The sequence below is a fragment of the Bacteroides sp. DH3716P genome (assembly GCF_025914115.1).
GTDB lineage: Bacteria > Bacteroidota > Bacteroidia > Bacteroidales > Bacteroidaceae > Bacteroides > Bacteroides ovatus.
On sequence record NZ_CP083673.1, the window covers coordinates 2,420,047 to 2,477,457 of the forward strand.

Consider the following 57,411-nt stretch of genomic DNA (forward strand, 5'->3'; position numbering starts at 1 on the left):
TGTGATTCTAAAGGAGATGTACAAACGACTGTATGAAATAATTCGCTTTAATTAAAAATTAATCGAATTACAGCATATATGTAGTACCAATATTATCATGTGCTTCTTTTTCTGATCGATATTTCAACATCAGCTTGATGAACGATATTTGCGTAGACAGCAGCACTAATTACACGAGAATCAATACTCATTTTAAAGAATGTCATTAGAAAAGCAATCTCAGCATCAAAAGAAGAACGAATTTGTTCAGGAGTAGCCTTACTTCCTTTATGTTCCTCACTGCGTCTTTCCTCATTCCGTTTTTGCTCAAAAATTGCAGAATGAAGTAAATAATCAATCTTCGATATTACTTGTTCATCACTCATATTTCGGGTATCTACATTTAGTTGACCCAATACCTGACGAACATCATCATAAAAGCCAAGAGAAACAAGAGCCTGACAAATACGAAGACTCAATAGTTTGGCACGTTCTTTCAGCATATCCTCTTTGTCCATTACCATAGCCTTCATATTCGAAGGATTAACAATACTTCTGTATTCGACAAGTAATTTAGACGCTATTTCTTTAAGCGTGCTTTCGGACATAGATTTGCAGTCCGAAAGCAAACAAGCATAGTTTCCGCATGAAAGTTCAATGAAATCACTCAATGTTATCTGATTTAATCTTTCAATCATGGCTATTTCAGTTTAGATAACTTATACAGTTCAAATTCACGGTTAGAAGCATCTTGGCGTTGCATTTTTAGACTCTTCATCAAAAGGAAATTTGTTCTATCAACCCTTTTTTCTAATCGGGAATAATCATTGAAAACAATGGTGTCACCGGAAGAAGATGCAAAATATGTCGGTGAAAATGTGGGAAAGTCCCAATCCGGTATATCAAAATTAGAGATATCTACCTTATCAACATCAGGAAAGACTTGCGCACCTTTAGGAATATCAACTAAAGTTGGAGTATCAGGAGTAATCCATGCTTTTCCAGAATACATGATAACTTCATGTTTACCGGCATCACCAACTAAAGCGGCACCGCCGGGATGCCTATCATTACCTTGAGTACCGTCTGCATAGGAAGGAATAGGAGTTGCAAGAATAGTTGCAACCTGAATTGCTCCCATGGCACCAATAACAATAGATAAAGGAATATTCGGTAAAGCTTCAGTTATTGCCAGTGCAGTGGCTATTCCAGCTTGAGCGACACTAGTCGCCTTTTCCCAAATGGCTTGTTTACGTGCCATTTCTTGTTTTTGTTTTTCAAGTTCAGCATTCTTAGCTTCAGTTCTTTCCTTGGCCGCACGCTTACGAGCTTCTGCTTCTTCTTCGGAGATTGCTCCCGAATCAGCTAGATTCTGTATTCGTTCTACATCCTTATCATATTTCTCATCATTAGCTTCCTGCTCTTCTTCTATTTTCTGAATCTGACCATCATAAATAGTAGAGACTAGATCACCAATAGCACCCACTGCTTGAGATGCAGTTTGAAGCCATTTTTTCAGATTCCTCTGACGTTCTTTCTGTGCTTTCTCATCCGCTTTAGTAACTTTATTGATAGCATCTATTTCCGCTTCTGCTTCTTGCTGGGAAAGGTCCGCTTTCAATTTCTGTAACTGCTCTGCAATCTTTGCCCTATCCTCTGCACTCAAATTTTCGTTTCGAAGTTCCAACTCCAACGCATCAATTGCAGCTTCGGTTGTTTTACGTACATAATCTAATTTTAACTGATACTCAAGTTCTGCATACTCTTGCTGGGTTATTTCCTTAGAAGCTAACTGTTTTTTAAGAGCAAGCGTATCCATAACATATGCAGCATCCCGGATTTCCTGCTCATGCGCTGCATTCTCTGCTATTAATTGCACCTGATCGGATGCATGTCTTTCGTAAAGTTCTTGTTTCTTTTTTGCATATTTGTCGTCAATGAGAAAAACATCTTCACCTGTTTTCTCTGCTGCATCAATTTCTGCTTCACGTTGCAATTCCAACTGGTGCAATTTCAAATCAAGTTCTTCCTGGGACCCCTTTTTTACAACAGCAAGAGCGTTCTCAACATCCTTCTTCTCACGATCAGAATTATACTTAATAGTAAACTCATCTAGCTTTTCCTGCATTTCCTTAGCTAAATTCTGACGTGTAGCAATTTCCTCTTTGCTATTACCCTTGACGGCAGCAATCTTCTTCGAGTAAGCAACACCAATTTTAGCAAGTTCTTTCTCCAGTCCCTCATCCATAAGAGCTAGTTCTGACTCCTGATAAGTTTCATGAATTTTCAGCTTCTCTTTGAGAGCTTTTTCCTGTTCACGTTTTTCTTTATCAGTAAGGACTGTTATACCTGAACCATTTTTGTCGTTACCCTTTGGACGGAACTTTTCTGCAATCACATCAAGTCCACGATTAAATTCATCGCTAGATGCTATTTTGAATAAGTTTTTAGAAAATTCCAACTGAGCCTTATCCGCTTTTTCTGCTTCCGATGTGTAATAGCCAAACATTTTAGCAGCACCATTCTTTATCCAAGACATATCTTCAAACTCTGATGTTGCATATTGAGCACGAGTTTTCATCCGTTTTAAAGCTTCTCTCTCTTGGGCCGTTACTTCAATACGTTTATTTTTCATTTGAATAACAGCTTTTGTGTATGCTTGTTCCTCTGTATCACCAGCATCAATAAGCCTCTTATATTCTGCCTGAAAATCTTTTTCTACTTCCAATAACTTTTTGTTCGCATCTTTTTTTGCAAGTGTTCTAAAATTATAATCTATCTTTTCTATTTTTTCTTCAGGAGATTTCAAATCATTGGCGATACCTCTTATTTTATCAGCCATCCAATTAAGAAACTCCTTAGCAGGTCCCGTTGACTCGGAGAAAGAAAGCATAAACGCTTCCCATGCTGAAGATAAGTTAGCAAGAGCTCCATGAACATTATCTCCCATCGTGTGAGCCATATCGCCCAATTCACGTTCTACACCAGTAATCTGTTCTCTAAGTGGTAATATTTTATCAACAGCGGTGAGAAAGGCATTAAAAGCGGCAACACTACGCTTATCAGTTAATTCAAGAGTAGTATTCAAGTCTACCCCTTTTTCTTTTAGCGATTTCAATCCTTCAACTAACTCAGGCAATGTTTTAACGGGCTTACCTAACGCCTTTGCCAGCTTTCCATTACTATCAGCTAAATTTAGAAAAACATTACGGGTAGCAGTAGCAGCCATTGAAGCATCAAAGCCGGCATCCGATAATTTACCCAACAAAGCCAAAGTATCTTCAATACTGAAATTAAAGGCTTTTGCAACCGGTCCAACAATTGGTAATGCAGTAGCGAGATATGAAAACGACAATGCGCTTTTGGTTGTTGCGACAGCCATCGCAGACACATATCTTTCAGTTTCTCTTGTATCAGCATTAAACATACGAAGAGAAGCACCTGCCAATGAAGCCGCATCTGCTAATTCTGCCCCGGTAGCTTGTGCAAATTTTAGAACGTGCTCTGTTGCGTCTAATATTTCTTTTCGAGTAAAACCTAGTTTAGCAAGTTCTATTTGCAAATCCGTAGCTTCGGATGCAGTGTATTTCGTTGTAGCACCCAAACGTTGAGCATCCGCAGTTAACTCCTTCACTTTATCAGAAGTGGTTCCTAATATTGCAGCAAGCCTACTATTAGCTAATTCAAATTTAACAATATCACCTACTCCTTCACGCAGTTTTGTAAATAAAGCAACAACTCCACTAACAACAGCTTGTGCACCAATATATCCAGCAGCCCACCCTTTCAATCCTGCACCAACTTTGTTTAGCCCAGGAGCCATCTCCGTTTTAAGCATCATTCCAGCATTCCGGGCAATAATTCCCATGTTCTGCATGGACTTATTACCGTTCTGTATTTCAATCCATGCAGCCTTCACTTCTTCCCGGTATGCACCAATTGTCATTTTCTGTTGACTATATCGATCGGAATTTCGCTTTATGTAATCAGTGTTGATTCCAATAGTAGAATTAAGACGGGCAAGTGTACGAATATAGTTTTCATCCGTATCTTTCAAAACATCAACAGCCTTTTGCAGCTGCTTATTCATTTCCTTTGCTTGTGAACGGCTATGTACTTCCTGATTAGTCAAGGTAATAGCAGTTCTGATAAGTTTTAAACGTTCTTCTTCAGATAAAACAGCTTTCTTACGAGTAGTATTACCGGCATTCTGCGCTTTTGTCAAGTTAGCTTCCGCTTTAGCAGCCTTTTCCAAGGACGCAGCATTATCCGAGTTTGCCTTGGTTAGTTTCTTCAATTCAGCAGCAGATAATTTCTCTACATTTAGCTTTTCCTCTATCTTCTTACTGACAGTTTGAGTTATTTCAGACTGTTTTCTAAGAGCCTCGGTTAATTCAGCAGATGCAGAACCAGCCGTTTTTGCTTGAGTATTATAAAGATTACTCAACTTTTCAAGATCAGCAACGCCTTCTACATTTAGTTTCAAACCTTTTGCTAATTCTTTGGCCGCATTAACATAATCAGCCCTCACACGCTCAATAGTATTATCAAGCTCCACCAATTTCTGCAAATCGTTCTCATCAACGAAATCTTTTAATTTTAAATCTGCCATAATTACAGGTAATGTCTATATTCAACAATCTTTCCTTTTATCTCAACTCCTAGTTTATCAAAAGCATAGGTACCATCTTCTTTCTGATAAACGACATACATGCAACCATCCAAGACAGCTGCTTTCTTTGCAAGATCACTGATACGTTCCAGTTCACTCTGCATCTTTTTTATTTCGCAACTACAAGCCATTTTCTACAGATATCCACATTCTGAAAAGAAACGTTCCATCCAGGGACGGAGATACATAATATTAAAGTACTCTTTAGCTGTATCACCAATGCCTAAAATCTGCTCACCGTATTTCTTCTCAATAGAACTACCGTCCGTAAATCCTTTCGTTGAGAATCGAAGCCCGGAATCAATTCTATCGGCAGTTATGCTATCATAGAAAGTACCAGTAATAAAGAGGTTAGGTACCTCAATCGGACGCGGTGGCAAATAAAGCATCTCACTTCTAAGAGGTGGAGTTATCCTCTCCTTCCATCGTTTATATTGTTCCGCACGGTTCTGCCAGGGACCGGGCTCGTTAAAATAGGTGTCAGTATCATAATCAGGATTCAATAGATGTTCAGTACCGTCCAGACCGGAATATAATTGCTCCTGAATACAATCAACGAGCACATTCTTATGTTCTTCCATACACCTAATACATTCCTCTTCAAACCCGGATGCAATGGAATGAATAACTCTATGTAATTCATCAAAATCTGCCATACAGTAAAAATATAACGGGCTGGGCTGTAATCACACCCCAGCCCGTCGGTTACTTAGTTATCGCATCGTACACTTCCGAGAGCTTCTTCTTACGGTCAGCTTCCTTCAGTTCCTGCCACACGACTTTAATGTGTGCATTAATAAACTCTTCCTTCGTCATGCCCTTCACAGCAGCTTCGACGAACGTAACATTATCTACCTTCATGACACCTGCTCAATACCTCTGATTCCTTTTTCATACAATACAGAAGGAGCTTTCAACGAAGGAACCGCCCCGGCTTTAGGAACAATGGTAATGATACCATCCGAATACGTAGCAGAAGTTACGTTATTCATAACTTCAGCAGCACCATCAGCAATAAGACTGCCAAATTCTTCTGTACGGTCATAACCACCAACAACTTCAACTATTTTGTAAGTATTTTCGGCCTCCAACTTTTGAAACACAACATCAACCAAGCCTTTAACGAAATTCTTGGGATTGAAGTCTAACTGCACGTAGTCAAAGTGCAATTGGCTGTCTTCCACATCTTCATGTGAAAAACTAACAGTCATCGCAGACTTAGCACTACTGGTCGGGTACTGTGTCACGGTCGGATAAACAGTAGACATCGGAATACCGGCAAGGATATCAGTGTCATCATTATAACCGATCAACATATTATCCTGATTCCAAAAGTAAACGTCCCATCCTTTATTGGCACATTTCAGAAGCTGGGCATTCAAAACCTCATCAAATTTCTTCAAAGTGAAGGTGTCTGTTTGAGCGCTTAGCCCGTTGTATTCACTTGCACCGTACCCTACAGCATTAACTTGGGGCTCTCCACCATTCTTGGCATACTCCAGGAATGGCAAAATAGGGTAAATACGCCCGGGACGGTCTGCATGGCACAATTCGAGCAATTTCTCACCTGTTATATCAGCAGGGAGTTTGACACCATGTTCCGCCAAGATAGCACCTTTGACTTTTTTCCAGTCAATACTACAAGCAGAACTACCAGTGTTCATCCGGGAACCCTTACACGTTCTAATCTTTCTCATTTTCTTCTACAATTAAGATTATTAATTTTTATTTCCATCGAGCGTATATTTATGGCATCAATCGGCTCGCTCACAGCCTCACCGGAATCTGTATAGGCTCCGTATCTGCCATATGAATAGTTTTCTGAATAACTATGTTTCACTTTTTCGTCATAGTCGCAGTCGAACCGGGAATCTTCATATAATACTTCCAATAAACGTTTATAGATTGGCCGAAGGATATTTTTAAAAGATGTGGTTCTGCGCATCTCATTGCTCCACTCTTTACAAGAAGAGCAAGCTATAATTAACGAAACCTTTGCTTTTGAAAAATAATCCGCGTCACCTCTATCCTCACTAATTGGAGTAAATAGTGCAACCAATGGAAACTTCCTTTCAGACTGGGCAGAAGACTTACTGTATTCATCTAAAATATCTTTGATATATTGACTGCTACCGAAGATGTAATTCAACCTTGGGGACTTCACAACTTTAGTTCCCCCTTTCCCATTTGGATAGAGGATTTCAAGCCCTTCTGGAAGTTCCTTTACAATCTCCTCAAACAGTTCTGTTATATCTAAATCTATCATAAATTGAAAGCATTAATTGGGGTCAAAAGATTCTTGGTTATTTTCACATCGAAAGGACAATCATTCGACATAGCCCATTCAACAAACTGTTTATTCTTCTCTACCATGCTATTCCATGTGCTTACTTGTCTCTTCAAAGGAGCTATATATTCATTAGCACATTTCAAACGGACAAGCCCGGTTATTGTAGCCTGGGTGTTTGCGTCACGAAGAATATGATAAAAGACATAGTCAGCGAACGGTTCACACAGCTTCTCGCATAATACTGCATATCCGGACTGGGGGGCTTCCTTCTCTTCTGAAATATCAACTTCATCTGAAGAATCTTCCTTTTCCCGTTCAATAAGCTCCAAATAATCTGTGATAGCTTGGGAAAGAGTCACACCAACAACATTCCGGAGAAATTCGGGCTGAAATGCCTTAATATACCCATTTATCACCTCATTCACAGCAAGAGATTGGGGCGAAGGCATTTCAGCGACCGAAACATTCTCAATATGCCTGGGACCTGACATAAAATATGAAACATCAATCAACATAGCGATAGTTATTTAGAAGTCTTGCCTTTCCCGGTTTTCTTTTCATCTTCTACGGAAACGGCTTTATCATCTGTAACAGTTACCTCCTTGGCATCTTCCTCTTGCAAATCTTTTGAATCGGCAACCGGAAGATTCTTTTCATCAGAAGGCACCTGTACTTCAAGTTCTGCAATGCGAGCTTTCATTGTTTCACGCTCTTCTGTCAGTTCAACAATTGTCTTATCTTTCTCTGCAATGGATGCAGTAAGCCTGCCAATCTCTTCATTTTTCTCTGCAAGCATACATTCCAATGTCTTTCGGGCATCTTCTTCTGTAACAAGACCACATTCGGAAATAGGGATGAGTTGAATCATCCCTCTATTAATCCGAATGCGTTGCTCTTTAAGTACATTGGTTACATCCTTATCGTTACCTCTAAGTATGTAATCCATAATCCTACGCTTTAGTTATTGCAGTCTTCAATGCGGCCAAATCCCCATAAGCGAAAGCCCACGGCATATAAATCGGGAAGATAACTTCTTCTTGTGCCATCAGCACAACCTCATTGCAAAGCTTGGTCTCCACATCTTCAGCCCATTCAAGTGTCAAAGTGGTATAATCAACCAAATTTGCGGCTTGGTTAAAGTCACCTAAAAGATACTTACCTGGAAGAATACCACCATACTCGATAATCGGACGACCGGCAATATATTTCACCCCATCAACCATTTTAACGATACCAAGATTACGTCCTGTCGTATCTTTTTCTGATTCCATACCGTTAACAGTCATTGGATTAAGAATAATAGCATTCGGAAAATACTGGGCATATGTCATTGCGGCGAAAGCTGTTTTCACTACATCTTCAGAGTTGGGTTCCTCAATGTTCTTAAAGCCGGCTTCATGAACACTGAATGTCATTTTATCCGTAGCCGTTTCAGCACCGGAGAACGCGACACCAGGAATAAGGATACGACCATCTTCCATTTTCACAAGAGCGTGTGTTTTGTTCAGTTCTGTAAGAACAGCGGCGCCAGCGAACGTGATACTCATTCCATCAAGAATCAAATCCTGTGGTTCTGCAAACTCTACAATCACATCCTTATCACCGTTATATCCGGTAATAGCTTTTACAGCACCGGCGGCACCTGTAACAATGGCTGTACTGATAATCTTCTCTACAGAAGTCACCCCAGTATTATTAATAATACCAAGCAAATTCTCACCATTACCGTCACCAAACAAGATGTTCCAGTCTTCTGCCATCCAAACAGCTTCAGGAAGCATGTTCAAGATGTAGGAACGAATGTACACTCTTGATTTCAACATACGTTTTGAGATACGGATATGAGTACCAAGGCGCTTAGTTCCTGTCTGTATCTCTTTTACCTTGATACTTGATTCCGGTAAACGACCGTTCTCTGTTACAAAACGGGCATTGCGGTTGAAAGCATATACTTGCGCATAGGCGAGTTGAGGATATGCAGGATCAGCTGTCAGCGTCGTTAATACATCACGCATATGCAACTTCTTGTTGGCAACCTGAGTCACAACACGTTTCTGTTGTTGAGTAATCAACAAATCACCGGTGTAATTGTCAGTCATGGAAACGACATCTTTCAAGGAGAAGCCGTCAAATTCTCCTGATTTGCGTGTTTTTCCTTCTGCGAAATCTCTGAATTTTTCAGAATCAAGCATCTCGTTCAACTTCTCATCGAACTTGTTGATAGTATCCATAGAAAGACCTTTCTGCTTCATTTTCTCGATACTTTCACCAAGAGTTTTAACTTGTTCTACAAGTTGCTCGTTGTCCTTTACCAATTGCTGGAACTTTTCTCCATCATAGGCTTTCAATAGATTATTGATATCACCAAACTGTTTCGTTACCTCCTCCGGTGAGGCAAATCCTTCAAGTGACTTGTTAACTACTTCACACATCATGCCGACGATGTTTTCCATGAAAGTTTTCTGTTCTGCCGGCAGACCGTCTGTTTTCAGATTAAAATCTGATACTGTAAATTTTTTAGGCATAAAATTTAAATTTTAAGTTATTTATTCTCGAAACAGCTATTCAAACTCTTGAAATCGAGTAAAGTGCCATTATCAGCGGCTTTAATCGTTACTTCATCGTTCCCATTTTCCCCGTCATTCTTTTCTTGAGTGTCAACAGACGGCTCATTTTTTCCGGTGGTATCTTCAGAAGTGTTTTGCAGAATAGCATTCGAACGATATACTTTTCCCCAACAGTGGGGACATCTTACATAATTCATAAGGTCTTGTAGACCCTTTTGAGTAAATTCTTTCTTTTCTGACTTGACAGAATCAATAAGAGAAATTACTTGGGTTCTAATCTCCGGAGTGAGCTTCTCCATTTCTTCCCTTACAATGTCCTGTGTTATCCATCTCTGATAATCAGCAGCATAGTCCAATACCTGCTGGGCAAAGGTATGCTCCGTTTCTGCATCATAATCAAATTGATGACCACAATGAGGACACGAGACAACGGCACCACCGTTGAGGCTCTTCAGTAATAAACTTAATTCCATATCGTAACCTTTTAAACGCTCATCACTATATCCATGCTGCAAGAACGCTTTACGAACGAAATCAACAGCCTCCTTTACCTGGTCGGCAGTAGCAGACTTAATATTCACAAGGAAAGTCTGGGGATTACTCCCCCAACTTGTCAATGTTGAATATTCCATCATACGCCATTCAAGCACTTTACAGGGATCAACAGAATCTCTTTTAATGGCCTTGACCCCAATAGAATGTTCAAGTGTTCTGCCATTCTCTGCAAACAGTTTATAATCAGCTAACGTATCACGGCCAATCTGTTTTTCAAGATTTAACTGACCGACCATAACCAAATTACCTTCTGTTTCCTTACCACTCAACGGAACACCTAACAACTGGTCTGTACGATGATTCAGGAACCAACGCATCCGACCAATATTTTCTTTCAATGTTTTATTGAATGAGCCGGGCATAGATATGTCATTTTGTGAGTCCTTCACACCGATACCGTTCACCGCAACGGTAACGATACCCTTCTCATCAACATCATTTGCCTTTGTCTTGTACTGAAGGCTTTTGATTTTCTCTTCCATCTTTTTCATCTCCACTTTTAGTGTTAAAAACTCGATTTACTTTATCCAGTTCCTCATCTGACATATCAAATTTCAATTTGTCAAACAAGGGATTTTCTATCATACTTTCGCCTATTTGGGCACGCCAGTCATTGAGTGTTATAAGCCCACATGAGAATTGTTCACGACAACGTTTATTTATATTTGTCTTTACGTCCTCGGATTCTTTCAATCCTTCCTGCAAACAATCAACATCAGAGAAATCACAATCCAAATAATATCCCCCTCCTTCAAGACCAAGGAAAGCTGTAAAATCCTTGCAGAATTGTTTGGCCATAGGAATAACAGTTGAACAATATACGCTCTTTTCAGCAGTAGCCTGATTGCTAAATGTGGACTGGTCTTTTCGCGGAACAAGAACGGCAGGGATGCCGTATGCCCCTGCAATATTTATTGCATCAGCCAAAGTCTCTTCAAACGGCTGTAACTCTGCAATAGAAAGATTAGTACGAACAAAGTCAATGTCTGCATCTGAAATACCATAAGGTACCTGGCCCTTCCTTACACCATACTTCTCAAAATTTTGCTTCAAAAGTTGTTCCTTTTCATCGTCAGTCAACGCTATTGAACCGGTAGCATCAGTTTTCTTACTTACAATAAAGCCCAATCCACCCCGCTTTACATAAATCACATTTCTAGCTTCATATACAGCTATTAGATTTGACATTGGCTTATTTTGGGAAGCAAGACGACTTTTGGACTTCAAGAACATAGCCCCTGAATAGAACTCTGCACTTCCGTCTCTATCATGCCATATTTGGTATGGAGGAATTTCCAAACTACCATTCCAACCATACTCCAAACGATAGCTACGAATAATATCTTCTGTTTGGGCAATGCCAAACAATGGCATATTCCCGTAAACAGGTTCTACAATAGTCTTATCAGAAGGTAGCACCCAATAATTATCGCAATATCTCCATTTTTCAGCTGTAGAAAAGACATCAGGCATAGCGGCACGAATAAAGCTATTCCCTGTACACAATTTATAAATATGGTGCTGATAAATCAATTCTTTCCAACGCATCAAACAATTAGGACGGCTAAGTATGCCATTCATTCGTCTGTTTGCCCATACTACACTATCATCCTTAGTTTTCTTCAATTGAAAATTAGCACCTGCAATTCGCGATGCAATATAATCGATCGGAAAAAAGACTTCAGGTATCGTACTGAATAGCGTTAGATAGTTACTGCCCGCTACAATAGGACTAGTAAGGTCCTCAATGTATGCAACTGACCATTTTTCAGCCTTGCCACTTTGAGTATCTATATCCTTATTTTCAGATGAAGTAACTATTTCAACTTCACCTTTAGTCTTAGATTTCTTTCCAAATAGATTATCAAAAAAAATATTCATTGGGTTCCTTTTTGAGCAAAACTAAGTAAAAAGGAAAACCGTTTTCCAAAACACTAAAATCTTGAAATTACGAAAGCATAACATCAACAATATAACATTCTTATTTTCAATCATATATAACGTAATTCAATTCAAACCTAATTTTACAACGAACTGTACTAGCCCACTCAAAACAGCACTGGCCTCTTTTGTTTCACTATCTTTATTATAGTCCATCAGGTTATTCATGAAGGCAACATATTCCGTATCAGATTCTACTTTTGATGCAGAAAAAAGAATACTATTTTTCACATAATCAGATGTTGCAGCAATACGCTTATCTACATCCGGAAACTCTTTCATTACACGAATCTCCTTGTTTGTACTAGAACGGAGTTCCCGGATAAAAGGGAAATAAGCATCCGTACATTCAATTACACATGAATCAGATTCATGGGACAAAATAGAAGAACGTATATCTTCTGTTGAAGTAGTATCCATAAATACGACATCAACAACATGCCATTTATTTCCACATCTAAACGCTTGTATAAGAACAAATTTCCCATTAACATTCGGCATCACATATAGAATCTTCTTAGTGTATTTACATTCGGTATCTGGATTGAAGAAATTAATAGTGCCATTACAAGCATACAAGTTTCTTTTTCGCCGGTTACTAAACTCTATATACTGCTCACTACACAAATCCACAACGACATATCGGAACGTATCAGACAGGTGCCCGTGCTCCTCATAAGTCTGCAAGGTAGTTTTATTCTTGACCTTAGTTTTAAGAATGGCACCGTTAGCATCTTTCTGTACGCTCATGTAGTCCTCAATAGATACCGAACATGATTCGTCAATGTATATCTCTATACCGGGAACAGTACAATCAAAAATGGCATTAATAAACTCACCGGTCATTGCAACACTCGGATTCTTGTTGCCTACCTTATCCTCAATCTCAAACCCTTCTTTCTGTAATGTGTCTATGAATAAGTCCATCCAGGAACGCTTCTCATCGTCAATGCTGTTTGCCGCTTTCGTTGAAGCATCACCATGTACATATAACCTATCAGAATATTGGATAGATTTCAGATACTTTGCAACAAGTTTGGAAGCTTTCTTTACAGTATTGTTGGGGCTTTCAGCGCACGTTTCATGGAATTGCCAAACCTTGGTACCAGTTGTGAAATCGACCTGCCAATATGATATGCTGATATACGGAAGCACGTTGTTATCGACAGAGATATGAATAGGTAAGTCCGGAACATACTTATGCTCACCGGAATGTTTGCCACGATTGAAAGAACCGAAGAACTCGCTACCGGTACGAATGACACCCCACTCTCCCAATGCGTACACATTGTAATAGTCCGGGTCGTGAACTCTATCATACTCAAAATCGGCAACACATTGCTCATCATAGAATCCATACGTACCGTCAGGACTCCCGACAACCCAAAAATTATTCAAATAGGTAGATTGGATAATAACTGTATTAGGTGCCTGTTCCCCGATTTGCTTAGTTCGAAGATTAAGTATTTGCCTGGGTGCATTCTTCTTTACGGATTTGACCTTGGTAAGTTCTTCCGGCAACTCTTTGCCGGCAATGGTAACAGTCATCGGTACATCATGCCATTTATCTTTATCAATAAACTCTTTCTTTATCCAATGGCTTTCACTAATCGGGTTGAAGGTACAAATAATCTGCTGCCCTTTCTTACCACGCAAACGCTTACGTAGCTGCTTGAAATCCGGATGCTCGAACTCTGACCATTCCTCTAACTGAACTCGCTTATAGTTAGAGATACCTTTTATCTTCTCCGGATCGTCAAGACCGGAGAAATCTATCTTCGCACCATTTACCAGACATTTAATAGTATTCTGTTGAAATTTGAACAAATGGGAGATGCCAAGACCGATCGCAGCGACCTTATAATCTTCATAAATGGTTTTGAGAATAGAAGCTCCTACCTTACGCATGACAAGAGTGTTCTCACCATCCTGTAATGTCTGTATCAGTATTGTTTGTGCCACACTATACGACTTACCGGAAGATGAACCTCCATAGAGAATGATAAAACGGATAGTCTCATCATTCAAGTACTTCAATAGATAGAATCCGTTAGGATTTAGCTTCTTATAATTTATAACCATATTGTTCTAAAAGTAAGGTTTCTCCGTAGGGTGAATACCGGATTTTGCAGTTCAAATTGTTCTATTCTTCCGAATTCTCATTATCTTCAAAGCCGATACGAAGTTCACCGACTTTATTTCCGTCTCCACCTTTGATATTGACATTCTTATCGGCTTCCCATCCATTCCAGGCACCAAGCAAACGAGCGGCTTCTGTTTTACCGTTGAACTCATAGACAACTTCTCCTCTCTTATTCTGAATCTTCTTCAATGCATTGCGTGTACGCTTTGGAAGCTGCGATGGACTTTTCATCTTTACCTTACCTGTTAGCTCATCGACAATATACAAGTCATTAGGATCAGAAGTTATGATATCCATCAGCACACGTTCCACAGTCTCACGTTTAACTTCAGATTCTTTCGCCCTCTTTTCTCTTATCTCTTTTATCCTTGATGTAACCTTGATGTTCTGCATAAGGGCATGAGCATTGCGCCAAACGCTCTCCTGCTTCATCTTAGTGCAGTCGTAAGCCATCCGGTATGCTTCACTTGCGTTGCCATCAATATCAACGTAATATTGACAGAACTTCTCTTGTTTCAATGTTAATACATTCTCTCTACTCATAGCTTCAAATTATTAAATTCCTGCATGAAGAAACAATGATAGTTACTCAACATGCAGGAATAAATTAGAATGGTTGTACATTCAAAGGATTTCTATTTCTCCGCCCCCGCATTTTTTTGAGAATTATCCTCTCTCCGCATGGCGAATACCTTTTTTACTCCGTCCTCGACTGACGTATAGGACAAAGGTACTAAATAGATATCCTGGTTCACCGATTGCTCCAAATTGTCAAAATCTCGTTTTTTATTAATCAACTCTATTTCAAGCGGTTTGTAGTATTTTACTAAAGATGCAAAATACATAGTAGTCACAGGTTGGACGTTACAAATATTGATAAGCTGCCGGTTACAGCCCACCGCATAAATAAGCCCTTCGACGACATCATCTATGTAAGTGAAGCACCGGATATTCTGACCACAATTGTATAAAGACACGTTTTCCTTTTCTATCAGGAACCAGAGAAGAGTTCTTTTTCGCGGATTAGGTCCATATACATTATGCAGCCGGCACCCGGTCGCAGCCTTACAATAGATAGATGCATACTGTTCATCGAAATACTTGCTTATTCCATACATGGAAGTGGTATTCTCCGGATTCGCCGTTGACGAACTGGCGTATACTAACTTCACATGATACTGGTTACATGCATCAGCTACTCGCATGAAAGTATCAATGTTATCCTTCCTGATCTGTTCCAGGTTTCCATTAAACACACTAGTTTGCGCCGCCAAATGGAACACACAATCAATACCCCCATTTTTCAGGAGCTCACATACTTTTGTGGCTTCAATACCAGACTTTCGATCAAGTCCTATGACTTCGACATCCCTTTTAGCTAATTCTCGGCAAAGGGCTTTACCAATAAATCCCTCACTGCCGGTTACAATCATTTTTCTCATCATCACAAAAACTAAAGGTGCATCTTGTTTAAAGACACACCTAGGTTCAACATAAAATCCTAAAGATTAAATCTTATTTTTGAAAATACTCCCTACACTTAAAACCCTTTCTAGGAGTAAAGTCTTTAAATTCACAGCTTCTAAACACCCACTTCTTATCAGCCCATCCGGCTAAATCCTTTTGCCATTGAGGAATAATTTGACGTGGATTATTCAAATCCCTATAAGGCTGGCAATGCGGTAAGAACCGACCGCCTTTGTTCTTCCAATGATTGACACGCTCAAACGATTCTTTGAAGTCACTGAGCAGGATACAATAAAAGAAGTATTCGCCTTTGTACCCGTACTTGTCAATCAAAGCTGTGGCACGCTCACATTCGGCAATCTGTCCCGGTGTGTCACAGCCGAACCGTATGCGCTTCATCCACTTTACTCTTGCCAGTAGCCGGGCGATGTCGTCTGTTACCAAGCGAGCATCTAAGCCCTGATTGAAGTCTACTCGTACGCCCATGGAGACAATCTTTTCAATCTGTTGTAATCCATAATCGGATGCAAGTACATTGTTATCCATGAGTATTACGTTCTTTCGCCCGGCAGATACTTCTTCTATATCCATGTATGGAGTTATGTTGCCTTCTTTGGCAGGAACGACACACCATTTGCAACGATTAGGACAGCCACGGGTAAGGAAGCCATAAGCCAGATTCTTATCAATATTATACAGGTTATAGTCGGGAACTATTTTATCAACTTCTACTGGAAGAACCTTGCTTATGTCATACCCTGTACCACCTTTCTCAACCTGATTGGTATTGATGTAATAGCCATAATCTGGAGTAAAGGAGAATACCTTTGCCGAATAAACTTTATCGTATGAGCACAAAGGGTTATACCATTCCACATTGTCGCCTCTTGCCTTGTGCCATGCACTTATCTTCATCAAAGCTAGATTAGGATAATTACTGTCAACTGCTAATATTCCGATGTTCATTACTAAAACAGTTATACTCCAATTATCTCATCATTGATACGAAATATGCTATCACTCACAAAATCGTATATCTTATACATAAGTTCCGGTTCTTCCTTTTTCGGAGAATAAACCATCACCTTTTTACCTGCACCTTTCATCCAACCCGCTTCTGTGTTAGCAGACCGACCACAAGGGAGAACCATAACGCAGACATCAGCCCACTGCATACCGTTGAAATCCGAATCAAAACCTTTCTGCGCAATTGGGTGATTAAGCGCTTCTCTATATTGCTCTGTTGTCCAGTTCTGCCAATCAGGATCTATATCAGACCATTGGAAACCACCATTACCATGTGGGGGATTCTTAAAATCGTAAACCTCATGTCCTAAATCACGGAGAATATCTACAACGTCCTGTTGAAATACATTTCTCCAACTACTTGCTACATAAATTTTTGCCATATTATTTTAAATTGTTACTTTTGGATGTCGTTTGCACGGTGCAAGCGACTTAATTTTATTTTTATGAAAAACATAATTTTAAAAGGACTCCTATAGCTTTACTACCGTGGGGCTATATGGATGTCCAAAATCAATTAGACGGTAGGATGGGAAGCATTTTTCAATCTCGTAAGTGACAGTTATTAGTTAATTGAATACGTGACAGAGTGTGTACCCATCTAAAATAAACAGGAGGCGGCTTTGCAACCCGCCTTTTGCTTTTATTCATTACAGACTGTATTTTGAGTGTTATTTAGAATATTGTTGACTCTTTGTGCAAGTTCCGGTTCCAAACGCACCAATCGGACAATCATCACAATAAAAGGTTACACTTCTATAATCTGCGCCACTTCCACATGGATGTTCACTAAGCTCCATAACTTTATCATTAAGAAGCTGTACTTCTTCTTTGAGCTTATTTACCTCACTAATAGGGGTCAAAGCTCTATATTCTTGTTCTGTTAATATGTATTGCATAATTTATTCCTTTCTGTTATTTTATTCCTCCAATAGTTTTAGCAGTGATTTTTTATACTCGTCTATTTCCTTAATAGCATCTTCTTGACCTGATTTTGCATCATTTATCATTAAATCTGCTACTCCCTCCATTATTTCATCCTTATGCCTATTCAGATATTTGATAAAGTATTCCTGCATCAAATCAGTATCCATATTTGCTATATCCGAATATGTGTCTCCACTTCCATAACTGCCAGAAAAAGAAAAATAACAAAGATTACTTATATTCATACTCTGAATACTCTCCCTTCTGCCAAATCCATCTGTATGCTTATCTATTCCACTATTGCTATGGCTTTGAAACTCTTCTCTGATTTTAGGGAGAGTTTCTTTAATAAACTTTTTCAGTTTTCTGCCAGTAGTGATTAACTTACTTAATTCTTTTGCTGTCATCATCAGTCTCCTTTCTTTTTAATCCGTTCTAGTACATCTCTGTTGGCTTCCAATATTTCATCGAAAGACAGAATAGGCATCCAACATATAACCTTAATATCATCCTTTTCGACACTTTTCCTAAATATGATATATCACTATCAGTAGTCCATATACCATTTTCATACGTGAATACATCTATATGCTTACGTGATTCAGCTTCTCTATCATCGTATTTATAGTAATATAAAAATCCGACTAAAACACGCTACTCTTCATCTGGTAATCGTTCTTCTACTCTTATCCATGGAGATTGCTTTTTCTGCCACTCAACACCAGACGCAAAAACTTTACGCATATATGTTTCAACCACATGCGGCTGATTGATGCGATTTGCTAATTGAGCTACCAATGATTTAAAATTCATATCTATCTTGTTTTGAGCCTAATTAGGCTACATCGTTAATACTAATTTCTCCTTTCAAAACTCGTTCTACCTGCCTGTCGATTATCTCTTGAAACTCTATCTGACAGATAAGCGAGCAATCCGGTATAATCTCTTCTACTGGGTCACCTCGCCATGTTGGGAGTTCGTCAAGGAAGATTCGTCCGTCTTTATCTTTTAGACAAGTTGCACCTACATCACGTTCAATCTGCGCCACCTCGTTAAATACATCCGGGAAGTCCTTTCGTATCTTATTCCAGTAGCCCATTCCGCCTTTCACGCAACCGATACAATTGTTGTTATTATAGCCCATCTTGTACATAGCGGGGATTTCAATACCGGCTTTCCAAAGCATTCCCATTGCATCCTGCTTCGTAATCTGCTTTTCAATAAGCGGGAATAGTGGCTTTGTGTCCGGGTACTGCTGTTTTAATCGGATAGCCCGGTTAATCTCTTTCGGGTCATAATCGAAACCCCAAACTTGACCGTCCCAGTGCTGCAATTCTTTTTCCAACTTGTAGCGGACTTTCTTTTTCAGTTCAAGAGTACAGGCGGCACCATGCGCGCCGTTGATATACCCCTTTCGCAACACATCAGACACACAGGTGTACTTGTCGCTTCGGATAATGTGGATAGATTGATTGTACCACTTTTCACAATCTGCCAAGAATCTAGTGTTATCGGGATGACCGGAACCAGTTTCAATATAGTAGATATGCACATCATCGTATAGGCTTAATGCTATCTTACAAGCAACTGCGGATGTAGCACCGCAACTGAACCATGCTATTATCATTTGATTCCTTTCTAATTTTATTTTAATTATTTTTTTGCAATATCATTCCAAAAAGCAACGCCTTCAGGAGTATTATTAAAAGGGAATGAAATAGTTAGAAACCAATGAAAACAGCAATCAACATCTAACAAATTGTTCATCCGCTCTTCATTTGTCATTGAGAAGTCAGGACACTCAATATTAAATGTCTCATTTGCTCTTTCTGTATTATATTTCCATTGATTGAAAATACCTAGTCTTTCTAATTTTGCTATTTTTTCATTCCTCTTCATATTGATTGACTTTTAGTTCTTTACATCTATAAAGGTAATCATTATTGACAAGTTTTACAAACAGAACATTCGCCAATTTAACGCCATTTTATGCTGCAACTGACCCTAGTTCACGTAACTTTTTACTAATACATTCACAGAGAACACGTGCCATGTTAACTTCGACTGCATTCCCTATGAATTTCTTTTGGTCAGCCTGTGTACCAATTAACACATAGTTTTCTGGAAATCCCATGATACGCTTTAGTTCAGGTATGCGTAGCATTCGCATTTTAATATCAATTATCCCGTATAAGCCCATGAACTCTTTTATTTTTTTTGTCATAGGGCTGTCGGTATCATAAATCTCGATTACTACATGTCCAGTTTCAGTTGCGATCAAATAAGGCGGCATTTTATCCATACGTGCTATGAGAGTGAAGCATGGATTATCAACGGAACCACCTGCACTATTAAATTGAGGGTTCATTAGGTAGTGCCACTTTCTATTTGCAGTGACTGTTTGTGCGGGCTCTTCTATGCTACTACCAACGTTGGAGAAGTTTGTATTCATAATCCACGGCTTGCAGCTAACAAGATTGTACTTAGGATTGGCGGTAATACATCCAAGCGGCTTTTCTGTAGATGAAGGTTTGCTGTTTCCATATTGCTGGTCTATGAAATATGGAGAAACGAGAGATAACCGATCCTTCGTTGTTACGGTTGCAGACGGTTCATTTATTGAGCGGTTAAATCCGTTACCGTAATGGGCTGATACAAACGCATGATGGTCTTTGCATGTAATTGTTCCGGCTGGTTCATTAATAGAAACATTCTTGCTTTCGGGGTGTCCACTGAACTGTTTTGAAAGAAAGCATACCTGCGCAACTCCCAGTCTGTTTTGCGTAGCTACTACCGGGCATGGTTCGTCAATCCCAGGGGCATTATATTTTCCAGTCCGGCTCATGGAATTATATTTGATAAGAAAAGCATCTTTGCCCCCGGCTACAAATTTTATCAGGCCGGCATAGATACGTTCCATTGTCTTTTCAGCAAGTGGCTTCTCACGAAAAATACTTGTTCCTTCATCGGAAAAATCCAGTATCTCTTTAACCGGGCGCCACTTTTCCAAACGACCAAACATATCTTGTTTACCGTTTTTACAGTGAGTGGGTTGTGGAAATACTATCGGTAATCCATTTTTGGCAAATATACCAAAGAAGCGTTTTCGAGTAGTATATGCACCATAGTCGGCAGCATTGAGAATACGGAAATCAAAGTTGTAGCCATACTTTCTTACGTTGCGTACCCATCTTTGATATAGTCTACCTTTATCCATGCTGATAGGCTTTCCGTTTTCGTCCATATCACCCCAACTCATAAATTCTTCAACGTTTTCAATCTGAATGTAATCCGGGCAAATAGCTTCAATGTACCGGAAAAGATGTTCAGCAAGTGTGCGACTATCAGCGTCCCGAGGTTGCCCACCTTTTGCTTTGGAGAAGTTCGTACATTCCAGGCTCGCCCAAAGAACGACCGCTGCACCCGGATATTGAGCCTTACATTTGGCAAGATGTTCAATTAGCGGGGAAAGTTCCAGCGTGCGAATATCTTCCGTAAAATGCAATGCATCCGGATGATTGGCCGCATGGCTTGCAATGGCGTTGGCATCGTGATTGACGCAGGCTATTACTTTAGCACACTGTTTACCATCAATTCTTGCAGATTCCACTCCTGTCGAGGTTCCACCTGCTCCACAAAACAGGTCAATATATAATAAATTTATACTACTCATTTCTTTTCTTCAAATTTCTTTGATTATTGATTTCAGACATACACATGCGGCACCAAGAAGTCAATAAATGATATTCCTTACCCTTTCTCACTACTATACGATTGTAGAACCGGTTCAAGTAGAAGTAATTTCCGCAGTGTGTACATTTTTTCATCTCACGTCCTGAAGCATCTATAATACGATTGCGAGGTTTGCGATGAATAAGAGTACAGTTTTTACACTCACCATCAGTTCCACGATGCCGCCGGCAATGTGATAAGGATTTTGCCCCACATTTAGCAAACACCCTACAATCTCTACGAGGTATTGATTGATACACATTCATGGCTTCCTCGCATTCAAGAATTTATTTACTACACGAGAAAGTACATCCTCATTCTCTGGCATCAGCCATTCTTTCGCAACGTTCCAAGCAATACTCATAGTTGGATTGAAGTTATCCTTCCTGACAGTGTGGTGAGACAAACGCCCTTCAGTGGGTTTCAAATCCTTATCATGTAAGATACACAGTCCATTTTCGAAGAAAGCACAAAACTCTTTGCCGGAAACAGGTTGAATCATCGGAATAGCAATATTAATAACCCCTAAGAATATACCAGCAGCCCAGTTTGTCAGTGCTAACCTGTCGGCATAACCAGCATCTATAATTCGTTCAATATCATCAGGAGTACCTAAACATGGCGTATGACATTGTTGTTTACAAACACTGCATGAGCATTGTACAGGTACACGACCTGAAGCCCTCATTACCCTTTGTAATGAGGTTTCTTTTGATAATTCTCTCATAGTAAATTATTTGAGATACTACAGATTATTAAACATCGCCCCACAGCTTTACTGCAAGGTCATAATTTTTTTTAGCCTCTTTTACTGCTTTATTGGCATAAGCCATAGCGTATGTATGCTCGCGTCGGTACTTACCGGACTTCAATCCTTCGTGATATTCTTTTGCTTGTTCCAACTTATGTTCATAGAAATCTATACTTTCCGGCATGGACAAGTTTATCGTATTAGCCCTTTTTTCCCAATACTTCGCAACTCTTTCATGTTCGGCAGCCTTATCGCTAAACTCAACGCTTTTCCCCATGTTATTCCAGGCATCATCTATCATTTTGCGATGTCCTCGTTCGCTATGGTGTCCAACTTTGATAGGCTCACCCAAAGAAAGGAAATCGCGATGTTTATTTGATTTCTGAAAATACTCATTACTTTTTTGTACTGCCGATGACGCCCATTCATGCCTGCGTTCCGCTCTTTGCTTAGCCCATTCTTGAACATTAAAGCCGTCAGCTCTAACGATGGAGTAATAGTAAAACCCATCTTTCTCGAAGATTAGGTTAAATACTATACTTTCGTTCTCCTTACCATACTTGGTGGTAACCTCAATAGTTTCACCTTTTTCGTGCTTCTCATCACACTTTGCCAAAAATACATTTGGCGCAAATTTGTAATACGTGTTCATTGTTTTAATTAAATTGGTTTAACTTATATGAAAAATGAGAAACCACAGCTACTTAGCCGTGGTTTCATCATTAAATAACTTTGGTTGACTGGGTTGAACCAAATCATCGAATAAACCAGGAACACGAGGTTGTAACGCCTTGTATTCTTCCTGAAAGAATTCTTCTTTGGTTCTCCCATGTTTTTTACCCTTTCGTGTATGTACATCGAAAGTGTAATCTGGAATAGGAATAGGATAACGCCTGACATCATTTATCCACTTTTCTATATCAATATCCTTTCTATCATAGATGAAGTTTTGCAAATGATCCGCATCACGATTCTTTCTACATTCACAAAGGAGAATAACAGCTTTACTGACAAATATCCTCCCTTTGGGTTCAGTAGCAGTCTTGTTTACCAGCTCATGCCCCTGCCACAATGCTTCTATCTCTTTAGTAATGATTCCATAGCAATCTTCAGCACTAATGGTAAACAGACGCTTCCACACATAGTCGCGGTACCCACTCGCCCAAAGTTCCAATGCAAAAAAGCCGGCTACCCCGGTGTCGGCTCGCCTAATGGCTTTCTGCATTGCAGAACTCACCTCAAAGAAATCATATCCGCAAACTGTTCTTATAATCATAATTCTAATTTAATGGTTTGACTTTTAGTTTATTACATCAGTAAAATTAGCTAAAAAAGGCGAATATGACAAACAGAATGGACGCCATTTAAACGCCTTTTTTACAGACTATTAGAATTTGAATTTGCATGATATATTATATTGAACGAGCTGCTTTGTTTTGTCTTTCCCATTAGTGGTTGCACTCTTTAGCAAAATACTATCACCAAAATTCTTTTTGATAAAGAGGATAGATTTACGTTCCTCTTCCTGATTCCTTATAGAAGCAAGCCCACCAGCGTTTACAAAAGTGTTCTTTTGCTCAAAATTATACCGCAAATCGGTTAAAACCTTACGTTCTTTGTACTTCATGTAACAAGAAATCCAAAAATCTTCCTTCAAACGTATTTCCTCATTCCACCAAGTGTTTTTGTTATAGATTACTCCATAACTGCAACCGGTTATCATTTTCGAAAGAGAAAGAAAAGCGGATTCATCATACATTACCGGCGATATCCGAGCGGTGAAGCCAAACAGATGTACATCCATCATACTGGCCATCTCAAATAATGACTGAATGATATTGGTTATCTTATCTTTATCCTTTATCCGGCTAGGTTCTCCTTTTTCCACATAAATAGGTTTGCAAGCATGGACATCATCATCAAGCATGAAAAGTTCTCCAAAATGCTTTGCCATCCAGTTACGTTTCGGGATGAGGCCCATAACATCGTCAGGATGAGTAACAATTTCACATTCCGGGTTAAATTGTTGATATAAGTCAGCTTGACTTTCAGCAACGCAAATGATAGGATCGTTCACCAACTTTTTAGCGAACACCCGGTCATGGCGCTTATGACTTGGTATTACTATTTTGCAAGGCATGGCGAACGTCTTTTATGTCGATTACATTACTCTTACTTACTTTCCCGGTCTTGTACGACTTCATGTGCTGCATATCCAGCCTTTCACGAAGCCAATTACTATCTACCTCATTACTTGAGGTGATGATAAACAACTCATGTTTTTCGTCATACTTTGGAATGAGAGGATAAATGGCTGTATCATCCGTGATGGCATCGAAGCGCTCTTTAAATTCATCCTCTTTCTTCTCCGGGGCAAATTCGATGCCCCAATCTTGGAGTTCCGCCTTATTCCACTCGTTTTCCATAACGTCCAAATCATTCTCACCAAAATTGACATTATCTTTAGTGGCATATTCCCTCAACTTCTTAACGGGGGTATCAGGTGCCAGAATTTTACAAGGCAGTTCTTTATAACCTAACTCCTTGCAAGCTCGCAAACGTAAATTACCACAAACAACAATATATCTGCCATCATTGTAGGGAAAAACTATAAGTTCTCGAAGTTCAAGCATCTCTGGCGAATCCTGAATGCTTTTCTTCATCGCTTCAAAGCGGTAATCACGAAAAAAACGTGGATTTTTCGGCAATCCCGTGAGCTGCCCCTTATTAAAATCAAGTAGGCAGACTTGAATAATCTCTGTCATAACTAACTATATTAAAATCAACAACACAAAATCAACAACACAAACAGTCAGTAACAACACCTAATCATTTTTTCTATCATCGAACTCTATCTTATCTTTGATAAGCTGTTCAATGTCCTCACAACCAAATCTTTTTAAATAGGCAACAAGGTAAATTATCATCTCGGCTGCCAATTCTTCATCTTCCGAATATTTAGGAAGATTATCACTCCTATATTTAGAAGCAATATCGAATTTTCTCCAAACGGCTTCAATTCTTATGCTAAACGCTTTTCTTGAGCTATGCTCATTCATCTTAAAGCGCTTCCTCATGATATTCAAGCATCTCTGGGCAAACCTATTCAATGTTATCATATCGATCGGGTTAAATTGTTAGACTAAGAATAATCTCACACTATTTAATAAAGGCGGTGGTCTGTTTTTATACAAATACATATCCATTCTTATTTAGATTAAATAGCTTCCATCAAATCAAATAGCGTCGGTGCATTCACTTCAATTTCAGCTTCATGCAAGTATGAAAGGCTGTCTTTCCAATAGTCATAATTCAACTCGGTAGAGAGCCCTTTACGCCCCAATCTAATAGCACAGTAAGGAACAGTACCGATACCGCCAAATGGGTCGAATACCAAGTCTCCTTTATTTGAATACCGTTCAATCAACCTCTCAACAATATCAAGCTGAAGAGGACAAATATGATTTTGACGTTTTTTCTGTGACTGCTTGGTATTGAGTGTACGCATCCGGGTAACGTCATCCCAAATCCAAGGTTTCTTACTTACAGGATCTACGGCCATAAATGTTTTTGGTAGTTTACCGTAAACTTCTAATTCTTCAGCGAAAGCAACATGTTCTTCATAATTGTATATATGTTCACGCTCATAGTTTCTAAACAAATGGCGTATCTTGTCAATACCGGCAACTTTCATATCTTCATAGCTTAACAAAGTATTACCTGAAGATTTCCAACTTGCATGAGCATCTATTTGCCAGCGGGCTAACGAATATTCATTCTTATTCTTGGTTACTGGCAAATCTGCATAGGCACGTGAAGTATCAGAAGGCAGTTTACGGAAAAGAAGCACATATTCAGGGCAACCAATACCCATCTTAGAACCATCTTTGCACATCTCTGTATAGCCAAGGCGGTAGGTCTGGTTATTCTCCCTTACCACATCGGTATCTACTGTGATACGCCCCATGTAGCGGAATCCGTGTTTCATGTAGTGAAATACCGTCATTTCGGAGAACGGGTCGATGGTGGGCATACCGTCACCTGTGGCATTACCGAACAATACACGGTCTTTCACATGGATGCAAGCCAGCCGCCCAGGCTTCAATATCCGCATCAGTTCTGGTGTGAGGTAGTCCATCTGCTCGAAGAACTTGTCGTTGCTTTCATTATGCCCGAAATCGTTATAGGTCGGCGTATATTCGTAATGATTGGAAAAAGGGATGCTGGTTACAACCAAATCCACCGAGTTGCTTTCCATTTTCTGACACTCCAAAACATTGTCGTTATTGATGGCTTTCCACAGTTTACCGGATTTTTCTTCACGGCTGGCAAACATCCAGCGCATCATCTTCTCCTCTGCCTGCAAACCGAACAGACCGTTCTCACGGACGATATCAGTCATTTTAGAAACCATTTCACGATGCTGCGCCCATTTCTGCATAAAGCTTTTGAATATCTCTCCTTCACTTTCTGCATAGACCAAGTAAAGGTCTACAGGATGTTTTTGCATGAAACGGTAGATACGGGCTATCGCCTGAAACTTGTCATTGAACCGGTAGTCGATGAACATGATAGCCTTATGACAATGGTACTGGAAGTTCAAACCCTCACCAAGCATTTCAGGCTTTGCGGCCAGGTATTTCAATCTCCCGTTTTTGAAGTCCGCTATCACCTTGTCGGCTTCCTCATCATCCTGCGAGCCATAAACAGCTTTGCAACCGGGGATAGCCTTGCAAAGGGCTTCCCGCTCACTCTCAAGGTCATGCCACAAAAGGAAATGCTCGTCCTTGTTTTCAGGACGATTAATAATCTCTACGACACGGGCAATCTTCTCTGCCATATTGTCCCGACGTTCTTTCGCTGCATCAGCAAGTCCGAGAGCAGCCTCACGAAACATCTTCACTTGTCCGTCACGGTCTGTACCGGCAGTGGAATTGTCAACGCTAACCACTTCTTCATGTACCCGCAGTTCCGGCAATTCATAGCCGGTATCAGGATAACCGAGGTCGGAAGGCTTGGTTAGGAACAATGCCCAAGTTGATACCCACAGCCAAAATTCTTTTTCTTTGTGTGGATAAAGCGTTAGATTATTAGCTTTGGTACTATCACGTTGAAAAAAACGTGTAAGGGCTTGACCTGTATCCATCACTCCAAGATATCCGGCATAATGTATCAGCTCCTTGTATCTGTTAGGTGACGGCGTGGCAGTGGCAACAAAGCGGAAAGGCACATCGGCGAACAGCGGTAGGAACTCTTGGTATGTCTTGGTGCCGAACCCTCTCAATACGCTTGCTTCATCCAATGAGGTAACGGTAAAAAAGGAAGGTTCTATTCTTACGCCGTCTTCTCCGTCACGGACACGCTCATAGTTGGTAATCATTATATCACACTTGCAGGCTCTGACTTCGCTCATGGTCTTGACATACTTAACTGTCATGTTCATGTGCTCCTTAGCTTGGGTGATAAACTCTACTACTACACGTTTAGGACAAACGATAAGAGCTTTACCAAAATACTGGTTGATTATAACTCTGCATATCTCCAATTGGGTTACTGTTTTCTGCATACCGAAACTGGAGAATATGGCACGGCAACCACCGGAAACCGCCCAACGAACGGTATCTCTCACATGAGGGTAAAGAGAAGTTGATATTTCATTAGGATTAACTTCAAATCCAGTATTGTGGCTAATAGCCATCTTGTCTTTTAGAAATTCTATATAGTCTTTCATTTTCATTTCAAATAAAGAGAGGAAACCGTTAGGCTTCCTCTGTGTTATCGTTATTAAGTTCTTCGAGTTGCTGTTTGAGCTTCATCTCTTTCTTGCTATATGAATCTGCAAGTTTCTTTGTTAGCGCATTGTAATCATCCGGATATTGTTCTGCAAAAAGGATTTTCTGACACTTTTGCAAATAGGAGCAGAAATTCACATTATTCGATGATAAGCATTCAGCAATAAAGGCTCTATACCATTGGTGTCGGTCAGCTTGGTTGTTCTTGACATAATTTACAAAATCACTCTCACCATTCCATTTTTTCAAATTCAGTTTTTCAAGATAAGTACTGCTACAACCGCTAAGAACCAGCACATCAAAAACAAGTTGTTCATTTTCAGAGAATTCTTTTGTTCTCTGATAATATGTTTTCTCTTGCGCCCACTTGCGCATTTCTTCAGCAGACTTCTCCTTGACTATATCCTTCGCTCTTTTTAATTGGGCGTTTATTTTTTCCCTTTCTATCTCTTTTAGATCGGCAACGGCGGAAGTAGAGGAAGCCGTTGCTTTTCTAACATAATAGAAACTAACGTTAAATTCGGGAGAATAATGTCCAAAAAATGAAAGACAACGATAAACTTCTCCATCTTCAAGCATTTTCAAAGTGCGTTCATCATCTTCTGAATACCAGCACTTACATCTAAAGATTTCATCAGGATCAACTATTTCAAATCCAAGTTGTTTAACAGCTTCCAAAGTTTTTTCATAGAAAACCTTTCTATCTTCTCCCCAATATGTATCGGGACGTCTAGCGATAATTACTGTTTTTCCAAATGAAAGAGGTTCGCCAACTTTAACAAGATGTTCATATTCTAGTTGAATTTTCCGCGTCACATAAGCAATCTGTTTTTTCTCATAGCAAGCAGCATTGATACATCTAGCATCCTTACTATTCATTTCATAGAACAAACAACCATGATTACACGTATTATTCTCACATTGAGAACATGATTTAATATCAGTATTTTCCCAATTATCGGAATCATCTTTAATCCAAGGTGCGTTACCAAGCTCCATGAAAGAATTACTCACAAATTCTCGAATCATAGCAGTAGTACATTGTTCTTCCTCCTCCTCATGAAACTCTTTTTGAGTATCTTCATCCAATTTAGAAAGAATCATAGCACCGGACAATGGTATATCTCCATTTCTTACCCGCTCTTTTAGTTCAGGAATAAGAGAATTCAATTTAATACGGTCAAATACAAACCGGGTAGACTTTCCTATTTTAAGAGCGATATCTTCCAAAGTTCGTCCTTTTTCAGCCAACTGCGCAAAGGCAAAAGCTTCTTCGATGGGATCAACATCTTTTCTTTGAAGATTCTCGGTAATCATCGCTTCAAAAGCCTCATCATCTGTCATTTCTCTGACAATGCAGGATATTGTCTGAAATTTTTCCGACTTTTTTCGATGGGCTTTGATTTTTGCAACATTCGCTTCATCTTCCTTTGCTTTCAAAAGTGACACAGCCCGGAAACGACGCTCACCGCAAACAATTTCGTATGTGTAAGGTAATGGGGTAACATCTCCGGTTTCTAGGTTAGTCATCTCCTCGGATTTAGCAACTCTGACAGTGACAGGTTGCAATAAACCTTGCTTTTCAATGTTGCTTGCAAGCTCTTCAAGAGCTGCTTCATCAAAAGTCTTTCTCGGATTCAAAGGAGAAGGACTGATAAGGTCAATTCTAATGTTTTGTACTTCCATAATTTAATTATATTGGTTTGACTTTTAATTCATTACATCAGTAAAATTATCGTAAAATGACAAGTTATGCAAACAGAAACTTCGCCATTTTAACGCCATTTTCATGCGGGCTTATTACGTATTTGAATGAAGCCACGTTTTTCCGTTTCCCGAAGCAATTCCATATCTTCCTCACGGATATAACAATCCGTTTCACCATTAACAGTTGTGTGATTAGGAATACCAAAACGCTCCCGTATTCTTCTTTTCACTTCAGGAATATCTTCAAGTTTGATATGCCTAGTGTTCCAGTAAATTGTCACCTTCTGCTTCTTGTTTGCCATTTTCTCTTTTGTTTAGATAAGAGATTATTTCATTTGAGAGACTTAACGCTTTAGCAGCTTCTTCATCTCCTTGCTCAACTCTAAGTTTGAGTTCGTTCCGGTATTCTTCATACGACAAGCCACTTGTATAACTCACTTCCTCCGACAAATTCTCTTTATGAAAATTCCATGACTGATTATCAGCAACAGCACAACGTTCTTTATTGTATTCACGAAGCCAACTCATGATGACCTGACCATCAATTCTATTATAGATATTGCCATATTTCATTTTCATTGCGTTCTTGAAACACAGTTTAAAATCATCAGTTTTCATATATGGATATTCTTCAATGATTAAATCTACTGTAGTAGCGACTTGTGTAGCCGACATTGGATTACCGACATTGAAAAACTCCAAGGCATCAGCTATCAATATGACCAACACTGCTCTGGCTTGCGGCTCACCAAACTTTCTTATAATAGTGCCAATAGAAGGTTCATCACTTTGAAATACATCTTCAACCTTCTTGGGGCATAGAGCTTTGCAATAGTTTTTCGGCGAGGTCCGTAAGACTGCTAACCGATTCTCTTCTTGTGGCCGCAGTATCAGTTCGTTTTCCATTGTAATTTCCTTCTAAAATTTTAGTAAAATTCGCAGACTTGAATATCCAGTCAAAAGTGCACCTCCAATTTTTATCGTTTTGTCCAAGCAAGAAAGGACTGTCTAAAACCAATTGGAACACATCGAATACAGCTTGCTTCCCGTATTGTGCGACACGTGCTTTAATAGCTTTCTTTCGTTTTGCATCTATGGACTTTATAGCAGGAAGTTTACCTTTAAACGTGGAATTAAAATAATCCATTAGCCCACCCCAATCAATCTTTTCCTCGGGGAACAAAGAAAGCTCGTCTTTCTTTGATTCTCCTTTAGGAGAAGTTTCTTTCTTTTTTAAATGAGAATCATTATCATCTACATAATCATTATCATATTCATTATCATTATCGGGTTTTGTGGGTTCTTTTGGGTTTCCAAATAACCCAGTGGGTTTTGTGGGTTCTTTGGGTTCTTTTGGGTTTTCACTTTTCGGACGTCCCCCCTTAGAACCATTGCTCTTATTCCTTTCCACAATAGACATATACTTTTCAGTATCCCTGTCTATATCTATCTTTATAAAGTTGAAAGCAATATTTGCCATAGGTTTCAACCCCCGAAGATTTCCCGTTGTCGCATACTCAATTATGCTTTCGTAAATCTCCAGCCTGACATCATCCGGCAAATCCTTGATTGCTTCTCTCCACCCTTTATAAAAGATGAATGAATTTCTTTCCATATTTTAAGGGATTATACTCCGATTAGTAATAAAACTCACAGACCTTTTGCTTCCTTCAGTTTTTTCGCTTCTTCCTTGTAATGAGTAATCAGCTTTTCTAATTGAAAGTCACTAAATTGCTTAGTAACATTTTTCTTGGCTTCCAGGATCAGCACATTTCGTTCACCATACTTGGCAACTAGACGTCTGCGATAATCCTGAATATTTCCTTCCATGAAGCGGTTACAATGTGAACATTGAGCATTGCAGTTCATTTCATCAAAGCGAGTACTCATGTGTTGGCGGTTGATGTAATGACCGCAATCTGCTTTATTGAAAGGCTTTATTTTACCACATGAAATACACTGAAAATATCCATTAGGCATCGTATCACGATAACGGATGAACAAACTAAATATTCTGTCTAGTTTATCGACAAGATCAGGTTTCTTCTTGACCTTAACACCTTCTACCTCGAAAAGAGGCTTTTTCTTTTCTTTCTTCTTGTAATTTCTCCACATGATAATTAAAATACTACATTGGTTAATTGACGGCCACGACTCATTATACACCATTTTCCCTTTTCAGGCTGTTCTATGCGTAACTCTTCAACACGCCCAAAACGCCGGAAATTCCCACTCAAATCAACAACCCAACCCTCTTTACCTTGGCAGGGACGAATAACACGACCGACCATTTGATAATAGAGGGAAAGGGATTTGGTTGGACGTGCAAGAACAACCGTATCAAGCTCCGGGTAATCGAATCCGGTTGTAAGTACTCCGACATTAGCAACAACTTTTATTCTTCCATCTTTAAAACCTTTCAGAATTCGTGCCCTTTCTTCCTTTGGAGTAGAACCGCTAACAATCGCACAATTAGGAATTTCGGAAGCCAGTTTTTCAGCTTCACGAATAAACCTCGTGAATATTAAAATACCTTTGCGTGGTATGCCCGATTTGGGGTTCAACAGACGTTTTGTCCATCCAACTATATCTTTGTATATGTCCACACGTTCAAACTCTTGCAGAAGACTTTTTTCATCGTAATCTGCACCAGTAGAATTAGTCCTGACTCTACTTAAATCCAACTTTGTAATATCATAGTATTTCAAACTTGCGAGAAATCCTTTAGCAAGTAGTTCACTCACCTGACAGTGATAAATAACATCAGTGAAAACCTTTGGCCGGGTACGAGTTATAAATTTAAGCATAGCACCACCTCTTCCTGAACATAATCTGTAAGGAGTCGCTGTCAGCCCAATAACTTTCCTTTGCTCATCTTCAAAGAATTCCTTATACATTCCTTTCTCCGGATTCACTAAATGACATTCATCAATCAGAACGTGCTTGAAATGTTTGAAGAAACTCATGTGTTTCATCACACTACCAATCATAGCAAACGTAATACGATTGATATCCTTTCTTCCGGCAGAAGCTGAATAAACTCCACAATCGAATATGCCGTATGATTGAAGTTTCGCAAAATTTTGTTCGAGTATTTCCTTGCTAGGCTGGAACACTATCAGCGGCCCGTCTATCCGTGCAGCTATATTGGCAATGACAAGGGACTTCCCGGCACCAGTGGGAAGAACTATCACGTAGTTTTTCTTTTCCTTGGATTTAAAAACGCTGACCGCTGCATCACTAGCACTTTTTTGGTAGTCTCTTAACTGGTATGTCATAATTTGATGTGATATTTATGAACTTTCGAATGACAGTCACCACAAAGGGTAACGAGACAATCAAGATGTTCAAGTTCATGACCAACGATTGATTTTCCGTTAACCCTGTATGTTTTGTGGTGAATCTCTAAATTGAAGTCTTTACCGCACATCTGGCATTTATGTCCATCCCTAATACGAACCTTACGCTTGGCTTCTTCCCAATCTGGATTATTCACAAGCCGCTTCACATAGTTGGACTTCCTGCCTTTTTTGTGCTGCAATCTACTCATCGTCTTCCGGTTCTTCTTCAGGAAGTTTATCAGACAGGTCTTCTTCGAACTTGTCCCCATAATCTTCTGTATCATCAATAGGACGTTCTACTTCAGGATATTCAATACCAAACAAATCAAGCATCGCTTTTCTGTTTCGATCTTCCTGTGCCCAAAGAGAACGTTTGTCCCAATCAGGAATTTTTTCAGCTTTCACAAGCTTAAACTCACCGTTCACCCATGAATAATACAGGAAATATCCATCAAGAGCAAACCGGATCGTATTCTTACTTGAAAGATGATACTCCCTCGTCCCCTTTTTGACCTCGGCAGCCAGGTCTTTAATTTCAGTCTTAATAGAAGCTAACCTGTCTTGTGCATCACTCTTAATTTTCTTTGCACGTTCAATGGCTTCCAACAGTTCACGTTCGCGTTTGGGGACCTCATTCTCTTGCTTGATGCAATACTCTTCACGAATTTCGGAAATCTCAAATTCATCCAGTAAACGTTGTGTCACCTCACTTTCAGGGAATGTAGCATTGAAATGCTCATTCACCAACTTTATCAATTCATCTACATTCGTAGAACCCTGAAATAAAACAGGGGGAAATTTTTCCCGAATAGAATCGGGAACTACAAACTCGATTGTCTCGGGTTCGTAGTTTCTCAAATTTGCAATCATAAATTATAAAAGGATTAATTAGTACCGGTTTTGGTACTCATGAATAAAATCTAAGTAATGCTGGTCTTCAGGCAATGGAAGTGTAATACCAAACTCGGTGGCCGCATCTATTTTCACGCTTTCCATGAAATTATGCATCTCTAAAGTATTAAGTTTACTTGTTCCTCGCACAATAGTTTCCACCTTACCATTCACATGAACCTGTTTCACAAGAAACTTCTTACAATACAAGTCATGTATATCCTGAACTCCAGCAGCAGTGCTCCAATACTCTTCACCTGTGTATTCACGCAAACAGGCACCAATACACTGAAACCATTTCCACATGAGAGCATTTTGATTTAATGTTCTCGGCTGTGTTTTTTTCTTAATGGTTACAGTGTATTCTCCATTACGAAGTGTGCTGCACATGAACTCGAAAGACTTATCCATTTGGATTTTGCCATCTTTCTTCGTCAATGTTGCTTCCATAACCTATCAGAATGGCAAATCGTCCTTGGTCGGTGGTGGCGGTGGCGGGCACTCATTCACCGCACTTCGAGTCTGATTATTGGTGTGTTCCGGAAGAGGTGGCGGTGGTGGCGCTTGTTGAGGCTTAACAGAAAGCATCTCCATATTATCAACAAAAAGTTCTGTAATATACCGTTTAATTCCTCTGCTATCATCATAACTCCGAGTTCTTATCTTTCCTTCCAGATACAACTTGTCTCCCTTATGGACATACTTCTCAACAACATCGGCAAGACCACGCCAAACAACAATATTATGCCATTCAGTTCTTTCAGGAACCTGTGTTCCATTGGCAAGGGTATAACCTTTTTCAGTGGTGGCAAAGGAGAAAGTGGCCACTTTAGAACCAGCTTCCAAAATTCTAATATCGGGGTCTTTGCCAACATGCCCGATAAGCATCAATTTGTTTAAACTCATGATTTATCCTCCCTTATTGTTACACGGATACTATCAGCTTTAGGAACTGTTTTGATATACTTAGAATATAATTCCGGATAGTCAGCCTGAAACTTTTTAGTATCAAAATTGTCACTCGTAGAAGCGGGTGTATAACTAACTCGCAATCTTCCGGCATCCCATGACTTGACACCATTCTCACGCATAGCAGTTTTCAATTTTGCCTTATAATCTTTCTGAATCTTGGTTAGATCTGCAAGTTCTTCCTCAATTCCGATTATAGTATTTACAAGTTGCATTGGAATAAGTAACTTGTCATCATCAGGGGCAGGAACAGGAAGAATGGATAGATATTGCTCACCCTTCTTCTCGCATTCCATTAATTTCTTGACTTCTTTATCAGGCTTACGAGGAATTTCAACCAATTCATGTTTATCACCACGTACCCAAATGCCGAACAATTTATCAACTTTGAGTAATGGATTTTGTAGTTCAAACAGATAAGCATAAATTGACAACTGCCAACTCAAATACTCTTCGTCAAGATGCAGCGTAGTTTTGATGTCACCAAGACAGATTCTACCGGCTTTCTCCCAAACACAATCTATATTCGATGCAAAGTATTCGTTATCAGACACCGTGTACTCATTAGCAAAAGCCTTATATCCAGCTTTCGTCCGCTCTTTCAAATAATTCTCTGCTTCAATACTTTCAGGCGGTAAGCCTGTTGCATCAACAAACTGGCATTGAGCATGAATAAGGCTCCCCTTCTCAGCAGCTCTCTTCAATACAAAATCGGGGACATCTTTATATTTGTCAGGGAACAACTGCCGGCTAATCATACCGGTTATACCTTGCAACTGTTTTTCACCGAGCATATAAGTGTGGTTTTCCTCATTGAAAACCACACTGGATTTCACTAATTCTATCATTATTATCAATTTCTAGGGGGATATGTTTTCTGCATGTCAATAGTTATGTTTCTGAACTCCTTATTATTGTGAAGTTCGGGATGTTCAGCCCAAACTCTCTCAAGCTCTTCGCGGCTTTTAACACCAGTCATTTGTTTAATTGCACGATCCAGGTCTACACCAGTATATACTTTGCCCGAAGCGTTTGAAGCAGAAACATTGGGAGCATATACTTTTTCCTTTGTATTACCATAAGCAAAACGAACGCGGTTTTTATTGTCCACAATAACAAGTAAAATAATCTCCTTTTGCTCGTTATAACCAATCTCTTTTACACTGAATTTGGTGTATAGAGCAGGAGAACCTGTTTTGCTCTGATATATTTCATTTTTCTCAAGTGGAATCCAAATGAAAGGACCCGTATAAAGTTCACGCCCAATTCCCCAGTTAAATCCTGCACGTTTAAAGGCGTCCGAAGCCTGCCCTTTCTCTTTTTCTGTGCTAGATTCTGTCCCAACATCCTGTTTACTCACCCATTCCTTCTTTTCATTATCCCAAATGGACAACGTACAGAATAGATTCCCATTAACGACATCATGGTGCCGTTTCCAGTTCATTTCTCCGAACACTTCATCAAGTATTCTCATGTCTACTCGAGCATCCTTGTATAATAGCAAGGAGCAGCCCGAACCGTCCGGTTTCATAGTACCAACCCTACATTCAATTTCAGAAGCTAGAAGCGGTCTGATAGAATTTTTCTTCTTCTCTTCATTCTGAACCGTTGATACAGTGTTTTTTCTCGCTGTCATAATTCTAATTTAATGGTTTGACTTTTAGTTCATTACATCAGTAAAGGTAATCGTTATTGACAAGTTTAGCAAACAGAAACTTCGCCATTTTAACGCCATTTTCAGGTAGTAAAAACTGCCTGTACGATATTGTACAGGCAGAAAAATAAGAAAATGAATAATCCAATGTACCTTATGGAACGGCTACGCTTTGAAGGGTGTACGGCTCCCTGATTTATACATAATGTAAATGCTAGTGGACGGAACCGGAGTCGAACCGGTCTCACGGAATATTGGTGCACCTCACCGCAGTTTCAACCAACGATATACATATCCGCCCGATTAATTAAAAAGGTGCACTATCTTCACAGACCATACACCCCAATCACAAACACAAAACAAAACTCATGAACTACTATAATTTAATTAGGATCAGAAGGGTGAATGGCGTGGGGATCGAACCCACATCACGCATATCTGCGTATGCTGCCAATTACACCAGCCATCCGTTTTAAGTGAACTATTCTCACGAACCATTCACCTAGAACACAAACACAAAATAAAACACGACATTAACTATTAAATAGCACTCTCACGAGCTTTTGTGGGGCAGTTTAGGAGTCGAACCTAAATAATTGCAAATGCAATACATAAAGCACTTCGTACGCTTTCTTTATGCTCTCTTTACCATTGAGAATACCTCCCCTTGTTGCCACATCAACCCGTGATGTGGCTCAATTTTAAATTTAGAAATTTGAAAAAATCAATTCACTCTCACGAGCTTCTTGTTTCCGGATAGCCGTTCAAAGCACACCGGAATAGTATAGAACAATTAAAACTCAAATAACAGGGGCTTTAACCCTACAGCGTCCTTTTCGCTGGCAACATTAGTTAAACATAAAAAGAAAAATTCTCTGTGAAGGAACCCGGACTCGAACCGGGATGACAGATTACCTATGTATGACTTTCTTCAATCTATCTGCATACTTGCGTCTACCAATTCCGCCATTCCTTCAGGTCGTAGCCAGACGCTTCCGGCTACATTGATTGAATTGTTATTGATACAAACATAATTTTCCCCCTCACGGGTTACTTAACTCTGATTGAGTTGAGCCGGGAAACGGATTCGAACCGCTGACCTCATGTAGAAACATGCGCTCTAACCAACTGGACTATCCCGGCAGATGCCCGGCGAACCGGGCTAAATAAACATGACAAATACTAAAATTAAGCAATGCAGACCTTCACAGGCTATCTTTATTTTGTTTCCTATCTTCGTAGTATCGAAAACAGATATAATTCACTGATACGACAGTCACCAATACAAAAGCAGCAATAAATTCTTTCTTGCTAACTTCAATGCTATCTATAAGATACAGTGTTGTCCATAAGGCAATGAACATCATGGCATACTGTATCACTTTAATCTTTTTCATTTCTTCCGTTTTTTAGATTTAACTTTCCTTCCCGCACATCGGCAATGAAGTAATACTTGAGCAGCATTACAATGCCACTTGCCGTTTTGGACATTAGTGGGCTTATCACTTTCAATCTTACCCGCTTCTATAAGATTCATCAATTTCTTTTCCCCACCCACATAATACGCAGACTTATCTTTTCCAAACGTTTCTGTAGAAAACAGACGGAGAATATTATCTAGCAATATTTCAGCCATTTCACCTCTGATCATCTCAACAAGCAAGGTAGTTATGCAATTCTGGTTACTATAAACTGCATATTTTTTACATCTGACTTTGTTTTCCAAGCCATTCCTTCAGCTTTTTCTTTATAAAGCCGAGCATTCAATGTATTAGTTACAGACGGTTTCTGAACGATAGGAAATACTTCTATTGCACCAACATCCATACTCCGTAATACATCAATTACGTTACGTCTCTGAATATCCTTTTCCATACAATCTAATTTTAAATTAAACATTGAAGCGATGAGCGGATTCGAACCGCCGACCTCTGCTTGTGGTGCTCTTCCGTTAAGCTAAGAGTATTTCTTGAGAGACTCGAACTCTCAACCATCCACCACACACAGCGCTCTAACCTGCCTGAGCTACATCACCTTTATATACATAAAGCAAATACCTCGATTTGCCGACAAACGTCTAACTGATTTAGTTTTACAACGATACGGCTTGACCATTAACCACAGCATTATATCGTTGAGAAGCCCGCCTACGTCAGTAATCCCTTTCGGCACGTGTCGGCTTCCAAAACACCATTTTACCAATATGTCAAAGAACTCTTCTCTGTTGTTCCCAGTCTCCCTTCAAGGGCAGGCTCAAAGACCGGACTGGGTACCGGATAACCGGCGGTTTGGTTTGACTTTAGTGAGGGTTAGAGAATACTTTGGTTGTTCTTCAAAACTATGTCCATTAAGTTTCGTTGCGATTCAATAAATTTCTTCAAATCATCACATTGGGAAACTTTCTCTCTATAAAATCCACGTTCTGATTCTAAATCTCGTTTGAGTTTTTCATTTTCACCTCTCAAAGAGCTGATCAACGCGTCTCGTTCTTCAATCACAGCTTCATATTTGTCTCGCTGTATTTCTAGTTCGGTTCTTTTATCCATTGTTGTATAATTTGATTAATCTCCGACGTAATGTGCACCGTAATGAGTACTATTTGGGTTGTAGTAAGCGGAAGCGGGAATATTAAGGTTATTATATTCCTTGCTAGGTGTAGCTTTGGCAGTCTTGCTCATAGCTTCATGTCTTTCAGCTAAAAATTTATCAGTTCTTGATTTCACTGCTTCCGGTGAGAAACTTTCTTGGAGTTTTGCGAAGCTCCATGCAGATTTTAAACACTCTGAAAATGTTTTTCCACCCTTCTTGTAATTGCGGTGTGCAGACTTCATTATTTGTGATAAATTGTAGCTCATAATCGTTATTTTTTAATTGGTTTTATCAATCAATTTTTGTATGTTTGTATGATTGATTGATTTATGATGCAAATATATCCTCAAATGTGGATATATAAAAATTTAAAACCTATTTTATATCTTCATTTGTGGATATTTAACTTTTGATTGATTATGATAAACAGAATTAAAGAAGTAATAACCTATTCAGGGCTATCAGAGAGGGGATTTGCTATTAAGTGTGGATTAAAGCCCACAACTATTAATAATCAACTGATAGGAAAAAGAGAAATTAGCCTTGCAACAATAATAGCAATTTCATCCTCATTTGAGGAAATTTCCGCAGAATGGCTGTTAAGAGGAAAAGGTTCTATGCTTCTTCAAAAAGAAGAAACAGAACCAGGAATGGATAAATTGAAAAGTATAGTATATACCATCGCCAATTTACAAGATGAGATTAATGAAAAGACAGTGCTTACCCAACGGCTTTTGGAAGAAAATCAGAAATTAAAGGGTGAACTAGCTATGTTGAAGAATGAAAGAAATATAGGATAAACTTATATATGTATGAAAAAAAGATTTTTAATACTATCCTTCTTATTTGTGCTTATATTTAATTCATGCTCTGATGACAGTATTAATTTAGCAGGAACAACATGGACTTCTGCAAAAGACTGGTACGGAAAAACTCGATTGTCTTTTGAAGAAGGCACTCCTTATTTAAGATCTTTTTTTGCTATATCTTTTGACTTGAAATCTTTCACAATATATAATGTTGCAGATGATAATGAGGATTTAGAATATGAATGGAAAGAAACGGTATCAGGTAAATACTCTATAAACGACAATATTGTGAATCTAATAGTAGAAAAAGACAATTTAACAATTCCCTGCGAAATAGAAAAAGATATAATGTATTACAGTAATACTAGAATGAAACTATATAAACAATAGAATAAATATTTTTTCAAATATGCGCCCAATTAGAACTGTACCCCCAAAAGATGAAAGAGAATATCCTTTAGTTATAACAGCTGAAGAAAAGGATAAAGTATTAAATTATATTTTGGTTGTAGCAAACGGGAAAAGAACAGCTAAACTAAATTATAAAGATATACCAGACCTTAGGATCAGTAAAGAACAATATGAAATAGTTTTAGAGGAGTTCAAAAATAGGAGATTTATTGACTATAAAGGATATGGTATTGAATATCTTACGTTGAATTTTGAAATATTCAATTTTGCAGAAAAAGGGGGATTCACTGTTGAAAGAGACTTATATATATTAAGTTTTGATACATTTCAAATGCAGCTAGAACGATTAGAAAAGGAGTTAAGCCCTGATACAGCAGCGAAAGTTGATGATGTTGTCGGAAAAGCCAAAAATATAACTGAACTACTGATAGGGCTCTCTGCTCTAGCTGAAAAAATGAATCTCTAAGATTTATTATCAGGATCAGTTAATAGGAACTCCAATATAGAAGCTGCACGAAGCAGTCTTGAAGCATATAGAGTTGCATCTGCATCCGGGTTGTATTGATAACGCCTAGTCTGAAACTTTTTAAAAGTAACAAAGCCACTAGACATATCATTAGCAAGTGTTTTCAAGCTTGATATAGTTTCTTTTACATTTTGGTCATAAGACATTTTTATACGCATACGAGCGGAATCATCCACTTTTGCACAACACTGGGGATAAAAGGCTGTCGCATTATCTTCTTTAGAAGATTGTTTTTTACTTATCCTTCTTAGGACATTTTTTAATAACGATTTCATAAACGCACTATTTTAGTTTGACAATGCGCAAATATAATATTTAAAGTAATATAAAATATGAAATATAGAAATCTTGATAGTACATAAAACATCAAATGGTCGAATTATGGTCGAACCATAAAAAAAAGCAGGACTATATAATTGATATACAGAATATACAACTAGATTTCCAAAAATGTGTCTAGTTTAGTTTTTGTGTTAATAGCTCCCTCGTCGGCGGACGAACTAGGGAGCTATTTTTTTATTTATTACAGGAATATAATTGCACAAAATATACATATTTTCCATAACTTTGCAGCGACAAAGGATCACACAAATGGAATATAGCGTAGAAGAACTAAAAAGTGCATTAATAGAGAAATGCAAGAGTGAAGGTATCCTGTATGCAACGGTTGCAATGGACCGTCGTACTAAAGAAATGATTCTTCCTGATACTTTACAAGGAGCTCTGAAACATCCGGAATTCTTCGTATGTACCTGCAAGAAAGTAAAAGACCAATATGTAGTGGAGGAGATTACTAAAGTGTAATACTCCCCCCAGTCTTTTATTTTTTATTCGCCCAGTTCACTTAGCAAATCGTAGGAGGGAGCAAAGAAAAGTGTTCCCGTAACTGCTGTACTAAAGTCCAGTAAACGGTCGGTATTGCCTACCGGATTGCCAATAAACATACTTTCCAACATCTGCCGGGTAGTAGTGAACGTACTTGCATAGCCGATGAAGTAAGTACCATATTCTCCCTTAGACGTATTGGCGAACGGCATATTGGCACGCACTATTTTCAGGTCATCTCCAATATTAGTGACGGCATTATGCGCATTTTGAGGTTTCTCCTCGTCAGACAGTTCGACATCGTTAAACTTACGACGCCCGATCACTTTCTCCTGTTCTTCCACAGGTAAGGAGTTCCACGCAACCATATCGTGAATATACTTCTGCACAAAGACATAGCTGCCTCCTGCAAAATCAGCATCTTCCTCTCCTACAACTGCAAAATGATAGGGATTTTCATCAACCGCCGGATTCTCCGTTCCATCCACAAAGCCGATAATGGCTTTGCCATCCATATATCTGAAACCGTGAGTTTCGTCGACAGGTTCAACCACGCCTTGAAGTTTCTCATCGATGATAGATGCAAACTCAAAACATAATCCCATCTGTTTTGCACGGATATGAAACAATAAGTCGCCCGGAGTAGAAACTGCCGTATGCTTCTCGCCTTTTATCTCTTCGAAAGTTTTCAGTTCTTTGGGTTTTCCCTGTTCCGGGAAAAGACGGTTCCAGGCATCGGCTCCAAATCCCATGGTACAACTGAACATCATATCAGGAAAACGGTTACGCATACTGCGAATCAGGGCCGAGAAATTGGCACACACATCTTTTACTTTGTCAAGAGTTTCAGGCGAATCTTTTAAAGTATAAACAATAAAAATAACATTTTCGCCTTGTTTCCCCGCTACGTCTTGTGGGATATTACCACCAAATGAATGTTGATAAGGATTCATATTTTTCTTTTTTTTCTATTAGTTTCGTCAATGAAATAGTTCTGTTCTAACTCATCTTTTTATTAGGATCTTCAATATATGCGGCAGCCCCTTTATCCATAAACAGTTCTACATTTTGCGCATGATGAGCCACATAGGCTGCGGGACCAGTGTCTCCCGAATTACAGATTTCTTCTACTACATCGGCTTTATTTTTTCCGGTAATCAGGAAAATGACATAGCGGGCATTCTGAATGGGGTATCCCGTCATTGCGATACGCTTCTGCCCGTTACGGGGATGTGCACTGACCACATAAATAGAGTTTGAAGTCAGCAAATCTTCTTGCCCGGGAAAGATCGAAGAAGTGTGTCCGTCATCTCCGGCTCCCAACAGTATAATATCGAATTCGGGCCAACCACGCTTAAACGGCACTTGCTGCCGGACTAACTCCGAATAACGAACCGCCTCTTTCGCAGGCTTTGCCTCTCCACGGATACGGAATACATTCTCATAGAGAATAGGAGTGATACCCAAAAGAAGGTTGCGCATCATTCCGTAATTACTGTCCGAATCATCGGGAGGCACACAACGTTCATCCACCCAATAAATCCGCATACGGTCCCAAGGGGTAATTTCCATATATTCATTCGCCCATAAATCGAACATCAGAGCAGGGGTATTACCACCACTAACTGCGATATTGAACACTCTGTCCGGCTCTTCATTCATGATTTCCACCAGGCGGAGTATCAATGCTCGTGAAGTTTCAATTGATGAGGGAAAAACTGATAGTTTCATAATTCACAATATTGATCTGTATTTGTCAAATTCTTACAAGGATTCGTCCAGTCAGCCCCATGTTCGTGCATCATTGCTTCACTTTCCAAAGGTCCCCACGTACCTGCGGGATAACCGTAAAGAGGCGCATCGGGGTTATCTTTCCAATAGCGGAGCACCGGATCGAAGAATTTCCATGAGGCTTCTACTGCATCACTTCGAGTAAATAAAGTCGGATCGCCCTGGATACAATCATCTATCAGACGGGCATAAGCGTCACCACTAGGCACACCGCCCAACTGTGCATAACTGAAATCCATCGTCACCTGGCGGACTTCGAAACCTGCACCGGGGACTTTCATTCCGATTTTGAGCACAATTCCTTCATTCGGTTGCAAACGAAGGATCAATTTATTAGCCCGTGGACAGTTGCCACTAGCACAATGAAACATCTGGTGAGGTGTTTCCCGGAAATGCACAACGATTTCCGTTACTTTCGTCGGCATTTGTTTACCTGTACGAATGTAGAACGGAACGCCACTCCAGCGCCAGTTACTAATGCCCAGTTTCATGGCAATATAAGTTTCCGTACGCGAATCGGGAGCCACTCCTTTTTCTTCACGGTATCCTTTTTTACTACCGGAGGCTGTATATTGTCCGCGAACAATATGTTCATTCAAATCGATATCATTCAATGGAGTAAGAGATTCGTAGACCTTCACCACTTCATTACGGAAATTGTCTGCATTGAAAACAGCAGGCGGTTCCATAGCCGTAAGGGCCACGAGCTGTATCAGATGATTCTGCACCATATCCCGCAGCGCACCTGCCGTTTCATAGAACCCGCCTCGTTGCTCGATACCCAGATTTTCTACGGCTGTAATTTCTACGTAGTCAATATAGTTACGATTCCAGAGAGGTTCGAAGATACCGTTGGCAAAACGGAAAGCCAGTACATTCTGGGCCGTTTCCTTACCGAGAAAATGGTCGATACGGTAAATTTGATGCTCATTGAAAACAGAGGCATACGTTTTATTCAGTTCAAGTGCCGACTCGAGATCATAGCCGAAAGGTTTCTCAACGATGATGCGCGAGTGGGGAGTGTTAAGTCCGGCAGCTTTCAAATAGAGGGGCACTACTCCGTAAAGTGATGGCGGAGTGGCAAGATAGAACAGCAGATTGTCCGGATCTACCTCATTAGTCAATTCAACCAGACGTTGGCGGAGTTGCGGGTAACCTTCTTCTTTTGCCGGGTCCATCGGTAAATAGTAGAGATGGGAGACAAATGAAGCCATAAGAGCTGTGTCCTGTTCTTCAGACTTGACAAACTGTTGTAGTTCTTCTAATATATAGGAACGGTAGTTATCGTCAGAATAGACCGTACGCCCGATACCCAATATGGAAAACTCTCCGGTCAACCGTTTTTCACGGTAGAGGGAGTAAAGGGCAGGCATCAGCTTACGCTTGGTCAAATCACCTGACGCACCGAAAATTATCATTGCAAATTTATCCACTTTATTAATTTCTAAATATGAATTATAGGTTTACTCAAACATTATAGGTGCCCGATTTCGTATCTCCTCCGTGGCCTGTCCAGTTCTCGTGAAAGAACTGTCCGCGCAACTCATCCTTACGCTCAAAAGTGTGCGCACCGAAATAATCACGTTGTGCCTGTACAAGGTTGGCGGGCAGATCGGCAGAAGTGAGCGAATAGAAATAGTTGAGGGCAGAGGAGAAAGCAGGAACGGGAAGTTCTTCTTTCATGGATTCCGCCACCAGGCTCTTCCATCCGGGAAGCAATGTCTTCATTTCTTCTTTAAAATAAGGAGCCAACAACAAGTGTTTAGGCTTGTCGGTGGCTTCGAAGGCAGCTGCAATATCGTTCAGGAATATACTGCGGATGATGCATCCCCCACGCCACATACGCGCAATGGAAGCCAGGTCGAGATGCCAGCCGAAAGCGTCGGAAGCACGTTGCAACACGGCGAATCCCTGGGCATAAGAGACGAGTTTGGAAGCATAAAGAGCAGAAAAGATATTCTTTACGAGTTCCGCCTTATTATATATAGGTTGTGTATGTTGACACTGGAATTGCTTGGAAGCCAGGTGACGCAAGTCTTTCTGTGAAGAAAGGCTTCGTTCGAATACCGCCGTGGCAATTAGCCCTAACGGCATACCGAGTTCCATCGCATTGATAACCGACCATTTTCCGGTTCCTTTCTGTCCGGCTGCATCCAGGATTTTATCAATGAGATAACCTCCGGATTTGTCTTTATGCCGCAGAATGTTGGCGGTGATTTCGATCAGATAACTGCGAAGTTTGCCTTCGTTCCAACGGGCAAAGACATCAGCCATTTCCTCATTGGTCAGATCAAGCAGCTTTTTCATCACCCAATAGGCTTCGGCAATCAGCTGCATATCACCATATTCGATACCGTTGTGAATCATCTTCACAAAATGACCGGAGCCGGCAGGACCCACCCATTGGCAACAAGGAGTGCCGTCCGGTGCTTTTGCCGCAATACTTTGAAGAATCGGTTTCACTTCCGGCCATGCTTTTTCCGAACCACCGGGCATGATAGAAGCTCCATTCAAGGCTCCCTCTTCACCACCGGACACACCGCTACCGACGAAAAGAAATCCCTTTGATTCCGCCAGTTGGACACGGCGGTTCGTATCTTCGTAATTAGAATTACCGCCATCAATAAGGATATCTCCCGGTGAAAGCAACGGGAAAAGCTGATCCATCAGTTCGTCAACCGGACTTCCGGCACGAACCATCATCATAATCTTACGGGGAATAGCTATCGAATCTACAAATGCCTTTATATCTGTGAATCCTTCGATGTTTTTACCTTTTGCACGACCATTCAGGAAGCGTTCTACCACCCCCTCTTCTACTCCGGGAACAGTACGGTTATAAACCGACACGTGCCATCCCTTACTCTCCATGTTTAAAGCAAGATTCTCGCCCATCACAGCCAAGCCGATAAGTCCGATATCTGTTTTATTCTGATTTGCCATAACTTGTATATTTTGAATATTCTTTATCTTAGTAACATTTGAAATGCACATTTGTTCGCAATATTTTAGATTAAAATATTATTTTTGTGGTCTACAAATAAAATCAAGGATGAAGAAGATCAAAATCGGTTTGTTGGCACGCATCGTTATCGCCATCATTTTGGGTATTGCCATCGGCACAGTTTTCCCGGCTCCGCTAGTGCGAATATTTGTTACGTTCAATGGCATTTTCAGTGAATTTCTTAATTTCTCTATCCCATTGATTATCGTCGGACTGGTTACTGTGGCTATTGCCGACATCGGAAAAGGCGCAGGAAAAATGCTACTCGTGACAGCTTTGATCGCCTACTTCGCTACTCTTTTTTCAGGCTTTCTCTCCTACTTCACAGGAGTCACAGTATTTCCTTCGCTCATCGAACCGGGTGCACCACTTGAAGAAGTAAGCGAAGCGCAGGGAATCCTCCCCTACTTCTCCGTCTCCATTCCGCCACTGATGAACGTAATGACAGCTCTGGTTTTAGCTTTCACACTGGGGTTAGGACTGGCGTCACTCAACAGCGACGCATTGAAAAATGTGGCACGTGATTTTCAGGAAATTATCGTACGAATGATAAGTGCCGTCATTCTGCCGTTGCTGCCGCTTTATATCTTCGGCATATTCCTCAACATGACACATTCGGGACAAGTATATTCTATCCTGATGGTGTTTATTAAAATTATCGGAGTCATCTTCGTTCTTCATATTTTCCTGTTGGTTTTTCAGTATTCCATTGCGGCATTGTTTGTGCATAGAAATCCATTCAAATTGCTTAGCAAAATGCTGCCCGCTTACTTCACGGCATTGGGTACACAATCATCTGCAGCCACCATTCCCGTGACACTGGAACAGACCAAAAAGAACGGAGTATCTGCTGAAGTAGCCGGATTTGTGATTCCGCTATGTGCCACCATCCATCTATCGGGCAGTACACTGAAAATTGTAGCCTGTGCACTGGCATTGATGATGATGCAAGGAATGCCGTTCGACTTCCCCCTGTTTGCCGGGTTTATCTTTATGCTGGGTATCACTATGGTAGCTGCTCCGGGAGTTCCGGGTGGAGCAATCATGGCTTCCCTGGGGATTCTACAATCCATGCTCGGTTTCGACGAATCGGCACAAGCTTTGATGATTGCGCTTTACATCGCCATGGATAGTTTCGGTACTGCCTGCAATGTAACGGGAGACGGAGCTATCGCTTTGATTATCGACAAAATAATGGGAAAAAACCGTGCTGAATGACTGTGCTGAAAAATAATTGGAAAGTCACTTGGCTGGGTCACAAAAAATGCCGACATTTGCACCCACATTTTCAATTATATAAATAATTAGCGTATGAAAAAAGCCCTAATTTCAGGCATCACCGGGCAAGATGGTTCTTATCTTGCCGAATTTCTATTGCAAAAAGGTTACGAAGTACACGGTATACTCCGTCGTTCTTCTTCGTTCAATACAGGACGTATTGAACATTTGTATTTTGACGAGTGGGTGCGCGACATGAAACAGAAACGTACGATTAATCTGCATTATGGGGATATGACAGATTCTAGTTCGTTAATTCGTATTATTCAACAGGTGCAACCGGATGAAATCTACAATCTCGCAGCTCAAAGCCACGTGAAGGTTTCGTTCGACGTTCCGGAATACACTGCCGAAGCAGATGCTATCGGCACGTTGCGTATGCTCGAAGCTGTACGCATCCTGGGACTGGAAAAGAAAACCCGCATCTATCAGGCTTCTACTTCCGAATTGTTCGGTAAGGTGCAGGAAGTTCCACAAAAAGAGACAACTCCATTCTATCCCCGTTCTCCGTATGGGGTAGCCAAACAATATGGTTTCTGGATTACTAAAAACTACCGCGAAAGCTATGGTATGTTTGCTGTAAACGGTATTTTGTTCAATCACGAGAGCGAACGCCGTGGTGAGACGTTCGTTACACGTAAAATTTCGCTTGCTGCCGCACGTATCGCACAGGGCGAACAGGACAAACTGTACCTGGGTAATCTGGATTCTCTTCGCGACTGGGGATATGCCAAGGATTACATCGAATGTATGTGGCTAATCCTGCAACATGATGTTCCCGAAGATTTCGTTATTGCTACTGGAGAAATGCACACGGTGCGCGAATTCGCAACGTTAGCATTCAAAGAAGCAGGCATCGAACTTCGTTGGGAAGGTGAAGGCGTAAATGAAAAAGGTATCGACGTAGCTACCGGAAAATCTCTGGTAGAAGTTGATCCGAAGTATTTCCGTCCATCGGAAGTAGAACAATTGCTGGGCGACCCGACTAAAGCTAAAACACTGTTGGGTTGGGATCCACGTAAAACATCATTCGAAGAACTGGTAAGTATCATGGTTCGCCACGATATGGAAAAAGTGAAACGAATGATTGCTACCAAACATTAAATGAATTTCATTTCACCACAGAGGACGCAGAGGACACGGAGGATCTTATTTTTTCCTCTGTGCCCTCCGTGTCCTCTGTGGTGAACTAATAAAAGATAGAATGGAAAAGAATGCAAAGATATATATAGCAGGACACCACGGACTTGTGGGATCTGCTATCTGGAAGAATTTGCAGGATAAAGGATATACCAATCTGATAGGTCGCACGCACAAAGAACTTGACCTGCTGGATGGCATGGCAGTCCGTAAATTCTTCGATGAAGAACAGCCGGAATATGTATTCCTTGCCGCCGCCTTTGTGGGTGGTATCATGGCAAACAGCATCTACCGTGCCGACTTTATATATAAGAATCTGCAAATTCAACAGAATATCATCGGAGAGAGTTTCCGTCACAACGTGAAAAAATTGCTCTTCCTTGGTAGTACGTGTATTTATCCACGCGATGCCGAACAGCCGATGAAGGAAGATGTATTGCTTACTTCACCGTTGGAATATACCAACGAGCCGTATGCAATCGCCAAAATTGCCGGACTGAAAATGTGCGAAAGTTTCAACCTGCAATATGGAACGAACTACATCGCTGTGATGCCGACAAACCTTTACGGACCGAATGATAATTTCGACTTGGAACGCAGCCATGTACTGCCTGCCATGATTCGCAAGATTCATTTGGCACACTGTCTGAAAGAAGGAAACTGGGAAGCTGTACGTAAGGACATGAACCTGCGTCCGGTGGAAGGTGTCAACGGCAACAGTCCGAAAGAAGAAATCCTGGCTATTCTGCAAAAATACGGAATCAGTGAAACGGAAGTCACTTTTTGGGGTACAGGTACTCCACTCCGCGAGTTCCTTTGGAGCGAAGAAATGGCGGATGCCAGCGTCTTCGTAATGGAGCACGTAGACTTCAAAGATACCTATAAAGAAGGTAGCAAAGATATCCGCAACTGCCACATCAACATCGGAACCGGTAAGGAAATCACCATCCGTCAGCTGGCCGAGCGTATTGTGGAGACTGTAGGTTATCAAGGAAAACTGACCTTCGACAGCAGCAAACCGGACGGCACTATGCGCAAGCTGACCGATCCTTCGAAACTGCACTCTTTGGGGTGGCACCATAAAATTGAAATCGAGGAAGGCATACAAAGAATGTACGAATGGTACTTGAAATAAGAAATGAAGTTACTGTAAATATGCTATTAGCTGAATTATTTTTGCTAATAGCATATTTTTTTTAGCTATAATGATAATTAAATTAGCTATAAGCGTAATCTGTTTTGCTATAATGATAATCTGTTTTGCTATAATGATAATCTGTTTTGCTATAATGATAATCTGTTTTGCTATAATGATAATTTGTTTAGCTATAATGATATTCATTTAGCTCATAACTTAATCTGTTTATGCCATGAGCTAATCTATTTTATCACAAGCTAATCCTTTTTGTTATAAGCCTTCATCCAACTAAGCATCATTTATTCAACCATAAGCATCATTTATTCAATTATAAGCATCATCCATTGCACCAATAACGCATCGTCCACAAATTCCTTCCCACTACTCTCCCTCCATTTCCAAAAAATCTTCACTCTTAATTCTTCATTCTTAATATAATTGCTATATTTGCACAATTTAATACCAAATGTGCAAAAAACAATGGAACAAAGTTTTATAGCCTATATTGAAAATAGTATCAAGAATAATTGGGACCTGGATGCCCTGACCGATTATAAAGGTGCAACTTTACAGTATAAAGACGTAGCTCGCAAAATCGAGAAACTCCATATCATCTTCGAAGAAAGCGGAATCCGCAAGGGAGACAAGATTGCCGTTTGTGGAAGAAACAGCTCTCACTGGGGAGTTACTTTCCTTGCCACACTAACGTATGGAGCCGTTATTGTACCTATTCTCCATGAATTTAAAGCAGACAATGTGCATAATATCGTCAACCACTCCGAAGCCAAGTTACTGCTTGTTGGAGATATGGTATGGGAAAACCTGAACGAGTCGGCAATGCCGCTATTGGAAGGTATCCTGATGATGAACGACTTCACCCTGCTAGTGTCACGCAGCGAACGACTGACTTATGCACGCGAACATCTGAACGAAATGTTCGGCAAAAAATATCCGAAGAATTTCCGTAAAGAACATGTCGCATATCATAAAGACGAACCGGAAGAACTGGCAGTTATCAATTATACTTCGGGAACAACGAGTTATTCCAAAGGAGTAATGCTCCCCTACCGCAGCCTGTGGTCAAATACCAAATTTGCTTTTGAAGTGTTGGAACTGGAAGCCGGAGATAAAATCGTTTCCATGCTTCCTATGGCACACATGTACGGATTGGCTTTTGAATTCCTTTATGAGTTCTCCGTAGGTTGTCACATCTACTTCCTCACCCGTATGCCAAGCCCTAAGATTATCTTCCAGGCTTTTGAAGAAGTGAAGCCCAGTCTAATCGTTGCCGTACCGCTTATCATCGAAAAGATAATCAAGAAAAGCGTACTTCCGAAGTTGGAAACTCCGGCGATGAAGATATTACTGAAAGTGCCTATTATCAATGATAAGATTAAGGCAACAGTGCGCGAAGAAATGATTAAAGCATTTGGCGGAAACTTCAAAGCTGTTATTGTAGGAGGTGCTGCTTTCAATCAGGAAGTGGAACAGTTCTTGAAAATGATTGATTTCCCTTATACGGTTGGATATGGAATGACGGAATGTGGTCCGATTATCTGCTACGAAGATTGGAGAAAGTTCAAACCGGGTTCTTGCGGAAAGGCTGTACCACGGATGGATGTACGGGTATTGTCATCTGATCCTGAAAATATCGTTGGTGAAATCGTATGTAAGGGCCCGAATGTGATGTTGGGCTATTACAAAAACGAAGAAGCCACTCAAGAAGTCATTGACAAGGACGGTTGGTTACACACCGGCGACTTGGCTTTGATGGATGAAGAAGGTAATGTTACGATCAAAGGACGCAGCAAGAACCTGTTATTGAGCGCCAGCGGACAGAATATCTATCCGGAAGAAATTGAAGATAAGTTGAACAACCTGCCATACGTGGCTGAAAGTATTATCGTTCAGCAAAACGAGAAACTTGTCGGACTTGTTTATCCTGATTTTGACGACGCTTTCGCTCATGGCCTGAAGAATGAAGACATCGAGCAAGTAATGGAAGAAAACCGTGTGACTTTAAATACTATGCTACCGGCTTACAGCCAGATATCCAAGATGAAAATCTATCCGGAAGAATTCGAAAAGACACCGAAGAAGAGCATCAAACGTTACTTATATCAGGAAGCAAAAGGCTAATATAAAGTTAGCTGCATAAGATATTACTTAAACCGAAAAAGAGAAAGGAATGAAGATAAAGAAAACAATACTTACGGCAGCTATACTAATGGCTGCCGTTTCTTTACCGGCACAGAACAAGAGTGCAGGTATCAATATATCCATCTGGAAAGATATATGTACACAACCTCATGACAGTACACAGACGACATACATAAACATCGGCCTCCTGTCTACAATGAACCGTCTGAACGGTGTGGGTATCAATGCGTTGGGAAGTGTGGTTCATGGCGACATGAACGGAATACAAATCACCGGATTAGCCAACTTAGCAGGGGGTACTATGCGGGGCGTTCAGCTGGCCGGTATCAGTAATATCAGTGGCGATAACACCGTAGGACTTTCTGCTGCCGGATTGGTAAATATCACCGGCGACAGAGCACAGGGAGTAGTCATATCCGGGTTAACGAGCATCGGAGGAGACAACAACTCGGGGTTAATGATTAGTGGTTTCATGAATGTGACAGGCAACATGGCTTCGGGGCTACACTTTTCCGGAGCGGCAAATATTACAGGGCAGAGCTTCGGCGGTTTGATGGCTTCCGGACTTTTGAATGTGGTAGGCGAACACATGAACGGCTTGCAGATAGCAGGAATTGCCAATATAACCGCATCGAAACTGAATGGGATGCAAATAGCATTATGTAATTATGCAACGCAGGCCCGCGGACTTCAAATTGGCCTTGTCAATTATTACAAGGAAGACATGAAGGGATTCCAACTCGGATTGGTTAATGCGAATCCTGATACAAGAGTACAAATGATGGTGTATGGTGGAAATGCTACGCCTGCCAATATAGGTGTACGATTCAAGAACCAATTGTTTTATACCATTCTGGGAGTCGGTTCCATGTATCAAGGATTGAATGATAAGTTTTCGGCAAGTGCATCCTATCGTGCCGGTTTATCCTTCCCTCTTTACAAAGGCTTATCCATCAGCGGAGACCTTGGCTACCAGCATATCGAGGCTTTCGATAACAAAGACGAGGTGATTCCGAAACGTTTATATGCATTGCAGGCACGTGCCAATCTGGAATATCAATTTACCAGGAAGTTCGGTATCTTTGCAACAGGCGGTTATGGGCTAACCAGATTCTATAATAAATCGAGTAATTACGATAAGGGAGCTATTATCGAAGCAGGCATTGTTCTTTTCTAAACAGGAGTCGGGCAAGATACACTGCTGAAAAGATTAAAACACTAATATCAAGGCATTGCTTTACTAATTATAATTCGTTCCACCTGGATGTTTGTTTCGTTCTACCAAGGTTTTCCTTTCGTCCCACCCAGGTCGCTGTTTAGTCCCACCTAGGTGGAACGAATCACTCGATGCACTAAAAGTTATTGAATTTTATATTGCAAAGAAATAGCATTCATATCACACTTTTTCTTTTATCAGACCAGTACGATAAGCAACAAGCAGTTTCTTCAAATCCTGTATTTGAGTCACTAGTTCTTTTCCCTTATCGGTATCTTTCACCATCATTCGTTGCGAATTAAATTCGAGAACGAAGTTGGTCGATTTGATATCAAGCCCCTCTTCAATGGCTTTCTGACGAGACTGGAATGGTTCGTGCTGTACGAGTTGCATACCATGAGAATGATAAACAAGCGTATACCCCGCAATTCCCGTTTCCGGCTGATAAGCTTTTGAAAAACCGCCATCAATAACGAAAAGCTTGCCATTGGCTTTCATAGGTTGTTCCCCCTGAATCGTTTTCACAGGCACATGACCGTTGATAATATGCGAATGAGGCCCTGAAGCTCCAAACTCTGTCAAAATCTGGTCACAAATATCTTCCCGGTTACGCAATGTGTAATAATAGCCTTTCTTTTCTTTATGCAACTCTTTATCTTCTACAAAATAACGCTCAAAAGTCGCCATCTTATCTTTATCAAACAAAGGAGCTTCCGGGCCACACCACATATACCAGATATAATCCATAGCAAATTCCTTATCCTCCTCTCCTTCTTCATCGAAATAAGCGGTACGGATCAATTGATCGGCTTTATCCAGCAATTTATGTCCCCAGTATTCCTTACCACGTATTTTGACATGTTTAAAGCTGCCATCCTCATTCAGAGGAACAGAAGCATGATAAAGAAGATTCGAGTTTGAAACCAGATACATGCCGCCATAGGTAAACAGACAACGCATGTGCTTCTTCAATTTCTCACTATTCATAAATGAATAATGAATCTTTTCTACCAATTCGCGTTCTTCTTCAGTCAGTCGGTAAGGATCTGCCGGATCTACAGTCGGGAAATTGGTATCACGCAAAGCATATTCTTTTCCTTCATATACAAAGACGCCGCGTTCAAAATCAATCTTCTCCAGAAGTTTACGATTAGCCATTCCGAATTCCGGACGGCGGTCGATGATTTCAGCTTCCAGCTTAAACTGGATAATGGTAATGGCTTTATGCATTTGAGTAATCAGACGCAAAGTCTTCTCATTATAATGAGCATCGGCAAAGTTCATTTTCGGCATGAAAATCGTGCAAGGATCATCGGCATACGTATCCATTGCAAAAGTAGCCAATGGAAGCAGATTGATTCCGTATCCGTCTTCAAGTGTACCCAGATTACCATAGCGCATGGACATACGTATCACATTGGCAATACAACTATCATTACCGGAAGCTGCTCCCATCCAGAGAATATCATGATTTCCCCATTGAATATCGAAATTGTGGTAATTACACAATGTATCCATAATGATATGCGCACCGGGACCACGGTCGTAAATATCACCTACGATATGAAGAGAATCAATAGTCAAGCGCTGAATCAGATTACACATAGCGATAATGAAATCGTCGGCACGCTTCGTAGTGATAATTGTGCTGATAATTACATTAATATAAGCATGCTTATTCGGTTCGATAGACGATTCGTGCAATAACTCCTGAATGATATAAGAGAATTCGGCAGGCAGTGATTTACGAACCTTCGAACGAGTATATTTGGAAGACACGTTCTGACAGACTTTCACCAGTTGGTTCAGCGTAATCAGATACCAATCATCCAGATCCTTTTCACGGGCCTTCACCAATTGCAGTTTCTCTTCGGGATAATAAATCAAAGTACAGATTTCTTTCTTTTCAGCTTCACGAAGAGTGTTGCCGAATATTTCATTTACTTTACGTTTTACCGCACCGGAAGCATTTTTCAGTACATGCTGAAAAGCTCCATATTCTCCATGAATATCAGTCAGGAAATGTTCCGTCCCTTTAGGTAGATTTAAGATAGCCTCTAAGTTGATTATTTCCGTACTGGCATCAGCAATGGTAGGAAAACTTCGGGAAAGCAGTTGCAGGTAACGGAGATCACTCACAATGCTTTCAGGAGTTATGTTACTTTGAGCAGTCATTCTATTTACTATTTTACTATTTACAATTTATTAATTGGCAACTTATTATTAGTTGACAACTTACCATTTAGTAACTCAAAAAAGGAATTTATTAATTCCTCTCCTTTTTCTTGTTACAAATTTATCTATTTTATACGATTCCTGATTAAGAAATGACTACTTTTTATTTACAAATCCATCATTTCTCAATTTTCAATTCTCAATTTAACAAGAACATTAACAGCACTTGAGCGATAATCACCCGCAGGAACATACACAGCGGATAAACAGTCGCGTAGGCTACGGATGGGTTGTCGCCGGGAATTGTATCGTTTACATAGTTCAGTGCCATCGGATTTGCCATACTTCCGCACAACATACCGGATACAGTACCGAAATCAATCTTCATCATCTTGAAAGCCACAAACCCCACCAGTACGGTTGGAACAATAGTCAATCCGGCTCCTAAAGCGATCCATAACAAACCTTCCGGACGGAATACGGTGTCGAAAAAATGAGCTCCGGCATCCAGTCCCAGACAAGCAAGGTACATGGAAAGTCCCAAGGCACGTAACATCAGATTCGCACTACGGGTGGTATAAGTAATCATGTGTATCCGTGGTCCAAAAGTTCCCAGAAGGATACCAACGATAATCGGTCCACCCGCTAATCCCAGCTTCACAGGAGTACTGACACCCGGAAAAGAGAAAGGAATCGCCCCCAATGCCAAACCGAGTACGATGCCGATAAACACAACAACCAGATTGGGTTCTTTCAAACTTTTTACAGCATTTCCAAGTACTTTCTCCACATTCTGAATAGCAGCAGCCTCTCCCACTACCGTCAGGCGGTCTCCTAATTGAAGTACCAATCCCGGAGTAGCAAGCAACTGTACACCCGACCGGTAAACGCGACTGATGTTAATCCCATAATGATTTCTCAACCGGAGTGAACCGAGTTTCTTACCATTCAGTTCAGGGCGGGTAACGACAATACGTTGCGAAATCAATTCACTATCAATCGCATTCCAGTCAATGTCCTCTTTATTCCAATCCGTATTTTCCTGTTCACCAAAAAGCACGGTCAAGGCCAAAGCATCTTTCTCCGCAGCTACCACCAGTAAACGGTCACCTTCCTTCAATATCTTGTCAGAAGTCGGAATACTTACATGTCCGTCACGCCATAAGCGGGAGATGACAAACTTCGGGTAACTCATGCGAGCTATATCCTTGATGCTTTTATTGAAAATAGCAGGATTGTGTACTTGAAACGCTGCAATGTAGGTTTTGTTCGCATCATCTTTCTCTTTTATCTCCAAGTCTTCTTTGTGAACCAGCACTTTGCGAATTAATAAAACGGCAAGGATTACACCAACTACCCCCATCGGATAGGCTACCGCACATCCTAAAGCAGGAGTACTGCTGTCCATTCCCATCTGTTTCAATGTTTGTTGTGCGGCTCCCAACGCTGGAGTATTCGTCGTTGCTCCACAAAGGATACCGACCATATCAGGAAGAGAGACACCTGTTGCATAACTAGCCACCACGGTCAACAACGTTCCCAACAGAACAACTCCCAATGCCAGCATATTCAATGTTACCCCTCCTTTGCGGAAAGAGCTAAAGAAACCGGGACCGACTTGCAAACCGAGAGAATAAACGAAAATGACCAGTCCGAAACTTTCTGCGTAGTTCAACATCTGCGGATCGACCGAAAGCCCGAGATGGCCGGCGAGGATGCCTGCAAAAAAAACAAAAGTGACTCCCAGGGAAACTCCCCAGAAATGCACTCTTCCCAAGCCCAGACCAATGGCAGAAATCAATGAAAGTACCACAACAGCCTGTAAGGCAGAATGTTCGAGAAATAGACTATATAACCACTCCATGTATATAAAAACTAATAGGGCGCAAAGATAAAAACTATTTAGTCCGGTTCAAAACTTTTAAGCTTTCATTTCGCACCCTAT

General features: G+C 40.3%; 64 protein-coding genes and 5 tRNA genes. 9 read left to right on the forward strand and 60 right to left on the reverse strand.

Annotation, left to right across the window (positions count from 1 at the left end):
* Positions 1-95 precede the first annotated feature (95 nt).
* The 53 genes from KQP79_RS08845 to KQP79_RS09100 form a co-directional block, all read right to left on the reverse strand.
* Positions 96-677, reverse strand: a complete 582-nt coding sequence (locus KQP79_RS08845) for a hypothetical protein (protein WP_004313384.1) — start codon at positions 675-677, stop codon at positions 96-98.
* A gap of 2 nt (positions 678-679) precedes the next feature.
* Positions 680-4,591 carry a phage tail tape measure protein gene (locus tag KQP79_RS08850; RefSeq protein WP_008017308.1) on the reverse strand — a complete coding sequence of 1,304 codons (3,912 nt, stop codon included), beginning with the start codon at positions 4,589-4,591 and terminating at the stop codon, positions 680-682.
* A 2-nt stretch (positions 4,592-4,593) separates the two neighbouring features.
* Positions 4,594-4,755 carry a hypothetical protein gene (locus tag KQP79_RS08855; protein ID WP_004311558.1) on the reverse strand — a complete coding sequence of 54 codons (162 nt, stop codon included), beginning with the start codon at positions 4,753-4,755 and terminating at the stop codon, positions 4,594-4,596.
* A gap of 30 nt (positions 4,756-4,785) precedes the next feature.
* Positions 4,786-5,307, reverse strand: coding sequence for a hypothetical protein (locus tag KQP79_RS08860; protein ID WP_008770951.1), 522 nt, complete (start codon positions 5,305-5,307; stop codon positions 4,786-4,788).
* Between the two features lie 49 nt (positions 5,308-5,356).
* The gene (locus KQP79_RS08865) at positions 5,357-5,512 is read right to left on the reverse strand and encodes a hypothetical protein (RefSeq protein ID WP_004318783.1); all 156 of its coding nucleotides are present in this window, start codon (positions 5,510-5,512) and stop codon (positions 5,357-5,359) included.
* A complete protein-coding gene (locus tag KQP79_RS08870; RefSeq protein WP_217718620.1) occupies positions 5,509-6,348 on the reverse strand; it encodes a hypothetical protein in 840 nt (279 codons plus the stop codon). The genes KQP79_RS08865 and KQP79_RS08870 overlap by 4 nt, the downstream gene beginning before the upstream one ends.
* Positions 6,345-6,917 carry a hypothetical protein gene (locus tag KQP79_RS08875; protein WP_004315583.1) on the reverse strand — a complete coding sequence of 191 codons (573 nt, stop codon included), beginning with the start codon at positions 6,915-6,917 and terminating at the stop codon, positions 6,345-6,347. Before KQP79_RS08875 ends, KQP79_RS08870 begins: the two co-directional genes overlap by 4 nt.
* A complete protein-coding gene (locus KQP79_RS08880; RefSeq protein WP_004300274.1) occupies positions 6,914-7,456 on the reverse strand; it encodes a hypothetical protein in 543 nt (180 codons plus the stop codon). Before KQP79_RS08880 ends, KQP79_RS08875 begins: the two co-directional genes overlap by 4 nt.
* 8 nt (positions 7,457-7,464) lie before the next feature.
* Positions 7,465-7,887, reverse strand: a complete 423-nt coding sequence (locus tag KQP79_RS08885; protein ID WP_004300271.1) for a hypothetical protein — start codon at positions 7,885-7,887, stop codon at positions 7,465-7,467.
* Between the two features lie 4 nt (positions 7,888-7,891).
* Entirely contained in the window at positions 7,892-9,466 is a 1,575-nt protein-coding gene (locus KQP79_RS08890; RefSeq protein WP_004311554.1) for a phage major capsid protein, read from the reverse strand.
* 17 nt (positions 9,467-9,483) lie between these two features.
* Positions 9,484-10,545 (reverse strand): HK97 family phage prohead protease, encoded by a 1,062-nt coding sequence (locus KQP79_RS08895; RefSeq protein WP_009039423.1) that lies wholly within the window; start codon positions 10,543-10,545, stop codon positions 9,484-9,486.
* On the reverse strand, positions 10,499-11,944 hold the full coding sequence (locus KQP79_RS08900; protein WP_217718619.1) for a phage portal protein: 1,446 nt from the start codon (positions 11,942-11,944) through the stop codon (positions 10,499-10,501). Before KQP79_RS08900 ends, KQP79_RS08895 begins: the two co-directional genes overlap by 47 nt.
* A 126-nt stretch (positions 11,945-12,070) precedes the next feature.
* Positions 12,071-14,086 (reverse strand): PBSX family phage terminase large subunit, encoded by a 2,016-nt coding sequence (locus KQP79_RS08905; protein ID WP_217718618.1) that lies wholly within the window; start codon positions 14,084-14,086, stop codon positions 12,071-12,073.
* Between the two features lie 61 nt (positions 14,087-14,147).
* Positions 14,148-14,690, reverse strand: coding sequence for a terminase small subunit (locus tag KQP79_RS08910; protein WP_004314114.1), 543 nt, complete (start codon positions 14,688-14,690; stop codon positions 14,148-14,150).
* A 92-nt stretch (positions 14,691-14,782) separates the two neighbouring features.
* Positions 14,783-15,592, reverse strand: a complete 810-nt coding sequence (locus KQP79_RS08915; protein ID WP_008017297.1) for an NAD-dependent epimerase/dehydratase family protein — start codon at positions 15,590-15,592, stop codon at positions 14,783-14,785.
* 70 nt (positions 15,593-15,662) lie between these two features.
* Positions 15,663-16,580 (reverse strand): radical SAM protein, encoded by a 918-nt coding sequence (locus KQP79_RS08920; protein WP_004314112.1) that lies wholly within the window; start codon positions 16,578-16,580, stop codon positions 15,663-15,665.
* An 11-nt stretch (positions 16,581-16,591) separates the two neighbouring features.
* Positions 16,592-17,023, reverse strand: coding sequence for a hypothetical protein (locus KQP79_RS08925; RefSeq protein ID WP_004314111.1), 432 nt, complete (start codon positions 17,021-17,023; stop codon positions 16,592-16,594).
* A 288-nt stretch (positions 17,024-17,311) separates the two neighbouring features.
* Complete coding sequence (locus KQP79_RS08930; protein WP_004314110.1) at positions 17,312-17,539, reverse strand: hypothetical protein; 228 nt, start codon at positions 17,537-17,539, stop codon at positions 17,312-17,314.
* 21 nt (positions 17,540-17,560) lie between these two features.
* On the reverse strand, positions 17,561-17,977 hold the full coding sequence (locus KQP79_RS08935; protein ID WP_004314109.1) for a hypothetical protein: 417 nt from the start codon (positions 17,975-17,977) through the stop codon (positions 17,561-17,563).
* Between the two features lie 244 nt (positions 17,978-18,221).
* Positions 18,222-18,380, reverse strand: a complete 159-nt coding sequence (locus KQP79_RS08940; RefSeq protein WP_008770948.1) for a hypothetical protein — start codon at positions 18,378-18,380, stop codon at positions 18,222-18,224.
* 22 nt (positions 18,381-18,402) lie between these two features.
* The gene (locus KQP79_RS08945; RefSeq protein WP_004314108.1) at positions 18,403-19,194 is read right to left on the reverse strand and encodes a phosphoadenosine phosphosulfate reductase family protein; all 792 of its coding nucleotides are present in this window, start codon (positions 19,192-19,194) and stop codon (positions 18,403-18,405) included.
* A 26-nt stretch (positions 19,195-19,220) separates the two neighbouring features.
* Complete coding sequence (locus tag KQP79_RS08950) at positions 19,221-19,466, reverse strand: hypothetical protein (RefSeq protein ID WP_004314107.1); 246 nt, start codon at positions 19,464-19,466, stop codon at positions 19,221-19,223.
* 88 nt (positions 19,467-19,554) lie between these two features.
* Positions 19,555-21,240 carry a DNA cytosine methyltransferase gene (locus KQP79_RS08955; protein WP_008017288.1) on the reverse strand — a complete coding sequence of 562 codons (1,686 nt, stop codon included), beginning with the start codon at positions 21,238-21,240 and terminating at the stop codon, positions 19,555-19,557.
* Positions 21,233-21,565 carry a hypothetical protein gene (locus tag KQP79_RS26005; protein WP_004318811.1) on the reverse strand — a complete coding sequence of 111 codons (333 nt, stop codon included), beginning with the start codon at positions 21,563-21,565 and terminating at the stop codon, positions 21,233-21,235. Before KQP79_RS26005 ends, KQP79_RS08955 begins: the two co-directional genes overlap by 8 nt.
* Positions 21,562-22,026, reverse strand: coding sequence for a hypothetical protein (locus KQP79_RS08960; protein ID WP_004318813.1), 465 nt, complete (start codon positions 22,024-22,026; stop codon positions 21,562-21,564). The genes KQP79_RS26005 and KQP79_RS08960 overlap by 4 nt, the downstream gene beginning before the upstream one ends.
* Positions 22,027-22,054: 28 nt before the next feature.
* Positions 22,055-22,702 (reverse strand): DUF3560 domain-containing protein, encoded by a 648-nt coding sequence (locus KQP79_RS08965; protein WP_004300223.1) that lies wholly within the window; start codon positions 22,700-22,702, stop codon positions 22,055-22,057.
* 48 nt (positions 22,703-22,750) lie between these two features.
* A complete protein-coding gene (locus KQP79_RS08970; RefSeq protein WP_004300222.1) occupies positions 22,751-23,326 on the reverse strand; it encodes a hypothetical protein in 576 nt (191 codons plus the stop codon).
* Positions 23,327-23,437: 111 nt separating this feature from the next.
* Entirely contained in the window at positions 23,438-24,190 is a 753-nt protein-coding gene (locus tag KQP79_RS08975) for a hypothetical protein (RefSeq protein WP_004300221.1), read from the reverse strand.
* The gene (locus KQP79_RS08980; protein WP_004314103.1) at positions 24,159-24,815 is read right to left on the reverse strand and encodes a ParB N-terminal domain-containing protein; all 657 of its coding nucleotides are present in this window, start codon (positions 24,813-24,815) and stop codon (positions 24,159-24,161) included. The genes KQP79_RS08975 and KQP79_RS08980 overlap by 32 nt, the downstream gene beginning before the upstream one ends.
* A gap of 60 nt (positions 24,816-24,875) precedes the next feature.
* Complete coding sequence (locus KQP79_RS08985; protein WP_004318818.1) at positions 24,876-25,169, reverse strand: hypothetical protein; 294 nt, start codon at positions 25,167-25,169, stop codon at positions 24,876-24,878.
* 98 nt (positions 25,170-25,267) lie between these two features.
* Positions 25,268-27,781 (reverse strand): DNA methyltransferase, encoded by a 2,514-nt coding sequence (locus KQP79_RS08990; protein WP_032811013.1) that lies wholly within the window; start codon positions 27,779-27,781, stop codon positions 25,268-25,270.
* A 28-nt stretch (positions 27,782-27,809) separates the two neighbouring features.
* Positions 27,810-29,528, reverse strand: a complete 1,719-nt coding sequence (locus tag KQP79_RS08995; RefSeq protein ID WP_004314101.1) for a ParB/RepB/Spo0J family partition protein — start codon at positions 29,526-29,528, stop codon at positions 27,810-27,812.
* A gap of 101 nt (positions 29,529-29,629) precedes the next feature.
* Complete coding sequence (locus tag KQP79_RS09000; RefSeq protein WP_004318822.1) at positions 29,630-29,851, reverse strand: hypothetical protein; 222 nt, start codon at positions 29,849-29,851, stop codon at positions 29,630-29,632.
* Positions 29,808-30,224 (reverse strand): hypothetical protein, encoded by a 417-nt coding sequence (locus KQP79_RS26010; protein ID WP_008997732.1) that lies wholly within the window; start codon positions 30,222-30,224, stop codon positions 29,808-29,810. The genes KQP79_RS09000 and KQP79_RS26010 overlap by 44 nt, the downstream gene beginning before the upstream one ends.
* Positions 30,225-30,351: 127 nt before the next feature.
* Positions 30,352-31,164, reverse strand: a complete 813-nt coding sequence (locus KQP79_RS09010) for a DUF6291 domain-containing protein (protein ID WP_004314099.1) — start codon at positions 31,162-31,164, stop codon at positions 30,352-30,354.
* Positions 31,165-31,199: 35 nt separating this feature from the next.
* The gene (locus tag KQP79_RS09015; RefSeq protein WP_004300212.1) at positions 31,200-31,664 is read right to left on the reverse strand and encodes a recombination protein NinG; all 465 of its coding nucleotides are present in this window, start codon (positions 31,662-31,664) and stop codon (positions 31,200-31,202) included.
* Positions 31,665-31,669: 5 nt separating this feature from the next.
* Positions 31,670-32,827, reverse strand: coding sequence for a DEAD/DEAH box helicase (locus KQP79_RS09020; protein ID WP_004314098.1), 1,158 nt, complete (start codon positions 32,825-32,827; stop codon positions 31,670-31,672).
* Positions 32,824-33,174, reverse strand: a complete 351-nt coding sequence (locus KQP79_RS25885; RefSeq protein WP_229070380.1) for an HNH endonuclease — start codon at positions 33,172-33,174, stop codon at positions 32,824-32,826. Before KQP79_RS25885 ends, KQP79_RS09020 begins: the two co-directional genes overlap by 4 nt.
* Entirely contained in the window at positions 33,092-33,760 is a 669-nt protein-coding gene (locus KQP79_RS09030; protein ID WP_004300209.1) for a hypothetical protein, read from the reverse strand. The genes KQP79_RS25885 and KQP79_RS09030 overlap by 83 nt, the downstream gene beginning before the upstream one ends.
* An 18-nt stretch (positions 33,761-33,778) precedes the next feature.
* The gene (locus tag KQP79_RS09035) at positions 33,779-34,231 is read right to left on the reverse strand and encodes a hypothetical protein (protein WP_004300208.1); all 453 of its coding nucleotides are present in this window, start codon (positions 34,229-34,231) and stop codon (positions 33,779-33,781) included.
* Positions 34,232-34,237: 6 nt separating this feature from the next.
* Positions 34,238-34,687, reverse strand: coding sequence for a single-stranded DNA-binding protein (locus tag KQP79_RS09040; protein WP_004300206.1), 450 nt, complete (start codon positions 34,685-34,687; stop codon positions 34,238-34,240).
* Complete coding sequence (locus KQP79_RS09045; protein WP_004314097.1) at positions 34,684-35,598, reverse strand: hypothetical protein; 915 nt, start codon at positions 35,596-35,598, stop codon at positions 34,684-34,686. The genes KQP79_RS09040 and KQP79_RS09045 overlap by 4 nt, the downstream gene beginning before the upstream one ends.
* A gap of 5 nt (positions 35,599-35,603) precedes the next feature.
* Positions 35,604-36,386 (reverse strand): hypothetical protein, encoded by a 783-nt coding sequence (locus KQP79_RS09050; RefSeq protein ID WP_004300204.1) that lies wholly within the window; start codon positions 36,384-36,386, stop codon positions 35,604-35,606.
* A 236-nt stretch (positions 36,387-36,622) separates the two neighbouring features.
* Positions 36,623-36,705 (reverse strand) — tRNA-OTHER (locus tag KQP79_RS09055).
* A gap of 101 nt (positions 36,706-36,806) precedes the next feature.
* Positions 36,807-36,873 (reverse strand) — tRNA-OTHER (locus KQP79_RS09060).
* A gap of 409 nt (positions 36,874-37,282) precedes the next feature.
* A tRNA-OTHER gene (locus tag KQP79_RS09065) sits at positions 37,283-37,380 on the reverse strand.
* A gap of 96 nt (positions 37,381-37,476) precedes the next feature.
* Positions 37,477-37,547, reverse strand: a tRNA-OTHER gene (locus tag KQP79_RS09070).
* Positions 37,548-37,609: 62 nt separating this feature from the next.
* The gene (locus KQP79_RS09075; protein WP_004300202.1) at positions 37,610-37,801 is read right to left on the reverse strand and encodes a hypothetical protein; all 192 of its coding nucleotides are present in this window, start codon (positions 37,799-37,801) and stop codon (positions 37,610-37,612) included.
* The gene (locus tag KQP79_RS09080) at positions 37,798-38,055 is read right to left on the reverse strand and encodes a hypothetical protein (RefSeq protein WP_004300201.1); all 258 of its coding nucleotides are present in this window, start codon (positions 38,053-38,055) and stop codon (positions 37,798-37,800) included. The genes KQP79_RS09075 and KQP79_RS09080 overlap by 4 nt, the downstream gene beginning before the upstream one ends.
* Before the next feature lie 17 nt (positions 38,056-38,072).
* Complete coding sequence (locus KQP79_RS09085; protein WP_004318833.1) at positions 38,073-38,279, reverse strand: hypothetical protein; 207 nt, start codon at positions 38,277-38,279, stop codon at positions 38,073-38,075.
* A gap of 26 nt (positions 38,280-38,305) precedes the next feature.
* Positions 38,306-38,439: transfer RNA gene (locus KQP79_RS09090), tRNA-OTHER, on the reverse strand.
* 274 nt (positions 38,440-38,713) lie between these two features.
* Positions 38,714-38,950 carry a hypothetical protein gene (locus tag KQP79_RS09095; protein ID WP_004300198.1) on the reverse strand — a complete coding sequence of 79 codons (237 nt, stop codon included), beginning with the start codon at positions 38,948-38,950 and terminating at the stop codon, positions 38,714-38,716.
* A gap of 15 nt (positions 38,951-38,965) precedes the next feature.
* Complete coding sequence (locus KQP79_RS09100; RefSeq protein ID WP_008765982.1) at positions 38,966-39,259, reverse strand: hypothetical protein; 294 nt, start codon at positions 39,257-39,259, stop codon at positions 38,966-38,968.
* Positions 39,260-39,412: 153 nt separating this feature from the next.
* Here KQP79_RS09100 and KQP79_RS09105 point away from each other — a divergent pair, with 153 nt between their 5' ends.
* Genes KQP79_RS09105 through KQP79_RS09115 form a run of 3 tightly spaced genes read left to right on the forward strand, consistent with a single transcriptional unit; the run spans position 39,413 to position 40,679 of the window.
* Complete coding sequence (locus KQP79_RS09105) at positions 39,413-39,793, forward strand: helix-turn-helix transcriptional regulator (RefSeq protein ID WP_008997734.1); 381 nt, start codon at positions 39,413-39,415, stop codon at positions 39,791-39,793.
* A gap of 12 nt (positions 39,794-39,805) precedes the next feature.
* Positions 39,806-40,192 (forward strand): hypothetical protein, encoded by a 387-nt coding sequence (locus KQP79_RS09110; protein ID WP_004318836.1) that lies wholly within the window; start codon positions 39,806-39,808, stop codon positions 40,190-40,192.
* A 19-nt stretch (positions 40,193-40,211) separates the two neighbouring features.
* The gene (locus KQP79_RS09115; protein WP_004318837.1) at positions 40,212-40,679 is read left to right on the forward strand and encodes a hypothetical protein; all 468 of its coding nucleotides are present in this window, start codon (positions 40,212-40,214) and stop codon (positions 40,677-40,679) included.
* On the opposite strand, the gene KQP79_RS09120 is transcribed toward KQP79_RS09115, so the two are convergent.
* Entirely contained in the window at positions 40,676-41,014 is a 339-nt protein-coding gene (locus tag KQP79_RS09120) for a hypothetical protein (protein WP_004300192.1), read from the reverse strand. The genes KQP79_RS09115 and KQP79_RS09120 overlap by 4 nt on opposite strands.
* Before the next feature lie 316 nt (positions 41,015-41,330).
* On the opposite strand from KQP79_RS09120, the gene KQP79_RS09125 reads away from it, so the two are divergent.
* On the forward strand, positions 41,331-41,543 hold the full coding sequence (locus KQP79_RS09125; protein WP_004297825.1) for a hypothetical protein: 213 nt from the start codon (positions 41,331-41,333) through the stop codon (positions 41,541-41,543).
* Positions 41,544-41,566: 23 nt separating this feature from the next.
* Here the strand turns inward: KQP79_RS09125 and KQP79_RS09130 are convergent, their stop codons facing one another.
* Genes KQP79_RS09130 through gnd form a run of 4 tightly spaced genes read right to left on the reverse strand, consistent with a single transcriptional unit; the run spans position 41,567 to position 46,298 of the window.
* On the reverse strand, positions 41,567-42,517 hold the full coding sequence (locus KQP79_RS09130) for a Dyp-type peroxidase (RefSeq protein WP_061448285.1): 951 nt from the start codon (positions 42,515-42,517) through the stop codon (positions 41,567-41,569).
* 46 nt (positions 42,518-42,563) lie between these two features.
* Positions 42,564-43,295 (reverse strand): 6-phosphogluconolactonase, encoded by a 732-nt coding sequence (gene pgl / locus KQP79_RS09135; protein WP_004297828.1) that lies wholly within the window; start codon positions 43,293-43,295, stop codon positions 42,564-42,566.
* Complete coding sequence (zwf, locus tag KQP79_RS09140; protein WP_004310726.1) at positions 43,292-44,788, reverse strand: glucose-6-phosphate dehydrogenase; 1,497 nt, start codon at positions 44,786-44,788, stop codon at positions 43,292-43,294. The genes pgl and zwf overlap by 4 nt, the downstream gene beginning before the upstream one ends.
* Before the next feature lie 34 nt (positions 44,789-44,822).
* Positions 44,823-46,298 carry a decarboxylating NADP(+)-dependent phosphogluconate dehydrogenase gene (gene gnd / locus KQP79_RS09145; RefSeq protein WP_032846467.1) on the reverse strand — a complete coding sequence of 492 codons (1,476 nt, stop codon included), beginning with the start codon at positions 46,296-46,298 and terminating at the stop codon, positions 44,823-44,825.
* A gap of 109 nt (positions 46,299-46,407) precedes the next feature.
* On the opposite strand from gnd, the gene KQP79_RS09150 reads away from it, so the two are divergent.
* From KQP79_RS09150 to KQP79_RS09170, 5 genes are all read left to right on the forward strand, one after another.
* On the forward strand, positions 46,408-47,577 hold the full coding sequence (locus KQP79_RS09150; RefSeq protein ID WP_004297835.1) for a dicarboxylate/amino acid:cation symporter: 1,170 nt from the start codon (positions 46,408-46,410) through the stop codon (positions 47,575-47,577).
* A 93-nt stretch (positions 47,578-47,670) separates the two neighbouring features.
* Positions 47,671-48,741, forward strand: a complete 1,071-nt coding sequence (gene gmd / locus KQP79_RS09155; protein WP_004310729.1) for a GDP-mannose 4,6-dehydratase — start codon at positions 47,671-47,673, stop codon at positions 48,739-48,741.
* A gap of 100 nt (positions 48,742-48,841) precedes the next feature.
* Complete coding sequence (locus KQP79_RS09160) at positions 48,842-49,912, forward strand: GDP-L-fucose synthase family protein (protein ID WP_061448284.1); 1,071 nt, start codon at positions 48,842-48,844, stop codon at positions 49,910-49,912.
* 483 nt (positions 49,913-50,395) lie between these two features.
* Complete coding sequence (locus KQP79_RS09165) at positions 50,396-52,054, forward strand: AMP-binding protein (RefSeq protein ID WP_032845820.1); 1,659 nt, start codon at positions 50,396-50,398, stop codon at positions 52,052-52,054.
* 49 nt (positions 52,055-52,103) lie between these two features.
* Positions 52,104-53,252, forward strand: a complete 1,149-nt coding sequence (locus KQP79_RS09170; RefSeq protein ID WP_004310732.1) for an LA_2272 family surface repeat-containing protein — start codon at positions 52,104-52,106, stop codon at positions 53,250-53,252.
* A gap of 219 nt (positions 53,253-53,471) precedes the next feature.
* Here KQP79_RS09170 and KQP79_RS09175 read toward each other — a convergent pair whose 3' ends face one another.
* Positions 53,472-55,466 carry a fructose-1,6-bisphosphatase gene (locus KQP79_RS09175; protein WP_138343857.1) on the reverse strand — a complete coding sequence of 665 codons (1,995 nt, stop codon included), beginning with the start codon at positions 55,464-55,466 and terminating at the stop codon, positions 53,472-53,474.
* Between the two features lie 199 nt (positions 55,467-55,665).
* Positions 55,666-57,330, reverse strand: coding sequence for a putative transporter (locus KQP79_RS09180; RefSeq protein WP_120080473.1), 1,665 nt, complete (start codon positions 57,328-57,330; stop codon positions 55,666-55,668).
* Positions 57,331-57,411: the final 81 nt, after the last annotated feature.

Coding starts and splice junctions, on each gene's coding strand:
- KQP79_RS08845 (WP_004313384.1), bottom strand. CDS start 677: ATGATTGAAAGATTAAATCAGATAACATTGAGTGATTTCATTGAACTT.
- KQP79_RS08850 (WP_008017308.1), bottom strand. CDS start 4,591: ATGGCAGATTTAAAATTAAAAGATTTCGTTGATGAGAACGATTTGCAG.
- KQP79_RS08855 (WP_004311558.1), bottom strand. CDS start 4,755: ATGCAGAGTGAACTGGAACGTATCAGTGATCTTGCAAAGAAAGCAGCT.
- KQP79_RS08860 (WP_008770951.1), bottom strand. CDS start 5,307: ATGGCAGATTTTGATGAATTACATAGAGTTATTCATTCCATTGCATCC.
- KQP79_RS08865 (WP_004318783.1), bottom strand. CDS start 5,512: ATGAAGGTAGATAATGTTACGTTCGTCGAAGCTGCTGTGAAGGGCATG.
- KQP79_RS08870 (WP_217718620.1), bottom strand. CDS start 6,348: ATGAGAAAGATTAGAACGTGTAAGGGTTCCCGGATGAACACTGGTAGT.
- KQP79_RS08875 (WP_004315583.1), bottom strand. CDS start 6,917: ATGATAGATTTAGATATAACAGAACTGTTTGAGGAGATTGTAAAGGAA.
- KQP79_RS08880 (WP_004300274.1), bottom strand. CDS start 7,456: ATGTTGATTGATGTTTCATATTTTATGTCAGGTCCCAGGCATATTGAG.
- KQP79_RS08885 (WP_004300271.1), bottom strand. CDS start 7,887: ATGGATTACATACTTAGAGGTAACGATAAGGATGTAACCAATGTACTT.
- KQP79_RS08890 (WP_004311554.1), bottom strand. CDS start 9,466: ATGCCTAAAAAATTTACAGTATCAGATTTTAATCTGAAAACAGACGGT.
- KQP79_RS08895 (WP_009039423.1), bottom strand. CDS start 10,545: ATGGAAGAGAAAATCAAAAGCCTTCAGTACAAGACAAAGGCAAATGAT.
- KQP79_RS08900 (WP_217718619.1), bottom strand. CDS start 11,944: ATGAATATTTTTTTTGATAATCTATTTGGAAAGAAATCTAAGACTAAA.
- KQP79_RS08905 (WP_217718618.1), bottom strand. CDS start 14,086: ATGGTTATAAATTATAAGAAGCTAAATCCTAACGGATTCTATCTATTG.
- KQP79_RS08910 (WP_004314114.1), bottom strand. CDS start 14,690: ATGAGTAGAGAGAATGTATTAACATTGAAACAAGAGAAGTTCTGTCAA.
- KQP79_RS08915 (WP_008017297.1), bottom strand. CDS start 15,592: ATGATGAGAAAAATGATTGTAACCGGCAGTGAGGGATTTATTGGTAAA.
- KQP79_RS08920 (WP_004314112.1), bottom strand. CDS start 16,580: ATGAACATCGGAATATTAGCAGTTGACAGTAATTATCCTAATCTAGCT.
- KQP79_RS08925 (WP_004314111.1), bottom strand. CDS start 17,023: ATGGCAAAAATTTATGTAGCAAGTAGTTGGAGAAATGTATTTCAACAG.
- KQP79_RS08930 (WP_004314110.1), bottom strand. CDS start 17,539: ATGCAATACATATTAACAGAACAAGAATATAGAGCTTTGACCCCTATT.
- KQP79_RS08935 (WP_004314109.1), bottom strand. CDS start 17,977: ATGATGACAGCAAAAGAATTAAGTAAGTTAATCACTACTGGCAGAAAA.
- KQP79_RS08940 (WP_008770948.1), bottom strand. CDS start 18,380: ATGAATTTTAAATCATTGGTAGCTCAATTAGCAAATCGCATCAATCAG.
- KQP79_RS08945 (WP_004314108.1), bottom strand. CDS start 19,194: ATGATAATAGCATGGTTCAGTTGCGGTGCTACATCCGCAGTTGCTTGT.
- KQP79_RS08950 (WP_004314107.1), bottom strand. CDS start 19,466: ATGAAGAGGAATGAAAAAATAGCAAAATTAGAAAGACTAGGTATTTTC.
- KQP79_RS08955 (WP_008017288.1), bottom strand. CDS start 21,240: ATGAGTAGTATAAATTTATTATATATTGACCTGTTTTGTGGAGCAGGT.
- KQP79_RS26005 (WP_004318811.1), bottom strand. CDS start 21,565: ATGAATGTGTATCAATCAATACCTCGTAGAGATTGTAGGGTGTTTGCT.
- KQP79_RS08960 (WP_004318813.1), bottom strand. CDS start 22,026: ATGAGAGAATTATCAAAAGAAACCTCATTACAAAGGGTAATGAGGGCT.
- KQP79_RS08965 (WP_004300223.1), bottom strand. CDS start 22,702: ATGAACACGTATTACAAATTTGCGCCAAATGTATTTTTGGCAAAGTGT.
- KQP79_RS08970 (WP_004300222.1), bottom strand. CDS start 23,326: ATGATTATAAGAACAGTTTGCGGATATGATTTCTTTGAGGTGAGTTCT.
- KQP79_RS08975 (WP_004300221.1), bottom strand. CDS start 24,190: ATGCCTTGCAAAATAGTAATACCAAGTCATAAGCGCCATGACCGGGTG.
- KQP79_RS08980 (WP_004314103.1), bottom strand. CDS start 24,815: ATGACAGAGATTATTCAAGTCTGCCTACTTGATTTTAATAAGGGGCAG.
- KQP79_RS08985 (WP_004318818.1), bottom strand. CDS start 25,169: ATGATAACATTGAATAGGTTTGCCCAGAGATGCTTGAATATCATGAGG.
- KQP79_RS08990 (WP_032811013.1), bottom strand. CDS start 27,781: ATGAAAGACTATATAGAATTTCTAAAAGACAAGATGGCTATTAGCCAC.
- KQP79_RS08995 (WP_004314101.1), bottom strand. CDS start 29,528: ATGGAAGTACAAAACATTAGAATTGACCTTATCAGTCCTTCTCCTTTG.
- KQP79_RS09000 (WP_004318822.1), bottom strand. CDS start 29,851: ATGGCAAACAAGAAGCAGAAGGTGACAATTTACTGGAACACTAGGCAT.
- KQP79_RS26010 (WP_008997732.1), bottom strand. CDS start 30,224: ATGTCGGCTACACAAGTCGCTACTACAGTAGATTTAATCATTGAAGAA.
- KQP79_RS09010 (WP_004314099.1), bottom strand. CDS start 31,164: ATGGAAAGAAATTCATTCATCTTTTATAAAGGGTGGAGAGAAGCAATC.
- KQP79_RS09015 (WP_004300212.1), bottom strand. CDS start 31,664: ATGTGGAGAAATTACAAGAAGAAAGAAAAGAAAAAGCCTCTTTTCGAG.
- KQP79_RS09020 (WP_004314098.1), bottom strand. CDS start 32,827: ATGACATACCAGTTAAGAGACTACCAAAAAAGTGCTAGTGATGCAGCG.
- KQP79_RS25885 (WP_229070380.1), bottom strand. CDS start 33,174: ATGATACAGAAGATTATGGGGACAAGTTCGAAGAAGACCTGTCTGATA.
- KQP79_RS09030 (WP_004300209.1), bottom strand. CDS start 33,760: ATGATTGCAAATTTGAGAAACTACGAACCCGAGACAATCGAGTTTGTA.
- KQP79_RS09035 (WP_004300208.1), bottom strand. CDS start 34,231: ATGGAAGCAACATTGACGAAGAAAGATGGCAAAATCCAAATGGATAAG.
- KQP79_RS09040 (WP_004300206.1), bottom strand. CDS start 34,687: ATGAGTTTAAACAAATTGATGCTTATCGGGCATGTTGGCAAAGACCCC.
- KQP79_RS09045 (WP_004314097.1), bottom strand. CDS start 35,598: ATGATAGAATTAGTGAAATCCAGTGTGGTTTTCAATGAGGAAAACCAC.
- KQP79_RS09050 (WP_004300204.1), bottom strand. CDS start 36,386: ATGACAGCGAGAAAAAACACTGTATCAACGGTTCAGAATGAAGAGAAG.
- KQP79_RS09075 (WP_004300202.1), bottom strand. CDS start 37,801: ATGAAAAAGATTAAAGTGATACAGTATGCCATGATGTTCATTGCCTTA.
- KQP79_RS09080 (WP_004300201.1), bottom strand. CDS start 38,055: ATGATCAGAGGTGAAATGGCTGAAATATTGCTAGATAATATTCTCCGT.
- KQP79_RS09085 (WP_004318833.1), bottom strand. CDS start 38,279: ATGGAAAAGGATATTCAGAGACGTAACGTAATTGATGTATTACGGAGT.
- KQP79_RS09095 (WP_004300198.1), bottom strand. CDS start 38,950: ATGGATAAAAGAACCGAACTAGAAATACAGCGAGACAAATATGAAGCT.
- KQP79_RS09100 (WP_008765982.1), bottom strand. CDS start 39,259: ATGAGCTACAATTTATCACAAATAATGAAGTCTGCACACCGCAATTAC.
- KQP79_RS09105 (WP_008997734.1), top strand. CDS start 39,413: ATGATAAACAGAATTAAAGAAGTAATAACCTATTCAGGGCTATCAGAG.
- KQP79_RS09110 (WP_004318836.1), top strand. CDS start 39,806: ATGAAAAAAAGATTTTTAATACTATCCTTCTTATTTGTGCTTATATTT.
- KQP79_RS09115 (WP_004318837.1), top strand. CDS start 40,212: ATGCGCCCAATTAGAACTGTACCCCCAAAAGATGAAAGAGAATATCCT.
- KQP79_RS09120 (WP_004300192.1), bottom strand. CDS start 41,014: ATGAAATCGTTATTAAAAAATGTCCTAAGAAGGATAAGTAAAAAACAA.
- KQP79_RS09125 (WP_004297825.1), top strand. CDS start 41,331: ATGGAATATAGCGTAGAAGAACTAAAAAGTGCATTAATAGAGAAATGC.
- KQP79_RS09130 (WP_061448285.1), bottom strand. CDS start 42,517: ATGAATCCTTATCAACATTCATTTGGTGGTAATATCCCACAAGACGTA.
- pgl (WP_004297828.1), bottom strand. CDS start 43,295: ATGAAACTATCAGTTTTTCCCTCATCAATTGAAACTTCACGAGCATTG.
- gnd (WP_032846467.1), bottom strand. CDS start 46,298: ATGGCAAATCAGAATAAAACAGATATCGGACTTATCGGCTTGGCTGTG.
- KQP79_RS09150 (WP_004297835.1), top strand. CDS start 46,408: ATGAAGAAGATCAAAATCGGTTTGTTGGCACGCATCGTTATCGCCATC.
- gmd (WP_004310729.1), top strand. CDS start 47,671: ATGAAAAAAGCCCTAATTTCAGGCATCACCGGGCAAGATGGTTCTTAT.
- KQP79_RS09160 (WP_061448284.1), top strand. CDS start 48,842: ATGGAAAAGAATGCAAAGATATATATAGCAGGACACCACGGACTTGTG.
- KQP79_RS09165 (WP_032845820.1), top strand. CDS start 50,396: ATGGAACAAAGTTTTATAGCCTATATTGAAAATAGTATCAAGAATAAT.
- KQP79_RS09170 (WP_004310732.1), top strand. CDS start 52,104: ATGAAGATAAAGAAAACAATACTTACGGCAGCTATACTAATGGCTGCC.
- KQP79_RS09175 (WP_138343857.1), bottom strand. CDS start 55,466: ATGACTGCTCAAAGTAACATAACTCCTGAAAGCATTGTGAGTGATCTC.
- KQP79_RS09180 (WP_120080473.1), bottom strand. CDS start 57,330: ATGGAGTGGTTATATAGTCTATTTCTCGAACATTCTGCCTTACAGGCT.